Source organism: Nocardia sp. NPDC004722, from assembly GCF_053601505.1.
In genome coordinates this window covers 55,191-105,504 of sequence record NZ_JBSGBY010000001.1, presented here as the reverse complement: position 1 = coordinate 105,504, position 50,314 = coordinate 55,191, and the positions used below count along the sequence as shown (strand labels likewise).

Genomic DNA, 50,314 nt, shown 5'->3' with positions numbered 1-50,314 from the left:
AGGCTGTCCCCGTCGGCGCAACGTATTTATCCGAGCGCTACGAACTCGGTTTGTCGAACTGCTCCCGGCGGCCCATGCGCTGCAGGCGTAGCCATTCCATCAGCCCGGCCGGATCCTTCTGCTGGACCAGGAAGAACCACCCGAACCGGGCTACTTCCTGCGGCAACAGCTTCCGCATACCCGGCTGCGCCATCAGGTACCCGCGGTTGCGATAGGTGAAGTGCCGCTTGACCGGATCGTCCGGATACTGGGTGTGCATGCGCCCGCCGAGGATCGGCTTGAACTCGGCGGAACCGTTGGGATGCAGGTAGGCGGTCTGCAAGCAGGTGCCGAAGGGCAGCCCGGACCGCACCAGCCGCCGGTGCACCTCCACCTCGTCACCGCGCACGAACAGCCGCAAGTCCGGCACGCCGATCTTGTCCACGGCCTCCGCGGATACCAGCGCACCGTTGAACAGCGAGGCGATCCCCGGCAGGAAGTCCTCGTCCCCGAGCTCCGAGCGCAGCCGTCGCCACACCACGCCCCGGCGCAGCGGGAACGCCAGCCGGTCGGGATCGTCGATATCCGCGACCACCGGCGACACCTCGACCAGCTGATGCCGCCTGGCGCAATCGAACAGCGTGGCAAGCACTTCCGGCCCCTCGGGCCGCCCGTCGTCGTCGGCCAGCCACACCCAGTCCGCGCCCATGGTCAGCGCGTGCAGCATGCCGAGCGCGAAACCGCCCGCCCCGCCCAGATTGTGTTCCGAACCCAGGTAGGTGGTCTCCATCGGCTGCTGCTTGACCAGCTCGCCGACCTCGGCCTCGTTACCGTTGTCCACCACGATCAAATGGTCGATGGGGCGGGTCTGGCTGCTGAGCACCTTCAGCGACTCGGCCAGCAGCTCCCGGCGTTTGTGCGTGACCACGATGGCGACGATGCGCGCATCATCGCCATACAAGGGGGTGGACTGTTCAGTCATGCGGGATTCCGTTCCGGTTCACGTTCACGTTCCAGATCCCGCAGCACCTGCGCCACGTGATCACCCGCCTCGGGGCCCTCGTAGGCTCGCACGACTTCCTCGATACCCCCGTGCATCCGCACGTTGCCGTGGTCGATCCAGAGAGCGGAATCACACAGTTGCGCCAGGAATTCATTGGAATGCGAGGCGAATACCAGAATGCCGGAGCGGGACACCAGCTGCTGCAGCCGGATCCGCGCCTTCTTCATGAATTCCGCGTCGACCGCGCCGATGCCCTCGTCGAGCAGCAGGATCTCCGGATCGATGGAGGTCACCACGCCCATGGCCAAACGCACCCGCATACCGGTGGAGTAGGTGCGCAGCGGCATCGCCAGATACTCGCCGAGCTCGGTGAAATCGGCGATCTCATCGATTTTGGCGAGCATCTGCTTGCGGGTCTGCCCGAGGAACAGGCCGCGAATGATGATGTTGTCGTAGCCGGAGATCTCCGGATCCATGCCGACACCGAGATCGAACACCGGCGCGACGCGGCCGCGAATGCGCGACGAGCCGCGGGTGGGTTCGTAAATCCCCGAAAGCAGGCGCAGCAGCGTCGATTTGCCCGCGCCATTGTGGCCGACCAGGCCGACCCGATCGCCTTCCTTCAGCGACAGATTGATGTCGCGCAGCGCCTCGATCACGACCACATCGGACTGGTTGCGACCGATCGCGCCGCCCGCCTTGCCCATGAACGCCTTCTTCAGCGAACGGGACTTGGCGTCGAAGATCGGGAACTCCACCCACGCGTTCTGGGTTTCGATACTCACATGGTCGGTCATTGAGCCTTCACACCCAGTAGGGGACGCGGGAACGGAACTGCTTCATGGCCAGGATCGCGACCGCCCAGCCCACCACGGTGATGGCCAGCACCACGATCCAGGACGTCAGCGGCTGCGGCTCGCCCAGCAGGGGCGCGCGCACGATCTCCAGGTAATGGTAGGTCGGCACCAGCTCGACCAGCCGCGCGCGTTCGCTCACCGCGCCGCCCTGATCGTGCAGCGACTTGGTGCTCCACATGACCGGCGTCAGCACGAACAACATCAGCGTCATGCTGCCGAGAATCGGCGCGATATCGCGGTAGCGGGTGCTGAAGATGCCGAACGCGATGCTCACCCACATGGCGTTGGCGAACAGCAGCAGAATGCCGGGAATCGCGAGGATCGCCGTCCAGTGCAGATCCCGCCAGACCCCGAAGCCCACCAGCATGACCAGATAGATCACCAGGTTGTGCGCGAAGAACAGGAACTGCCGCCACACCAGGCGATACACATGCACGCTCAGTGCCGATGGCAACTGTTTGATCAGGCCCTCATTGGCGATGAAGACATCGGAGCCCTCGAGAATGCTGGCATTGATGACATTCCAGACGATCAGGCCGACCGTCACATAGGGCAGATAGGTGTGCAGCGGCTGATGGAACAGGGTGGCATAAAGGAAACCCATCGCCGCGGCTTGGACGCCGGTCGCGATGGTGATCCAGAACGGACCCAGCACGGATCGCCGATAGCGCTGCTTGATGTCCTGCCAGCCGAGCGAGAGCCACAGCTCACGCTGGCCGAATCCGTCACGGAAGTCCTTGAAGGCGCGACGGAACGTCTGGGAATCCGACACTAGCGGCACTGGAGAATTGTCCAGGGTCGCCTCGGCCTCGACCGAGTCGGGGGGAGCAGCAGCAGGCACAGCACCCGACCTTATCTAATAGCTGTCCCTTTGCGACGAGAACCTGCCGCCGACCCCGACATATCAGCGGCAGGCTGTGTCTCTCCGCACTGCTCAGAGGTATTGCCCGCCGCCGGAGCCCGGTCCGCCGCGCGGGTCGCCGCCGCTGCTCGCACCCGGAGGCAGGGCTTGGCGCATCTGCTCGAGTTGCGCGCGGGCCGCCATCTGCTGGGCGAACAGCGCGGTCTGGATGCCGTGGAACAGACCCTCGAGCCAACCCACCAATTGCGCCTGGGCGATGCGCAGTTCCGCGTCCGACGGCACGGTGTCGTCGGTGAACGGCAGGGCCAGGCGCTCGAGCTCCTCGCGGAGTTCGGGGGCGAGCCCGGTTTCCAGTTCGCGGATGGAGGTGCGGTGGATCTCGCGCAGCCGGGTGCGGGAGGCGTCGTCGAGCGGAGCGTGCCGCACCTCTTCGAGCAGCTGCTTGATCATGGTGCCGATGCGCATGACCTTGGCGGGTTGCTCCACCATGTCGGCCAGCGACTCCCGATCCCGGGTCTCATCCGATTCGCCCGAATCGTGTTCGCCGACAAACTGTCCGGTGATCTCCACCGGCTCGCCGCCGATCTGCGCCGCCGCCGGGATGAACAGCGGCTTGCCCTCGGGACCGATCACGACGATGGATTCCGGAACCCCATCCGATTGCGTCATGACCCCATCCTGCCGAATCCCACCCGAACCCGCTAAGCGCCACCCCACTTCGCAAGCATTCGGGAGCCACTTCGCAGCCCCTGTGTAACTCCCGGTGCGCGGGGAGCGAAGCCGTGGATAGGTCGAACAGAGACCTTCCGTCCGGTTTGTGCGGTAGATGCCAGGTCGTCCCAGAGGTTCCGGGTCGCTTCCCTCCCTACCGTTACCCAGTTGTGCCCTCTCCCTTTAGAGTGGCGAGCATGACTTACGACGTCGCACGGGTGCGGGGCCTCATACCGTCCCTGGGCGACGGCTGGATCCACCTGGACCCCCAGGCGGGCATGCTGGTTCCGGATTCGGTATCCCGGGCCGTCTCAACGGGTTTCCGGACCTCCGCCTTCTCGCACACCAATCGGCACGGCGCGGCGCAGCGCAGCGCGGCGATCCTGGAGGCCGCGCGCGAGGCCGTCGCCGATCTGGTCGGCGGGGATCCGGCGGGCGTCGTGCTCGGCCCGGACCGCGCGGTACTGCTGGCCTGGCTGGCCGAATCGCTGAGCTCCCGACTGGGTCTGGGCACCGGGATCGTGCTGTCGCGCCTGGATGACGAGGCCAATGTCGCCCCGTGGCTGCGCATCGCGAATCGCTATGGCGCACACGTGCGCTGGGCCGAGGTGGAGATCGAGACCTGCGAGATGCCGGCCTGGCAGTTCGAGGAGCTCATCGGACCCACCGCCCGGCTGGTGGCGCTCACCGCCGCCTCACCCATCGTGGGTTCCGCGCCCGCGGTCCGGGTGGCGGCCGACCGGGTGCACGAGGTCGGCGGTCTGCTGGTCGCCGACTGCTTCGGCGCCGCGCCCTACGCGCTCATCGACATCGACGAACTCAATGCCGACGTGATCGCGCTCAGCGCCCCCGCGTGGGGCGGCCCGCAGATCGGCGCGCTGGTCTTCCGCGATCCCGCGTTCCTGGACCGGATTCCGTCCATGTCGCTCAACCCCTATGCCAAGGGCGCGGAGCGGCTCGAGGTGGGCGGCCACCAGTACGCGCTGCTGGCCGGGCTCGCCACCTCCATCGACTACCTGGCCTCGCTGGACGAGCGCGCCAAGGGCACGCGGCGCGAGCGCCTGGAAATGTCGATCACTTCGCTGCAGGACTACCACGATTCGCTGTTCGAACAGCTGATGGCGGTGCTGGACACCATCCCCAACCTGACCATCATCGGCCGCGCCTCCACCCGCATCCCCACGGTGAGTTTCACCATCGCGGGCATGCAGGCGGAGAAGGTCTCGGCCAAGCTGGCCGACGCCCGCATCGGCACGCTCAGCGGCTCGCACGGCGGCAGCCGCCTCCTCGACGCGCTGGGCGTCAATGACGAAGGCGGCGCCGTGACCATCGGACTCGCGCCCTACACAACGCGATTCGAGATCGAGCAGCTGGGCCGCGCGTTGGCGGCCCTGGACACCTAGCCGCCTAGAGTTCGCGGATCTGCAGGATCACCTTGCCGACGGTCTCGTCGGAGTCCAGCAGTCGGTGAGCCTCGGCGGCATCGGTGACGGCGACCTCCGCCGACACCACGGGCACCACCGTGCCGTCGGAGATCAGCGGCCACAGGTGCCGCCGCAGCTCGGAGATGATCTCCGCCTTCGACCCGCGCCCGTGCTCGGGCCGCCGCCGCAGATTCGTGGCGTGAATGGAACCCCGCTTGCCAAGCAGCGCAGCGAGATTCAATTCCGCTTTCACTCCGCCCTGCATGCCGATCACCACCAGGTGCCCGTCCTCGGCGAGCGCCTCGACATTGCGTTCCAGATACGCCGCTCCCATTACGTCGAGAATGATGTCCGCGCCGGGATATTCGCTGTGCAGCGTGGTCACGAAATCGTGCTCGCGGTAATTGATCAGAACCGTCGCGCCCAATTCCCGGCAGCGCTCCAGCTTGAACTGCGAACCCGCCGTGACCGCGACGCGCGCGCCGAGCGCGCGGGCCACCTGGATGGCGTGCGTGCCGATCCCGCTGCCGCCGCCGTGAATCAGCAGTAACTGCCCGCTGTGCAGTCCCGCGGTCATCACCAGATTGGACCAGACCGTGGCCGCCACCTCCGGCAGCGCGGCCGCCGCGGCCACATCCAGGCCCTCCGGCACGGGCAGCAGCTGGCTGGCGGGCGCGTTCACCCGTTCGGCGTAGCCGCCGCCGGACAGCAACGCGCACACCCGGTCCCCGGCCCGCCAATCCCGCACCCCGGCACCGACTTCCGCGACCACCCCGGACACCTCGAGGCCCAGGATCTCGCTGGACCCGGGTGGCGGCGGGTAGAGGCCCTGCCGTTGCAGCAGGTCCGCGCGGTTCACCCCCGCGGCCACCACATCGATCGCCACCTCGCCGGGTCCGGGCGCGGGCAGGTCGTCCACCTGCGCCCACTTCATGACCTCCGGCCCACCGAAACCATCGAGCGTCACCGCATACATGAAAACGAGCCTACGACCGGAGCTCACCGTTTAGTGTCAGGCACTCCTCGGTGCGGGCACGGCGAGGCCTCGGGATGAGCACAGCAAGGGCTCGGGGTGGGCACAGCGTCCGCTCAGCTTCGGCCGTCACCGTAGGTGGAGACATTCGAAGGGAGCATTCCATGATCACCACTCTGGCCGCCCTCGGCGGCATGGTCGTCCTGGCGGCGATGGCGATGTCCGGATTTATCGCCGAAGACGCCCCGCGCGCCCTGGTCCGCGTCCGCAAGCGCTGACAGACTCGGACATTTCCGGACTCGAAAGTTACGCTCCGGGAAAGTAACTTCGACCCTCTCCGCGCGCGGGTGCGAGGTACTAGCGTTCCCGGCTATGAGCAGTTTCGTCGATTTCCAGAACGAGATCTATCTCTCCGGCCTGGCGGGCATCGTCCCGGCGCTACCCATGACGGCGGCGGGGCTGGAAGAGCAGGCTCGGGAAGTGCTGGATCCGGCGGCCTTCGCCTATGTGGCGGGCAGTGCGTCGTCCGAGCGCACCGCACACGCCAATCTCGCCGCCTTCGAGAAATACCGGCTGCTGCCGCGCGTGCTGCGCGGCGCCAGCGGTCCCGGGGTGCGCGATCACACGGTGGAGGTGCTCGGAACCCCTTTGGCCGCACCGATTCTCACCGCGCCGGTGGGTGTGCTCGGCCTGCTGCACGAGCGCGGCGAGACCGTGGTCGCCGAGGTGACCAAGGAGCTGGGCATCGGCATGGTGCTGTCCACCGCGGCCTCCTCCACCATCGAGGAGGTCGGCGAGCGGGCCGGGGCCTGGTGGTATCAGCTGTACTGGCCCAATGACATGGAGCTGGCCCGCTCCTTCGTCGAACGGGCCGAAAAGGCCGGGGCCAAGGCCATTGTCGTCACCGCCGACACCCCGAGCCTGGGTTGGCGGCCGCGCGATCTGACCCTGGGCCACCTGCCGTTCCTGCGCGGCAAGGGCATCGCCAACTACCTGTCCGATCCGGTCTTCCGCGCCAAGCTCGACGCCCCGCCGGAACAGGGCGAGGAGGCCATGCGCGCCGCGATCCTCACCTGGATGGGCCTGTTCGGCAATCACGCGCTGCGCCCGGCGGATATCGCGCGCCTGCGGGACTGGACCGAACTGCCCATCGCCGTCAAGGGCGTGCTGCACCCCGACGATGCCCGCCAGGTGGTGGACGCGGGCGCCGACGCGGTGGTGGTGAGCAATCACGGCGGCCGTCAGGTGGACGGCGCGATCGGTGCGCTGGATGCCCTGCCGACCATTGTGGCCACCGTCGGCGATCGCGCGGATGTGCTGTTCGACTCCGGAATTCGCACCGGCTCCGACGTCATGATCGCGCTCTCGCTGGGCGCGAAGGCGGTACTCTACGGCCGCCCCTGGGTGTACGGGCTGGGCCTGGCGGGCGCCGACGGCGTGCGGCACGCGCTGCGCTGTCTGCTCGCGGATTTCGATGCGGCCATGGGACTTTCGGGTTGTACCGGCCCACACGACCTGAGTCGCACCATGATCTCCTCGTATCGCGTTTAGGCGGCGCGCCGGGAGGAACACTCCCGATGGGCCGCCTTGTCCGGGCCACCGAGCCGAGGAGGGGCGATCAAGCACCGTCACAACAATCAACGGGTGGCCGTCGAAACCGATGGCCGGGGCACGGCGGAACCGAGGTGGCTCACCCCGGAGCAGCAGCGCGCGTGGCGGGCCTACATGGACGGCAGCCAGCGCCTCATGGCCGATCTCAACCGTCAACTGCAACGCGACTGCGACCTGTCCTTCGCCGACTACCGCATCCTCGTGAAACTCTCCGAGGCTCCGGGCCGTTCGCTGCGCATGAGCGATCTCGCCGACGGCGTGCTCTCCTCCCGCAGCCGGCTCACCCATCAGATCCGGCGGATGGAAGCCGAGGGGATGGTGCGGCGCATCGCCTGCGAGGACGACGGCCGCGGCGTGCTGGCGCAGCTCACCGACGAGGGCATGCGCCGACTACGTGCCGCCGCCCCGGGCCACGTCGCCGCCGTCCGCCGCTTCTTCGTGGATCTGCTCACACCCCAGCAACTGGCCGCCGTCGCCGCCGCCCTGGACCTGGTGAACCTGGCCGCTGACCAGCGCGCCACCGCCCGCCCGACCGCCGATCTCGACTGACCCGCGCCCGCCGGCCACAAGTGGGAGGCAGACCGCACACGCCATCAGTTACCATCAAGCGCCTGGAAGCGTGGCAGAGCGGCCGAATGCACTCGCCTTGAAAGCGAGCGTTGTGAAAGCAACCGGGGGTTCAAATCCCTCCGCTTCCGCCATTTCTTGTCGATGATGAGGTGTGTGCGTGCGCGGTTGGGTCGGTATGGGTCTAGCCGTGCTCGCACTACACGTTCTCGGGTGGGGCACCCTGCTGCTGGTGGTGGTGCCCGCCCATCATGTCGTGCAGGGCTCCGTGTTCGGGGTCGGACTCGGGATCACCGCCTACACCCTGGGCATGCGGCACGCCTTCGACGCCGATCACATCGCCGCCATCGACAACACCACGCGAAAACTGGTGGCCGAGAACGGCCGTGCGAAATCGCAGACGGTCGGATTCTGGTTCGCGCTCGGGCATTCCAGCATCGTGTTCGTGATGGTCGCGCTGCTCGCGTTCGGCGTGCGGGCGCTGGCGGGATCTATCGAGGACGAGGGCTCCGGCCTGCACCGGTGGACCGGCCTGTGGGGCACCAGTATCTCGGGCGGCTTCCTCATCGCCATCGGACTGCTGAATCTGGTGTCGTTGCTCGGCATTTGGCGGGTGTACCGCCGGATGCGCGGCGGCGACTTCGACGAGCCCGCCCTGGAACAGGCGCTCAATGACCGCGGCCTGCTCACGCGTGTGCTCGGCCCCGTGGTGAAGCTGGTGCGCAAGCCCTGGCAGATGTACCCGGTGGGCCTGCTGTTCGGCCTGGGTTTCGACACCGTCACCGAGGTCGGCCTGCTGGTCATCGCCGGCGGCGCGGCCGCCACCGGACTGCCCTGGTACGCGATCCTGGTACTGCCCCTGCTGTTTTCGGCGGGCATGGCGCTGTTCGACGCGCTCGACGGCGCGTTCATGAGCCACGCCTACGACTGGGCCTTCGCGCGCCCGGTCCGCAAGATCTACTACAACCTGGTGATCACCGGGCTGTCGGTGGCGGTGGCGCTGCTCATCGGCGTGCAGGAGATCATCTCGATCTTCGTCGAAAAGCTGGACGTCACCTCGGGTTTGGTGGCCTGGATCGGCAATCTGGACCTGGGCAGCCTCGGCTATATCGTGGTCGGACTGTTCGCGGTCACCTGGGCGGTGGCGCTGGCGGTGTGGCGGTTCACCGATATCGAGACGCGCTGGGAACGCGATCTCGCCGCCGAATGATCGTTTTCTGGTAAATGTGGCTGAGTGGTCAGCCGCAGCGCACGTCGCCTTCTCGGTGCCCTCGCCGGTGCCGTCCTGCTGGCCGGAGCGGTGATCACGCAAGCGCCGCCGGGCGTGGCCGATCCGCCCGTCGAGACCGGCTCCAACGAGGAATCCGCGCCCGGGACCGATCCGGTGCATCCCGCGCAGGCGCGCATCGAACGCGTAGACCCCCTGTCCGGCAACCTCTTCGGCGTCTACGTGGCCTCCCCGGCCATGGGCCGCACCGTGCAGGTGCAGGTGCTGGTTCCGGCCCGCGCCGACGGGCCCCGGCCCACCGTCTACATGCTCGACGGCCGCAGCGCCGCCCCCGACGTCAACAACTGGACCGCCCGCGCGGGCGCGCTGTCGTTCTTCGCCGACAAGAACGTGAACGTGGTCTTCACCCTCGGCGGTCCCGCCAGCTACTACACCGATTGGCGGCACAGCGATCCCAAGCTCGGCACCAACCGTTGGGAAACCTTCCTCACCCGGGAACTGCCGCCGCTGCTGGACGCCCGCTTCGCCGGTGACGGCCGCAACGGCCTCGAGGGCGTCTCCATGGGCGCGGAGGCGGCCATGATGCTGGCGGTCCGCAATCCGGGCCTCTACCGCGCGGTGGCGGGCCACAGCGGCTGCTACGCAATGGGTTCGGACTTCGGCGAGGCGCAGGCGCGGGCCGTGGTCGGCACCTACGGCGGCGACCCGGACAATATGTTCGGCTCCTCGGACGATCCGCAGTGGGCCGACCACGATGTGGTGTCGCACGCGGAAGCGCTGCGCGGCAAGGCCATCTACCTGTCCTCCGGCAGCGGCCTGCCCGGCGAGCACGACACCGCCGGCAACCCGGACCTGCGCAACGCGGTGCTCTTCGGCGGCCCGATCGAGGCGGGCGCGGACATGTGCACCCGCCAATTGGCCGACCGGCTCACGCAATTGGGCATCCCAGCCACGGTCAACCTGCGCCCGACCGGAACCCACTCCTGGCCCTATTGGGCCGACGAACTGCCGCGCTCCTGGCCGACGATGGCCGCCGGGCTGGGGCTCTAGCCTCGGTGTCGCCTAGCCCAGGAACCGCGCGACGATCTCCGGGTCGGTGGCGAAGCGCAGGAAGGCGTCGTTCTCGTGCGGGTCGCCCGCGGTGACGCGCACGCCGTCGGTGCCGTAGGGCCGGATGATGACTCCGGCTTCGGTACTGGCCGCACCGTATTCGGCACTGCGGTCGCCCAGCGGCAGCCAGAGGAAGTTGGACTGGCTCACCGGCACCCGGTAGCCCGCCTCGATCAGCGTCGCGCGCATGCGATCCCGCTCCGCCACCACCGCGTCGGTGCGCTCCAGCAGTTCGTGTCGCGCCTCCAGCGAGGCGATGGCCGCCGCCTGCGCCACCCGGCTCACGCTGAAGGGGATGTGCACCTTCATGAGCGCGGTGATCACCTCGGGCGCCCCGACCGCGTAGCCGACCCGCAGCCCCGCCAGGCCGTACGCCTTCGAAAACGTCCGCAGTACCAGCACATTCGGGCGCGTGCGACCCAGCTCGACGCCATTGGGGAAGTCCTCGGCGGGCAGGCGCAGGTATTCGAAGTACGCCTCGTCCAGCACCACCAGCACGTCCGAGGGCACCCGGTCGAGGAACTCGACGATCTCCGCCTTGCCGCGGGCGGTACCGGTCGGATTGTTCGGGTTGCAGACGAAGACCACCCGGGTGTTCGGGGTGATCGCCGCCGCCAAAGCGTCCAGATCGTGGGTGAATTCACCATCCAGCGGCACCTGCACGGCCTTCGCCCCCGCCACCTGCGTGACGATCGGGTAGGCCTCGAACGAGCGCCACGCGAACAGCACCTCGTCCTCTGGGTTGCGGCAGGTGATCTGCACCAGCTCCTGGCACAGCGCCACACTGCCGCACCCGGCCGCCACGTTCTCGAGCTCCACACCCAGGAAATCCGCGAGCGCGCCGCGCAATTCGACGGCGTGGTTGTCGGGATACCGGTTCGACAGCTCGACCGCCTCGGCGATGGCCTTGGTCACCGACGGCAGCGGCGGAAACGTGGTCTCGTTGCTGGCCAGCTTCACCGCACCGGGGTGGGTCTTGCCGGCGACGTACGCCGGAATGGCATCGAGATCCGGGCGAATGTGCGCACTCACCCCTCTACCCTAAGTCCCGCGCGTCCGGGCCCGGCTCGCGGTGTCGCCCGGTTTGCGCTCGCGGTGTCGCACGGTTTGCTCAGTGGGTGGACCCGGCTGCCCGAATCCGGCTCGGCCGGAATATCTCCGGAAGATCGGACCGCCCGAAAGATTTATCCCGTTTTTACCTAGCGCAACTACAGTGGCCCTATGTCGGGCATCTATCGAGAACACGCCCCTGTGCACGACACGACCGCGGTCCCGCTCACCGTGCTCGAACCCGAGGGTCACGCCCGCGGCGGCATCGTGGTGTTGCACGAATCACGGGAATTCACCGAGCCATTGCTCGAACTCATGCGCGCGCTCGCCGCCGACGGCTGGACCGTGCTCGCGCCCGACCTGTTCCACCGACCCGCCAACGGCCACACCCCCGACCGTGTCTTCGGGGAAGACCTCTTCGCCGATTTCGACGCCTGCTTCGACTGGCTCACCGCGCACGGCGTCTTCCGCGACTGCATCGGCGTCCTCGGCTTCGACTCCGCGGGCACCGCCGCCGCCCTGGTCGCCACCAACCGGCGCGTCGGCGCGGCCGTCTCCGTCGCCGCCCCCGGCATCGAAACCCCGCTCACCCCGCAGGCCGTCGCCCTGCTCGCCGCCGCCCCCGGCCTGAAAGCGCCCTGGCTCGGACTCTTCGGCGAGGACGACCCCCTCACCCCGCCCGACCAGGTCGACCGCCTGCGTGACGCCGCCTCCCACGCCGATGTCGCCACCCTCGTCGTCACCTATCCCGGCCTGCACCACCGCCCCGACCACCCCGGCTTCGACGCCGCCACGCTCGACGACGACTTCGTCCTCGACGCCCAGACCCGGATCTACGACTGGTTCGACAGCCATCTCCGTTGATCCACCCCGCTGACCAGCCGATTTGGCCTATTGGTCACCCGCTGTGTAATCTTCTGTCCCGGCGGTTCGAAAGGAACCGGCGGCCTCGAAGAGGGCCACCAGGAGGCGTGCCAGAGCGGCCGAATGGGACTCACTGCTAATGAGTTGTCCCTTCACGGGGACCGGAGGTTCAAATCCTCTCGCCTCCGCCACCACCCGGTACGCCGGGTGACCACAGTTAACTGAATAATCCTGCGCCCGTAGCTCAACGGATAGAGCATCTGACTACGGATCAGAAGGTTGGGAGTTCGAGTCTCTCCGGGCGCGCATAGAAAATCCCCTGTGACCTGCGGTCATAGGGGATTTTCACTATCAAGCAGAGGTTGAGGTGCCGACAAAGGTGCCGACAAACTTCGGCCCAAAGATATTGGGTCATCTGATTTTTCGCGTGCCCCGTCGCCAATCTGCTGTTTTCAGGGCGTTTTTGGCACCTGACCTGCAAGAATCGCCATGAAGTGAATTGCGTCACAAACCATCTGGTATTTATGGGTTGGGGTCTCGCTGCACCCGGATCGAACAAGCGGGCCCGACCTCCGAATGAGACTGGGCCCGCATTGCCTTAGTGGGGTCAGGCCCCGGCGTCGATCCCGGCGGCTTCCAGCTCTGGCTTCAACGGCGCGTCATCCTTCCACGGCAGATACATGCCGAGGGTGGCCGAGGCGGCGAACAGAAGCGCAGCCCATGACACGGATTCCCATGGAAGCAGCTGCATGACGTCGATGATGCCCCCACTCCAAGGTGCATTGTCGCCAAAGCGGCGTGCCGCACCGATCGCCCACAGCAGCGAGGCGGTCGCCAGAATCAGCAGGCTCCAACGCGCCGCGGCGGGAACTCCTCTCTCCACGCCAGCGGCCAGGCTTGCCACAAATAGCAGTAGGCCAGCGAATCCTGCGACGCAGGCCGTCGTGGTGATCAGGAACTGATCCTGCGGGTCACCTCGGAAGTGGATGACGATGCTGATGTAGGCGCCGCTGACGCCTCCGGCTACCACTGCGGCCGTGTGTGTCAGCCACTGTCTGCCGGTGAAAGACCACGCTCGCGCGGCCAGATAGATCAGCGATACGGAGACGGTGACTGCGCAGGCGTAGGAGAACGCGTCGTACCACGATGGGCCTGGTGCATCGGATTCGAGGTTGTAGGCCACGTTGGTGAACATCAGCGCGCTGAGCGCGACCAGGGTGACGGTCATCGCGCGGGTCGCGACATCGCGCCATCGTGGTATCCGAATGAATGCGACGCTCAGGCAAGCAATTCCGGTGATGGCGTGCAGTATGTTGGCGGTCGTTGTCATGACAGCAGTCTCCGGGCTGGGTTGGCGCGTTTGACTGCCCGCGGCGGGACCGCCGGGGCCTCGGCGCTGGGTGCGCCAGGCTGGGTGGCGGCGAGAAGTCGACGCGAAAACTCTTCTGCCAGCTGCCCGTTCGTGGCGGACCGCAACGCGTCATTGACTGCGGGTCTGTCGCTGACAATCGGGAGTTGGAACGCTGCGGCCGGGGCGAGTCCGGCCTGGATCAGCCCTTCGGCGGGGTTGATCCCGAACGCTAGGCAAAAGTCGATAACTGTCTGTGCCACAGCGGGTTTGGTGCTGTCGAACAAGTGCCGGTCAACCCTGCTGGGGTTGACGTTCATCTGCTGCGCAATTGCTACGGCGCTCATGCCACCTGAGATCTGCCTGATCCATTCTTGAAATCCGCCGCGCATCCAGCGATCGTACTTGCCGATCCATTGCCGTCACATGTCGGTCTGACCTGGTCGAGTGCTGAAGTCGACGTCGTCTCCCTCCGCAGATCTGCTGATCCAAATTTGCACGGATGCTGTTCCCGGTGGTTTGCTTCCGTCGTAGGCGTGGCTGGTTATTACCGGGCTACCCACCCTTGGTGATTCGAACGTATATTCGATCACGATGGCGATCCACATGCTCCATGCACGAAAGGACGTTCCATGTCTGCCGAGGCCGTTGACACCGGCGAGCCCCTTAGATCGCCGACACTGCCAGAGCGTTCTGCGGGGAGCTTCCTGCGCGAACTTCGGGAGCGACGCGACCTCCCTCGTGCGCAGGTGGCCCGGTGGTTGCGCATGCAACCCAACTCCCTCGGTGTGATCGAGAATGGGCATCGGCGCGTCGCCCCGGAACTCGTCGACCAGTTCGTCAAGGTGGTCGCGCTGACCGCCACAGAAGAACGGCACCTGCGAAAGCTCGCTGCGGCCAGCCGCCCCGCCAAGTCCAAAGCGAGGGCCAAGCTGGACAATGAGGCCACGCTGCCTAGCTACGACCACGCCGTCAGCGAGGACATGCAGGCCGGACTCGATGCGATCACGCCCCATGCAGCGGCATGGGTAGATCCGATGTGGCGCATCCTGGCATCCAACCCCGCATATCGACTGGCCTACCCAGGACTGACGGAGAGCGGCAACGTCCTGACATGGTTCTTCCGATGCCCCAGCTCCAAGGCGACGATGCTGGACTGGGAGGGCGAGGCCGCCCTGACGGTGGCCTGGCTGCGGACCATCGTCGACGAGCACGGAAATCCCGCCTGGGCGCGCGAACTCCTTCGCGACCTCAGCGATTCCGAGGACTTCGCCCGGATGTGGAGAGCTGGGGCGGTAACCCTGAGCCGAAAGTCACCGTACATGCATCTCTGGGACTCCCGGTACGGTCAGCCCTACACCCTGCTGGTGCAGATCACCCGAGGCCCGGGTGATCTGCCACCAATGCAGTACTTCCTCGGCATCCGCATGGGCTACAGCGGAGGCGATGATCTGCTTGAACGCGCGGGCCGCCGCTAAGAGGTTCAGGCGGCAATCGACTCCTGGTGCGCAGGCTCCATGAAATGCAGGAATTCCGAGAGCGCGGCGTTCGTGGACGCGGGATGAGTCCAGTTCGCCGCATGGCCGGCGCCCGCGATCGTCGCAACCACACCGTTGGCCCCGACCAGGCCAGCCGCCAGGTCCGAGGACTTCTCTGCGGTACTGGTCGGGTCCTTCTCTCCGCGCAGGACCAGAGCAGGGCAGGTGATCTCGCCGAGTCGCTCGAGCACCGAGTCTCGGTTGATGAGGTTGTCAGCCGCTTCCCGAATCCGTGTCCGGTCCGACGACATCCACTTGTCGATCCATGGCTGCTGCTGCGCCTGGCTACCGCCGATTAGTCGCGGTGCGAGCTGGAGAGCCATCGGCAGAAGCGGCACCTCGGGATCGCACCATCCACTGAACAGGAACATGTAGTCGCCCTTCTCCTCCGGAGTAGAGGCGTCGGCCGCGGTGTCGAGCAGGATCAGCGATTGCACCCGCTCGGGGGCGGTCAGAGCAACCCGCAGCGCGATGTACCCGCCCTGGGACATGCCGGCAATGACGGCTCGGTCCACGCCGGCGTGATCCATCACCGCCAAGCAGTCGCGCGCCAGATCCCAGTAACTGAAGGGCTGGCCAGCTGGTGCCTGCGTCTGGCCATGGCCCCGGGCATCCCAGCAGATGACCCGGTATCCCTCGTCGGCCAAGGCCAGCTGGGGATCGAACATCGTGCTGTCCATGAAGAACCCGTGGGCGAACACCACAGGCACGCCGTCACCGCCAGTGTCGGTGTAGTGGATCTGGGCATCGGTGCTGTTTACGAACATGGCTGTGCTTCCTTTAGAAACTCGATTGCGTTTCGCCATTTGGCGAGAATTAGCGGCTCGGCAAATAGTCGCAGCATTAGTGAGACCAACTCTCACTAATGGTGAGACCGGACTCGCACCATTGGTGAGACTTTTTCATCGTCGAGCGGTTGCATGTCCACCATGCAACGCGACGACCGGCCGCCGTGTCCAATTCGTGACCAATTCAATTTGGAATTGCCGAGCATCCCATGCCGGAGCGGTTCGGGCGGAGATCGCCCGGTCAAGGCCAGGAAAACGTCCGCAGGCTTCGTCTACAGCGAATGTGTTGGACGGTTCTCGACAGCTCTGGATGCTGGCGGTGTTTCCGCCCTTCAGGGCCACCCTGAAGGGCAAAGGTAAAGTAATTCAAAAATGAATTAAGGCTAGGCTTGTTTCGGTCGCTCTGGATCGTGTTCGATCTATGTACCGCCCACTGCGGGGTGTGGGGAAATGTTTGTGAGAGAGGGATGTTCTGATGCCGAACCGGGACCGTATCGCTGACACCGAGAGCGAAAGCGTGTTCCTGACGCAATGTCGGCGCGTCGTGCATCTCGAGGCGTACGCGGTCGAGGGTTTGGGGTATGTGATCGCGACCCTGTCCGATGGCACCTCTGACGAGATCACCGCCGAACAGGCGCTCGAGATCGGCCGCATCGGCGGTATCGCCCAACGTATGGCCGAAGAGGATCTGCTGGGCGGCGCCGCGGCCTGAATGACCCGGCGAAGCGAAAGGGCCCGACCCCCAGTGGGATCGGGCCCTTCGTTGCTTCGTGAAGGCTACTGCCCTGTGCCGATGAGCTTCTCGGCTTCGGCCTGGATGACGCGTCGGCGCTGGTGGACCAGCCGCTTGGTGACCGCTTCCAGCACTACCCAGTCGCCCTGTTCGAGGATGTCCATGCCGGCCACTTCGAGGGACTTGGGCTTCTGCCTCTGAAATGCTCCAGTGCCCCCGAGGCGGGCGTAGACAACCTCCGGGTCGATCTTGAGTGCTGTTGCCAGCTTGGTGACGGTGGCGGCTTCAGGCTGTCCTTGGTGGCCTTTGCCGGTGATGAGCCGGTGGACGGTGCTCGGGCCCAGGTCGGCTGCCCCTGCGAGCTGCGTGATGCTGGGCAGCTTCGTGCGGGGGCTGACGTGGCCGGCGGCGACCATCTCCGATGCCCACGGCTCCGGGGCGAGTTCTCCGCGCGCCATGCCTTTGGCTCCTCTCGTGGCGTATAAGTCATCGCCACTGTAACTCACCAAGGTTCATGGGGTTTGGGATATGGAACGTCTTTAGGTACTGGCATTCATCCAGCATCCGCACTCTCCATTGGACAGAAGCATCCCATACGTTCTATGGTACGTGGGATGCAAGCGGGGTGATTGACCAATATTTGCCGGTCACTGCGGATTTCTTACGCCTCGCTTGCGTCCCTCACCTCCCGGACATGTGTGTGATCGCGCACATGATGACGTGAACACGGATTGTTGGCGAACTCAGAGTGACATTCCATACTTCCCCCCTCGTGAACGGATGCGCCGTCCCCATGGGTCGGTTCCGCTCCGGGTCACCCGAATGGCACGCGGCTCGCGCCGCCGGCCTCGGCGGCAGCGAGATCGCCGCGGTCCTGGGCCTGAGCCCGTGGGAGTCCTACTTCAGCCTGTGGCATCGCAAAAAGAATCTGCTGCCCCCGGTACGTGAGAACGAGCTGATGGTCATGGGCTCGCTGTTCGAGCCCGTCATCTACGAGCACTACAACGCGAACTTGCTCCCTTCCGGCCACGCCATGACCACCGGCGAGACCTTCCGCCACAACGCCTACCCGTGGATGATCGCCAACCCCGACGGCTTGATCTGGGACGAGGACGGCAATCTCGTCGACGGCCTCGAGATCAAATGCGCCTACCGCGACGACAAGTGGGGCGCACCCGGCACCGACGAGATCCCGATCTACTACAAGACCCAGGTCTGCTGGTACTGCATCGTGATGGGCCTGCCCGGCATGAACATCCGCGTGGTCTTCGGAGTCGGCGACTGGCGCACCTACCGCTACGAGCCCAGCGAGAAGGACATCCTCACCGTGGCCACCGCGGGCCAGGAGTTCATGACCCGCCTCGACGCCGATATCGCGCCCAACCTCGACACACACCTGGCCACATACGAAGCGCTCAAGACACTGCACCCCGAGATCGACGGATCGACCGTGCAGATCACCGCGGACCTGGCCGATCGCTGGTGGGCGGCCCAGACCACCCTCGCCGACGCCGAAGACGCGCTGCGAGGAGTCCGCAACGAGCTCGCCGACAGCATGGGTGACGCCTGGCGCGCCCAATGCGGCGAGCAGACCGTGGCCTGGCGGCAAGCCCGCTCCGGCGGCAGCCCCTTCGTGAAGTCCGCCCCCAATCCTCGCTTCGCCGACATCAGAGACGCCCTCAAGAAAGGCTGATAGTGGAACTGCTCGACACCCTCCCACCCCGGATCGCTGTGGGAGGCCGCCCGCCCGCGCACGCCGACAAAGCCGACCTGCTGCGTGCCAATCCGCTGCGCTGGGCCAAGGTCATGAGCTGCCGCAGCGCGACCGTGGCCGCCTCGCAGGCCAACAACATCCGCCGCGGCAAGCTGCGCGCCTTCGCCCCGGCTGGCGAGTTCGAATCCGCCGCACGCGACTGCGACGTCTACGCCCGCTACATCCCCAACACCCAGGCCGGAGCTGATGCCGCATGAGTTCGATCGCCGACGCCGCCGAATCGGCCGAGATCACCCCGGCCTCGATCATCAACAAATACCGCGATGACATCGCCACCGTTCTGCCGCCGAAGCTGCGCGAACGCCTCGACCGATGGATCCGACTGGCCATCGGCGCGGTCAACTCCAACCCTGAGCTGATCAGCCGCGTCCGCCCAGACGCCGGAGCGTCGATGATGCAGGCCCTGATGAAATGCGCCGCGCTCGGCCACGAACCCGGCGGCGGGCTGTTCCACTTGGTCCCCAAGGGCTCGCGCATCGAGGGCTGGGAAGACTACAAGGGCATCCTCCAGCGCATCGACCGCTCCGGCGTCTATGCGCGCACGGTCATCGGCGTCGTTCACGAAAACGACGACTACAGCTACGACCAGAATGTGGACGAGCGCCCGCGCCACACCCGCGCGGCCGGCGAGCGCGGCAAGCCGGTGTCGTCGTATGCGTACGCGGTCTACCCCAGCGGCGCGATCACGACCGTCGCCGAAGCGACACCCGAGCAGATCGCCGCATCCAAGGCCAAGGCTCGCGGCGCGGACAACGCGTCCTCGCCATGGAACGCACCGGGTGCGCCGATGCACCGCAAGGTCGCCGTCCGACTGCTCGAAAAGCACGTCGCCACCTCGGCAGAGGATCGCCGGGAACCGGTATCACGCAGCGCGGCAACCGATGTCATCGACGCGCCGACCGACTACTACCAGGAGCTGTGATGGCGAAGATCTCCTACACCGCCGAAGAAGCGGCAGCAGAAACCGGCCTCAAGCCGCGCCGGTTCTACGACGCCATGAACGCCTTCGAGCTCGCCTACCTCGAGGTCGGGCGCAGCAAAGTCATCCTGCACGACGAACTGATCCGCTGGCTGAAGTCCCATCAGCCCGGCCGCCCGGCCGACGCAGCCTGAGCACCCACCACGCCCCGCTAGGGGATCGGCAGCCCTCGACCCGCGACCGAGGGCCGCCGATCCTCTGGTTCGCCACGCCCTGAAACGGACCCATGAACACCGATCTCGTCTCCGCCGACACCGCCCGCGCCCACATCGAATCCCTGATCGCACACGGCAGCAATCAATCCCGCGTTGCCCGTGCCGCAATCGTGTCCCGGCCCACCGTGATCCACATCCTGCACGGGGCCGTCGCCAGCATCACCCGCGACACCCACGAACGCATCATGCGCGTCCGCGCCGACGACAACGGCATCCCTGCCGGCCACGTCGACTCCCTCGGCCCACGCCGCCGCGCCCGCGCGCTGGTGGCCGACGGACACACCAGCCACTACATCGCGATGCGATCGAAGCTGTCGCTACGCCAGATCTGGTCACTCATCGACGGCGAAACCGCCTACACGCCAGCCGAAGTCGCCGCCAAGCTCGACGCCGCGTTCACCGTCATGCAGATGAAGCCCGGCAGCAGCGCCGCCGCCCGCCGGTACGCCGCCGCCCGCCGCTGGCACCTGTCGTGGGAGTGGGACGAAGAAGACCTCGACCGCCGCCGCGGTAAGCCCTTCCCCTCCAGCCTGATTCGCCGCCAAGAGATCCTCGACGCCGCCGCCACCGAGCAGCAGCGTGGCACTCGCTTCCGGCCCGCACTCATCGCCGCCGCCAAACGCATCGCGAGCCTGCGGAGCGCGGCATGAACGTCGAGATCCCCAACGATTTCCCCGAAGGACCCCGCTACGCCAATCTCACTCTGGCAGAGCAGTATTCGCTGCTACGTGGCTGGATGTACTGCGCACGATTCGAAACCTCCGTCGTGCCGTCGATGGCCTGGTTCACCTTCACCTCCGCAGCCACACACGCCGGTCTACAAGCCCTGGGCGTGATCGAAATCAGCACCGCGCCACAAGGAGTGAGATGCCCAGCAGGGGGCCGACCCGTTCGCAAGGCCGCGCGCATCAAGGCGGCGGCGAAGGCCGATACCCGCTTCGATGAATGGTGGACGCTGTGGCCCCGCAAACAGGCCAAGCGCGACGCACAGCGGGCATTCGACAAGGCGCTGGCCAAGATCGGATTCGCCGAGCTGCTGGCCGCCACCCGCGCATTCGCACAAGACCCCAACCGAGAAGACCGATACACCCCCTACGGCGCGACCTGGCTCAACGGCGAACGCTGGACCGACGCGCCGCTGCCCGCAGACCCTGCTCGCGCCCGCCTCAACGCAGACACGCGCGTCAGCGCCACCGTCGAGCTCGGCCGCCAGCTGGCCGCCGACCTGGCACGCCGAACCCCCATTCCAGAACAGCGAGAACTCCTGTGAATCCCCGCCACATCGAAGCCGCCACCACCGCGTACGCCGCGGCGGAAGCGTTCGATCCGCAGATGCCGCCCGCGGACGCGGTGCGACTGCGCGCGTGGGCTGATCTGTTCGCCGACGACGACATCGGCCCGGCCGAGGCCGTGACCGCGGTCAAGGACTACTACCGCGGTGCGCAGCGCTGGCCGATCAAGGCCGGCGACATTGTCGACCGAGTCAAGAAGATGCCCGTCACCAGCAGTCCGGAACGGATCAGCGCGTTCATCGACCGCTGGTCGGAGCACCCGTACTCCGATGCCATCCAGCGGCTGACCGGCATGAACTGGAATCCGCCCTTTCCGCCACCGCCCGCGATCGACCGTCACGACCCGATCGCCCTGCGCGAGTTTCATCGCGACGAGTTCCGCAAGTGGATCCGGAAGAACCGCAGTGAGCTCGAACGCCGCGCCCTGTCGCACGGCGAGCAGTTGGAGCTGGGCGCGTGATCGCCTACCAGCGCGTCTTGGACGTCTTTCGCGATCACGGACTGATCGTGCTGGAGCGCGGCGGCAACGCTGCCAGCGCGCAGGCCCCTGGTCACTCGGCCGCCGATCGGTCGGTGTCCATCCGCGCCATCGAGGGCCAGGTGCTCGTCAACTCCCACAGCGACGACACCGACACAGTGCTCGACCAACTGGGGCTGACCATGTCGGACCTTTTCGACAACCCGAAGGGCTCCGAGTACCGCTACGACGACGGCCGCGTGGTGCACCGCACTCCGGCCAAACGATTCATCCAGTCGGGAAACACTCAGGGCAGCAGCCTGTTCCGGGCCAGCCGCCTGCCTGCCGCCGACGTCATCTACCTCGTCGAGGGCGAAAAGGACGTGCTCGCCATCGAATCCCTCGGTGGTGTAGCGACCTGCAATGCCGGCGGCGCAGGCAAACTCCACAACTTCGACCTCACCCCGCTGCACGGTAAAACCGTGATCGCAGTGCGCGACATGGATGAGGTGGGGGAGAAGCACGCCCGCCAAGCCCTTGAGCTGCTCGACGGTCACGCCACCGTGAAGCTGGTGTGCCCCGCCGCAGGCAAAGACGCAGCCGACCACATCATGGCCGGCCACGGCCTGGACGACTTCGTACCCGTCATCGCACCGATGCCCGAGGGCGTCGTCAAACTGTCTGACGCCGCAGTGGATTGGTGGGCCTGGCAGGAAGCCCCACCGTCGGAAGTCCGGATATTCCCGTCCCCATGGTCGGGGCTCAACGAGAAGATCGCGGGTGGCTTCCATCCCGGGCGCTGCTACGTCATCGCCGGGCGCCCCGGCGGCGGCAAGACGATCGGACTACTCAACATCGGCCAGTTCCTGGGCGAGAGCGGGTACCCGTCGCTGTTCTTCTCCATGGAAATGCCGATGCTGGAGATGGTTTCGCGGGTCATGTCGGCCGGAGCCGAGGCAAACTACGGCCGCATCACCCGCCGCCAGCTCGACGAATGGGACCTGCGCAAGCTCCAGCTCTACCGCGACGGCGGCCGGGTCGACGAGACCCAGCTCTACATGATGGACCGCTCCACGCTGACGATCGAGGACATGCGCTCCATCGCGCGGCAGGTGAAGCAATCCGTCGGTCTCGACGCTGTGCTCATCGACTACATCGGCCTGGTCACCGCCACCCGCGGCAAACGGGAACGCCGAGAAGCGTTGGGCCACGTCATGAAAGAGGCCGTGAAGATGGCCAAGGAACTCGACATCGCCGTGTTCATCGCCTCCCAGCTCAACCGCGGCCCCGAGCAATCCGCCCGGCCACCGGTGTTGTCGGACCTGCGCGAGACCGGCGACATCGAACAGGACTGCGACGCAGCGTTTCTGCTGCACCACCCGCTGATGGACGGCCATCCCACCGGCGAGATCGAAATCATCATCGGCAAAAACCGCACCGGCCCAACAGGAGTCATCGTCACCCTCCCGTGGCGACCGAACTACGCCAAGATCGGAGCTTGAGCGCCTTGCTCATCGAACAGAAGCCCACCACCCGCCGCCAGCACGCGAAAGCCGCGATCGAAGTGGTGTTGCTGGGCATGCAGCAGTGGCTCGGCGTCGCGGACCCCATCGCCGTCGACCTGGAAGCGATGCTCGAAACCTACGACTGGGGCGCGCCCGATTCCGTCGGCGACCGCCCGGACTGGGACACCTACTTCCTCGAGATCGCCCGCACCGTCGCCATCCGCTCCACCTGCGTGCGTGCGAAAGTCGGCGCGGTCGTGGCCAAGGACAACCGGCTGCGTGGGGCGGGCTACAACGAGAGCCCCGCCGGAAAGCCTGGCTGCGAATCCTGCCCACGCCGCGAATCCGGCTGCGCGCCAGGCAGTTCCTACGACACCGGCCCCGGCACGTGTGTCTCGGTACACGCCGAAGCCAATGCCCTGCTCTACGCCAACCGCGACGACCTGATCGGCGCCACCCTCTACATCACCCGCGAGCCCTGCGCCGGCTGCCTGAAGCTCGTCGAGGCCGCCGGCATCGCGCGCATCGTCCACCCCTGAAAGGAAATCGCCACTGTGGCAACGAAACCCAAGATAGATGTGACCGGCAACGAACACGCCCTCATCATCTCAATGGACGACTGCACCCACGTGTTCGAGGTGCGCGACGTCGAGATCCGCACCGTCTCACAATTCACCGACAGCCCGACCACCATGGAGGTCGTCTTCCGAGGCCCGCGCTACAGCAGCCATACCCGCGGGGCCGCAGCATGATCGACGTGCTCATCATGGGTGGTACCTGGAACCCGGGCGGCGACCCGGTCACCGAGGCGTTCGCTCAGCGCCTGGACGCGGAGTTGTTCAACTACCGGTACGTGCCCTACCCAGCCACCTACGGCGGCCGGGACCTGCCCTACGCGCTCAGCGTCCAGCAAGGCCGCGCAGCATTGATCGAAGCCATTGCCGAGGCTCCCAATCCGGTGCTGCTGGCTGGATATTCGCAAGGTGCTGGGATCGCCGGTGACGTGGCCGCCGAGTACGGATCCGATCCGATGCGCGGCCTGGAGGTGGTGGGCGCGGCCCTGATCGCCGACCCGAAACGGCCTGAAGGATGGGGCTCATCCGGGATCGACGGCAGCGGCATCTCCGGCGCACGTCCGATCTCGACCATGCCGGTGTGGTGGGCGGTAGCCGACAGGGATCCGATCACCGCGCTGCCTGCTGGTTCGGCTTTGCGGTCGATGGCCGACTTCACCGCGTACTGGAACATGAGCAGCCTCGAAAGCTTCGCCCGCTGGGGTCAGGCGATCATCGACACCGCGGTTCAGCGGCGGTACCAGCGTTGGTGGTCACCGGCGAACTGGCGCGAAACGAGTGAGGTGTTGTCGCAGGCCAACGCCTATCTGTTCGAAGGTCGGCACACCACCGCTTACGTCGCCGAGGGGCACTGCGAGCGGATGGCCGACCAGGTGAATCGGTACGGCGAGGAGACCCGCAGGTCTCAAAGGATCGCATGAAGGATGCATCCGAACGGTTAATGGCGAGGTAGAGCGCCACTTCGGTTTACACCTCATAGCCCATGGGATATGGGCTATGAGGTAAGGTCGGCCTGGAGTGAACCTGAAAGGAGCCGCCGCCGTGGCAGCTGGAGACACTGAACTCACCATCGTCGGACGCCTGACCGCGGACCCGGCGCTGCGGTTCACCCCCGCCGGCGCGGCCGTCGCGGATCTGACGGTCGCATCCAACCCTCGGGTGTTCGATCGGAACACCAAGGAATGGAAAGACGGCGAAGCGCTGTTCTTGCGCTGCAACATGTGGCGCGACACCGCGGAGAATGTCGCCGAAAGCCTCACCCGCGGCATGGCCGTCCTCGTGAAGGGCACCCTCAAGCAGCGGTCGTATGAGACCAAGGACGGCGACAAACGAACCGTCGTTGAGCTCGACGTCATCGCGATCGGCCCCAACCTCGCCGCCAACCAACGCGCCAAGGTCACCAAGGTTGCCCCCAGCAGCGGCACCGGCGGCAACCAGGATGCATGGGGCGGCAATACCGGCAACACCGGTACAGACGCCGCCCCGCCCTTCTGATCCACCCTCCTGGTAGGTCGCCGTCAACATCGCCGCCCGAGTGGCATAGACCAACTCATCTGGCTCGGAACGGAATTGAAAGTGCGCTCATGACTCGTTTTCCTCTTTCGCGAATGAGGCGCAACTGCGGCGACCACGCCACCCCTCGTCCCAAGGGGGAGGTCACCAGCTGGTATGCCGATCTGGCCCGAGTACTCGACCACGCAATAGCCGTCGACGAACACACCCGAGCCGCGATCACCCGCCTCCAGCACGGCCTCGACACCGGAGCCCTCGACCTCCGATAAAAGCGAGCACAACTACATATGGCTTCCCATGACCGGGACTGGATGGTGCGCGCCAAGTGCCGCACAACCACCGACTACGGCCTCTACGACTCCGACAACCGCGGCGGCGGCCAGGCCGAGCAAGCCCAACGCGCCTGCGGCGACTGCCCGGTGCGGCCCGAATGCGCCACCTACGCACTGAAATTCGCGGACACCATCGGCGGACTCGTCTGGGCGGGTGTCCCTGTTCCGGAATCGCCGACCACCATCTACTACCACCGCGCACTCGACCGGCTGCGCGCCATCGCAGGCCAGGGCGCATGAGCCCGGACGTCACCTTCGACGAAGCTGATCTGCGGGCACTCCGCCCGGCCGAGGCCGGCCACATCGTCACCCTGCCCGGCGATCCACATCCCAAAGGCCGTCCGCGGTTCAGTCGGGGCCGCGCCTACACCGCCGAAGCCGACCGTGACGCCGAAGCGCGGACGGCATTGCTTCTGTCTCAACGTGTTTCACAGCCTCTTACCGGAAACATCGCATTGACGTGCGTGTTCTATCGGCGGACTCGGCGTCGCGTGGATGTGGACAACTTGCTCAAGCACGTCATGGACGCGGCCAACGGGATCTTGTGGCGCGACGACTCCCAGTGCACCTCACTGCGCGGTGTGATCGAGCTCGACCGCGACAACCCGCGCACCCTCATCCTCATCGGCCCCCACGAATCCAGTCTGGTCAGAACATGATCCTCACCCTCACCCGGACCGTGTACCGGATCCTCGGCATCCCCGTCGCCACGGTTACCCGCCAAGAGTGCACCGCTGAATCCACGGCCGACGATGAAGACCCCGATGGGGAAACCGATTCCACGCCGGTGCCGACCCCGGAGCTAACTCAGCACGGCTACGCCTACTCGTGCAGTGAATGCGGCGAACTGCTCCTTGAGGGCCTGGCCGAGCCGCTCATCGGCGCGGACTACATCGAACTCGCCCTTCATCACGACTGCCAGGAGACCGACGATGTCGAATCGTGAAAACCGCACTCCGGAAGAAGAACTCGGCGACGCCATCCGCCGCTGGGTCGCAGCCACCTCGGGAGGCGCGCTCGCCACGGACTTCATCATGTTCTCCGCCGCGCACGACCCGGCCCGCTCCGGCACCGGGTACTACCTGGCCATGTCCCAGGACATGCCGTACCACACCGCGATCGGTCTGACCCAGCACCTGGCCGAGGTCGTCGAAGACAACTTCGGCAACGAGTGACCATGTACGGCCTCCCGCAGATACTCGCACTCCAGACCGCCGTCGAGCGCGTCAACGAGCACATCCCGTACGGCACCGATTCCCCCGAATTCTCCACCGACACCGAAGACCTTCTACCCCACGTCTTTCGAGCAATTGATCACCTGCTGGCCGCCGCCGGCCAGCCGCCCGTCGGCGACGTACGCGGACATCTGAAGGCGCTGATGCGCGCGGGCCACACCCAGGCCACCATTTCCAAAGCCTCGGGAGTGTCGACGGCCACGATCAGCCGGGTACTCGGCGGAATCACCGAGCGCCCGTCCGCTGCGGTTGCCGAGCTGCTGCTCGCGGTACCGGTCACGCCGCCGCCCGAATCGCCTATAGACGCCGATCTGCTCGCCAAACTCGAACGCGGCGAACAGGTCACCGTGCCGTTCGGGCAGAAAGACCGCTACGCCAAGCTGCTCGCTGTGGCCGGCGCGGACACCCGCCACATCGTGCACACGATGCGAATGTCCTACGCCCGCGCGATCAAGGCCCAGAAGGCAGCATGAGAACCGAACTCACCGCCTGGCAGCTCACCAACGACCACATCGGAATGATCCTGGCTTGGCGCAAGAGGTCTCGGCTGCGAACCGGCACGATCGGGTGCATCACGCGCCACGGCAGCGGCGAAAACTGCTACGTGCGTATCGGACTGTGCAACCCGACCGAACTCGCGGTACTCGCGGGAAGCGAAGTGGTGCAGGTGCATCCTTAAGCTGTCGACTGGTCGGGGCCCGGCTCTTCGCTTGCGTTCTTCACGATCGTGCCTTTGTAGCCGATCACTATGGATTCTGCGCGTACCCCATCCAGACGATAGGACGTTTCCGGCGTGGGGCTGTCCGAGCGTGTCAGGTAGCTGGCTGCTAGTGCGGCGATCGGCTTCACGCGTGCAAGGGCGAGACAGATCATCAGGATCCTGACCAGCGAGAAGAAGAGGTCGAAGACGGTGTCAGGCACTGAAGGGAGCGCAAACGCGAGTAGCAGTGAGGATGTAAAGACGCCGATATCGCCCGCAGCGTTGTTTTCGCGTGCCAGCTTTCCCTTCGAAACTAGCTCGACACCCCCTTCGTCATTGTGGCCGAAAATCGCTGGAGGTTTGGCGGCCGGGCCGGAAACCAGAAAGCCAAATGCTGTCGATTGATTCTTCTCAAGATGAGCGATTCGCCAACGCCTGTCCGTCTGTCGAGGTTGCTCAAGCGGCGCCTCCTCGACCCCTAGCTCGATCGGCGGGTCGCCAACGAGATAGGTCTTGAGAACCTGGCACCCGCTGGGAAAGCTGAAACGCAAGTACTGGTTCTTGACCACTAGGTGGCCGGAATTCGTGACTGTGCACGTGGTCTCGAAGAGCTGTCCCTCGACCGATTGTCCCGCGAATTGGATGCTGATCTGCTCGGCGAGGGACTCGGGAACATTGTTCATTGCGGAACCGACGGCAACGGCATATGCAAGCCGCTTGACCTTCTTCCGCTCCCGGATCTGATCTGAGATCTCCTTCAGGATGAAACCGGCGATCGTCGCCGCAAGTCCTATGGCAACTCGCCACCAGTTTTCCGTCATAACGAGTCCTGCACTTGCGAGCAGCATCGTTACCTCCACGCTTTCGCCCAAGCAGTCGGCCACCCATCTGGCCAACCAAGACTGGCAGTTCGTTGACACCGACGCAGCGCGAAAGCGAAAATCAAAACATGCATACTGGTTGGTATTTCATCCTTCGCGCTACGCGTGAGCGCACCGGGAAGGGAACCAGGCATTGAGACTCAGCGTCTATGTGGACATGGCATTCGACGAGGACGAGCGCCGCGCGCTCATCAACGACGGCGTGGACCCTGATGACTCAGAGGTCCAAGGGGCTGACCAACGGATGTCAGACCTGTTGCGCTGCTACGGGATCTGGATCCGCAGCGGACTCAGTGATTAAGTCGCCGGTATCCTTCATTGGGCGTGGCGGCGAAGCGCGGCCAACGTTTCGGCCGATAGCTCTGGGACTAGTCGGGGAACGCGGAATGTCCCCTTGTCCAGATCGAAGTCGCGCCACCGTAAGAACCGGACGGCTTCGGTGGCTTCCGCCATGGTCAGCTTTTTCTGCTTCATGACAGCGAGGATCAAAGCCGCTTTCAGCTCGGCTCTGGCGTCGTCTACGCCATCCGGCATGTGTTACCCCCTGCGTGTTGTTCAAGCGACGAAGAATCCCCCGGCCCGATCGCCGGGGGATATCGTTCGGCTAACCCCGGGTCTCGAGCAGTTCCAGGATCCGGTCGAGCTTGCGGCCTTGGTCATTGGCCGTCGTCTTCAAGTCCGCGACATCGGTTTTCAAGCCAACGACCTGCGTCTTGAGCCCAGCGACGTCGACCTTCAGGTCCGTAACGTCGGTCTTTACGCTGGACATGCCGGTTTTGAGGATCTCCACGTCGGCCTTCAGGAACGCGACATCGGTCTTCACGGTCTCGACGTCGATCTCCACCGCGGTCGTCTGCGTGGCGACCGGGGCCACGGCATTGACGACGGCCTCGATGATGCGCTTCTCCGATGCCTTGATCTTGTCGTCGATCGCGACGTCGATTGCCGCGAACTGGATGGCCAGCTTCTGGCGCTCCAGGCCGAGGATCTCGGAGATGTGCTCGTCGTTCACGGTTTCCACCATACTTTCCTGTGTTGATGTTGGCGATGGCCTTTACCTCGCCCAGACATGCAGAAGGCCCCCGTTCACCGCGGTGATTGGGGGCCTTCTACTGGGCATCGTCAGCTGCCGGGGAGCTGGTCAGCTCCGGGTCTTGCGGTCACGGAAGTTCCGCCACCGGTACATGGCGCGGTAGGCGATGTTGTGGCCCAGCCACCAGCCGCGGGAACGGAGCTCGCGCCACCAGCTCTGCTTCGGCACTTCGCCGTAGGTACCTGTAGTCCAAGGCATTTCGTTCATCCAATCGGGCAGTCTTTGGCGGTGACGTCCTTCTTCCCGGACGGGCCGGGGGACCAGACGAAGGGGTTTCCCTGCAAGCTACCGGTCACGCTCATGTTCATCCGCCACGTGCCGGGCTGGCACTCGGCGGTGGTTCGGTACTCGGCGCGCGGGTTCGGGATCTCCTCCTTCTTGTCGAACTTCTTGGTGGCGAGGAGCTCCCAGTCCCCATTGGGCTTCTGCTTTTCCAGGTCAAGGATCACGGTGTGCTCCTCGGGCGTGACCTCGCACCACGCCCAGGCGTCGGCGATCACGCGGGCCGCCGAGATCGTCGGCGACCATGACGTGTACTCGAGGTTGCACGCCTTCCGCTTCGCGAGGCCCATTGAGCCGCTAGCCAACGCCGGTCCCGCAGCGGTGGACGTCAGGGGCTCGCTGGTGGTGCTCGGTGTCGGCGTGCTGGCCTGTGCGGTGATCACCGCACAGCCGACCGCGATCACCATCATGCTCAGGTTGTGCGTGTTGCCCATCTCTCCCATTTCCTTGTGGTGGTTGTGGATTGGTGCTCGGGGCCGAGCCGGTGAACTCGGTGGTCCCCTCGCTGTTGGCATGGGATGTTCAGCAGGCGAAGCTGTTTCGCACGGCGCGTAGTGACTCGTTGAGGTCTTCGATCACCGCTCGCAGCAGCAGCTCGGCGGTGGTGACGTCACGCCGCCAGGGCAGGTAGCGAGGCTTATCGATGCAGTCGAAGCAGTCGTAGTAGACGCGCGCCAGTCGAACCTCTGCGTCGCAGGTCTCCACGAACAACTCGATTCCGCGGATCTCGCCGGTCTCGTCGTAGTCGGTGTCGTAGGTGACGTCGGCGCACTGGGGGACGCCGGTGACGGTGAACATCGTTCCGCCGGGGTTGGTTTCGACTTCGGCGGTGGCGCGGATGAGACTGAACAGGGCCTCGATCCAGCCGTCTTCCCAATTGCCGTCGGCCGGCACTTCGGCCAGTGCGGCGGCGTGGGAGAACAGCTCTTCGTCGACGTGTAGCTGCGGGCCGGGGTTGGTGCCGAGGACGAGCAAAGCCATGGGCCTTCCTTCGAGTGTGGTTGGGTCGCCGGTGAAGCGGGATGGGCCGGTTTCAGCGCTGCGGGATGACGAGGGAGTTGGAGGTGAGCGGGTTGATCACCTCGGGCCCGACGTACTGGCGGCATCCGCACCCAGTGGTGTGGGCGTACATGTGATTTCGGATCGTCTGGATGTCGCCGTGACGATCCAGGACCGGGTTCCCTTCGGTGTCGCGCACGACTTCCTCGACGTCGTTGTAGATGACCTTGAGGTATCCGCACATGCGCTCATCGCGATCATGAAGAGCAAGGTGGTGTCCGCATCCGCAGACTGCGGTCCGGGTCGGGTCGGCGGGTTGGGGCTGGCGGAAGAGACTCATCGGAGGGTCCTCGAAGGGTCAGTAGCCGAAAACTTCAGCAAGGCATTTGAATTCGTCTGCGAGCATCTGGAGGACTCCACGCAGGACGGTGGTGTAGGTCCGGGCCGCGGTGGGTGACCAGGTGTCGTCGAGGAAGGTGATGTCGTCACGGCTGGAGCAATCGACGTTGACGATGACGACGCCCTCGATCGACTTCAGGCGCAGGCTCAGTCCGTCGATGTGGCCCATACGGTCGGCGAGCAGCTCGTAGGTCAGGGTGATGCCCTGTGACACAGTGCGTTTGATGGCGGCCACGGTGCTGTCGGCCGTGATGAGGTCGGGGTAGGCCAGTAGGCCGCCGGCGTCGAGTTCGCGGTTGATCGCTTCGATGAGGTCGCCGATGATCTCGTACCAGGAGTTGGACCATGACCAGCCGTCGATCTGGTCGGTGCCGCCGTGGAGGATCCAATCTTCTGGCCATTCGTGCGCGGTGAAGGCTTCCGCCGCGATCAACTCGTCGAGCTTGAGGGTCAGTGGAACGGGGGCTTCGCTCGAAGGGGATGGGTTCTCACTAGGGGTGGACCAGGCAGCCGGTGGCTGTACGCCGAGCTCGAGTAGGTCGAGGAGGCCGGCCTTCAGGTAGCGGATCTGATCGTCGAGTTCCTCGCACGCGTGGATGCGTTCGATGTCATCGTCGTCGCGATCGGCGTTGTTGAGCGCTTCGACGGTGTCCTCGAGGTGCACGATGCGGGCCCATTCGGCGTCGGGATCGAAGACTGGATGGTCCCGGAGGGCGGGGTTCGGTATGGCGACGGTCTCGGGGATGGGCATCTGGTCAGGTCGTCGGCCTCCGCCGAGCAGCCACACGGTGAGCTTGGCTTCGATGAGATCGTGCTGCTCGCGGAGCTCCTCCATGCGATCGGCGAAACGCTCGGCGTCCTTGTAGGTCTCCTCGCCGCGGTCGACGAGCTGTCCATGTGCGTTCGATAGCTCGTCCATTTGGGATATGAGCTGCTCCAGTTCGCTCCATGCCGCATTCGGGTCATAGTCGCTCCAACTGGTCCGAGTGATGTTGTAGTGCATGCCGTCCTCCTTGTTGTCAGACACCCCATGCACACTATGGTGTATGGGATATGGAATGGTAACGGGGTGGGTTTGCTCCGTAGACCGCTGGGAAAGTGAGGGCCTGGTCGCGTGTGGGTAGCTGTAGGGATCACGTTGGTGGCCACGCTGGCGTTGGACATCGCCTATTTGGCGGCACCGTTGAACTGGGCAGATCGGCTGTGGCGGTGGTCGCGCTGCGCCGAGGGATTCACGCTGATGCTCGCGCTCGTGTGGGCCGTCCAGGTGACGTTCGAGGCGGTGAACCGATGAGTGCAGCATCGGCCGAGGTGCGAGTCACCAGCCGGACCGGCGGCCAGAAGGGGCGCAAGCTCGCACGCTTCGGCCTCATCCCTGCAGGGCCGCTGCGCGAGCTGGCCGAACTCTACGGCCGCGGCGCCGAGAAGTACTCAGATGACAACTGGCGCAAGGGATATGACTGGTCGTTGTCGTTCGACGCGATGATGCGTCACGCCTGGGCGTTCTGGGACGGCGAGGACATCGACGAGGAGACCGGAGCCAAGCACATCATTTGCGCGGTCTGGCACGGAATCACGCTGGCAGCGTTCATGGTTCTGCATCCCGGATTCGACAACCGCCCCTCGCGGCGGAACGCTGGGGAAGGAGAAGCTCGATGCCTGCCGTGAGCGAAGGGCCGTGGACCGGGCACGTCCTCGGGGGCTTCGACCTGGAAACAACAGGGCCAGAACCAGAGTCCGCACGGATCGTGTCCGCATGCCTGGCCTACTTCGCTGGCGGCCAGCTGCACAAGCGCACCTGGCTGCTCGATCCAGGGTGCGAGATCCCAGCCGGTGCAACGGAAGTCCACGGCATCACCACCGAGCAGGCCCGCGCCGAAGGAATGGACTACGCCGCCGGCCTCGCCGAGATCGCTTCCGGGCTGAACCGATTGTGGGAGCGCGGCACCGTGGTGTCGATCTACAACGGCTCCTACGACTGCACGGTGATGGCCAGCGAAAGCCGACGCATGGGCTTCGGGCTGTGGACCCCGGGCGCGGTGGTCGACCCATACGTCATCGACAGGCACTGCGATCCGGACCGTCGCGAGAAGCGCACGCTCGCCATGGTGTCGGCGCACTACGGCGTCGCGCTCGAGAACGCACACAACGCCGACGACGACACCGTGGCCGCCATGCGCCTGGCCTGGGTGCTGGCGCGCGCCTTCCCCGAAGTCGGCCAGATGACGGTGACGCAGCTGATGAAGGCACAGGCCCTCTGGCATCAGGAGAACACCGACAACTACCGCGACTGGGCCACAGAGAAAGCCGCCACCCTGCGCGACCGGGCCGCCGAGCTCCAGCAGCGCGCCGCCGAACTTGCGCTGCGCGCGGCCAATGCCGACGGCGGGTGGCCGCTGCGCAGGGGTGTTTATACATCGTGACAACTCGCAAACAGGCAGTAACCTCGAACGCGAGCGGTAGCTCACCCGCCGGTGGTGGCGGGGAAAACTGAATAACAACTCCATATTGGCCGGTGACGATCTGAAGTCCTGGCAACCCGACTCGAGCCTCGCGGAAACCGCGCCGAGCCGGGGCCTGCATCCCCGGGCACACGCCTTCCCGTGTGCCCGGGGATGTCGGCTTTAGGGACTAGGACAGCTCCACACCGCCTGCGGTCATCGCCCGCACGAACACGCCGGCCTGGGCGGCATCAGCATGCGCTCGTGCGGCTCGGTGATCGCCCCTGGCCAGCGCTTCATGCCCCATTCGCACATGGCTGTCGATCCGCTGCGCGAGCTGGGTTGCCGCTTCCCGGTTGGCCGCTGCGTAGATGCGGTCGAGCTCTTGCTGCTGTCGCCGTGAGATCGCCGCGCGAATGCCGACCTTGCCCATGTGGGTCTCCCATCCTCCACCTACCCGCAGATCTGCGGGAAGCCTTCGCTGACCCGGGCGGAGCTTGCACGCAGCCAGGCACTGACTAAGCGCACGTCAGGCGGGTAGCTGTGCCGTTGCGCACACCCGTAGGTCAAGAATTGGTCAAGAGTCGGTATGTGCCCGTACAAAGGTCATCGTTTCCAAGTCTCACTCGGATGAGGCTTCCGCGCTCCGGGCGCGTGACCAGCCAACAATGAGGTAAATACCGATGTCCAAAAGCCGACTAGCGACGTTCGTACGGTCTCGGCGCGAAACGCTCGGCATGACTCGCCAGCAGGTTGCCACCGCCACCGGCTGGTCTGTGTCCTCGATCGAGAAGGTGGAACGTGGAGACCTCGTTCCAGGCCTCGAGTTTCTCGGCGCCATCTTCGACACCCTGCACATCCCCTACCTCTACCGGGCCCAGCTGGTCAGCGCGCTTTTCCCAGGCATGATCGACCGCATCGTCGGCCCCGCAACCGCGGCACCGACACGACGCGACCAACGCGACCTTGATCTCCTGCCGTACCCCGCCGCCGACCTCGCGCTACCCGAAGGGCGCATCCTGGCCACCAACACCCAGTGGAACAGCGTGTTCCCCAGTGCCGGGCCCGAGACCAACCTCATCGTGTGGCTCCTGACCAACCCTCTCGCCAGCAGCGTGCTGATCGAGCACGAGGCCATCGCGCACACCTTCGCCTACGGGCTGCGCATGCTCGGGTCGCTCGTACTCAGTGATGAGCGAATGGCTGAGATCCAACAACAGTGCGCAATCAATCCGGCATGGGAACGGCTCTACAGCACCGACCCGCAGATGTCCGGAGGTCTCGAAGCTGCGATCCGAATCGTCGACCCGAACACTCACAAGCTCCGCGCCTACGAGGTCCGAGTCGACAAACCCCACCAGCCATACCGGACGTGGGCAACCTGGCGGCTGGTGCCGCTCACCTGATCCGGAACGCCGCTCGGGGTGTGCCTACTCCCCGAGCGGCTCCGGCCTGGCCGACGGTTACTCGTCAACCCGATCCAGGCGATCCAACTCCGTGAGGCCCTCGTCGAGATCGGTGCCAATGAACGGTTGATCTCTCCTACGCGGTGGGAGGAACATCCACGCCGCGTCAGGCAGTTCGATCACCATCCCGGCGATCCGCCGCCGCGAGTTCCACGCCAAGCTTGTCCCCTCATCCGACGTTGCCTCGAGTCTCAATCCCATCGCTGCACCCTTCGCTCAATCCTCCATCCATGTTCACGCGCTCAGCGCGTCAAACCCCTTCGCCTCCAACAGCGCGCACACCGGCCGCAAGCCACGCAGCACATAGCAGCCGCGGCAAGCGAACACCGGACCGTCCAACGAACTGACCATCGGGCCGCGACCAGCTGCGCAGAACACACAGATACCGCCGCCAGCCACGTGCTCGAACCGGTCGATCGGCCCGAAATGGAAGTCGCCACACAGCATCAGCGCGCCAGTCACCCGCGCATGGGGATAGCGGGTCGCCAGCTCGGGCAGCGACTTGTCGTACGGCCCCCACAGCGCGCGCACCTGCCCGAAGCTGGTGCATCCGGAATCGTGTGCACCCGGTGCGGTGCTGGTGTTCGAGCACACCAGCACCGCCCACCGATACTCCAGCTTCATCGGACCATTCTCGAGCGCGAATCTCCTGGTGCGCAACAGGTCCCGGATCAGCCCGCCGTCGCCAGTTCGGCGCCCTGTAGGCGCTGCTGGATCAGTCGGACGAGATCGCCGACCATATCGGCTGGTACCTGCTTCACGCTGAGCTTGAAGCTGCCGTCGGCATTGAACTGGGCACCGAGCAGCGCTGAGTTCATCGCGTCGTGCAACTCGCCTTGGCGTCCACTGTCGTGGCCGAAGTGTGTCCAGCCGCCGGTGATATCAGCCAAAGCCTTCATTTGGGCATGACGAGCAGCGGCCCGTTCGTAAATGGCCTGCTTGCGAGCCTTCGCCGCATCGAACTCCTCCCAATACGCCAGCAGCAGCCGGCGTCGAATCTCCGCGGCGATCTTGGCTGCGCCCTTGGCCTTCGAGATCCGGATCGTGCTGCGGAACGCATTGGCGGCCGAACCCGAATAGCTGCCGAAGCTGACGTAGGCGACGATCTTTCCTCGGTCGGCGAAATCCGCGTAGGTGTAGGCGTCGCCATCGCGGAGGCTGAGGGAGTGGCCCTCAGCGGTAGCCAGCTCCACCTGTTCATATTCGTAGCAGGCCCGCCAGTCGCCTTCGAGGTGGTAGACGATCTCCTGCATGAAAGCTTCGTCGTAACTGCGCATGGTGAATCTCCCTGTCCTTGAGGTGGTTTCGTCAGAAATGAGATTTCGATGGAGGCTCGGACGCGTCGACCCCGGTGATGGTCTGCGTCTTCACCAAGTCCTTGCGTGGTCGCCACTCGATCTGGATATGGCGGTCACCGAGGTTCAGGCCGAACGTGATGCCGTCGTCGACGGTCACTGTCCCGACCCACACGACGCCGCGATGGCCCGTCAACCGGTGCGGTCGGTCGAACTCTCGGACGACCCGAACCTTCTGGCCGACAGCGAGTTCCGTGCATCCGGACGTTTCAATCGCTCCGTTCGCATGTCGTGGCTGTTCAATGGGGTAGGTGCGGACGCCCCAGTTCGCGATGACCTCGGCGGTCGATGGCGGCGGTGGGGCGTCGGCGTCGAGATCGACAGGCGGCGAGATGCCATAGAGCTCCAGTTCGGCCGCGCGCTCGGCAGCCTTGGCCTCTTCCCGCGCTGCGCGCCGAGCGAAATACCTTCGGTCGCAGGGCACTTCCCAGTAACACACAACCGGGAAGGTCAGGTACCGGGCGTCGGGGTCCGAGGACTTGAACGCGGCCACGCCCACTCGCCCGCAACGCCTGCACGTGTACTTGATGTGGTTGGTGCTGAAGTCGCCGCCCATTGCGTGACGGGCCTCTACATCCAGATCTCGCTGGCGGGCGTGCCGCTGAACGTAGTCCTGCTCGCAGGCGTGTCGTCGGCGACCAGTTCGATGGTTTGGCTGCGGTCGTGCCCAGCCACCCAGGGGAAGTATCGGCAGCCGACGCTGTCCAGGACGGAGAGTCCATCGCCGTCGACCGTCCGGACCGCGCCGACCCATTCGAGGCGCTCGACCCGGGTTGTCGGATCCGTGTCCGGCAGATGGATTTCGTGTCGGATGCGGACCGTGTGGCCGGGCTGGATCTGCGTGAATTCCGCGGGCAGAGTGCGCCGCACCTGGAACTCGTCGATGGTTCGCTCGATTGTGGCGATGAAGGTGCCGCTCTCGTTCGTCTCGTCGTCGGCGAAGTCGTCAGCATCGAACAGGTCCGAGAGCGCCTGGTCGTCGAGTTCGTCGAGTTCGTCCGGCAGCTCGTCATTGTCGGCGAGCATTTCAAGCAGCTCCGCGCGGGGCAGACGCATCTCGAACTGCTCGGTGGTCGACCAGCGGATCGTGACTTCTTCGACGGGCATAGCGGGTGCGGACATGGCTGTACCTCCTTGATAGGGAAGGGGTTTGGATGGATGCTCGGATGAGCGGGCCAGTAATCAGGACCGGGCACGCACCGCGGCGGCGATGCGTGCCCGGCTCAAACGGCGGGCACGCTAAATGAACCGGTGCGACACGAACTCGACGTCGCTGTCACTTTCGACGAGGCAGTACTCCTCTTCGAGATCGCTGAGGTCGTTGTCGACCACCTTGGCGATCTCGTCGGCGCTCAACGCTTTCGGGTCATTGCCGCCCAGCTCATCGGAGTAGTCGTCGATGAAGTGCGGCAGCGGCTGCTTGTAGGTGAAGGTCTGGGTCTGAGTTCGGGTCCAGGTGAATTCGATGTACCGCTCGGGCATTGGTCGCCTCCTGTCTTGATGGGCTGGTCAGGCTGGCTGGAGTTCGAGGACGCGCATGAGGTCCTTGTGGGCGATGGCGTCCTTCTTGGCGGTGTCGCCTTCGATGGCGTTGGCCATGTTGCGGTCGGCGCGAGTCACCTTGCTGTTGCCGATGGACGCGAAGTGGTGGTTGTAGGTATTGACGGCCTGCAACACCCCGAAAGCCGTTCCGGCCCACGGCTCGACGCGGTTGTCATGGCGGTACAGCTCGGTCAACTTCTCGCGCTTGTTGACCACGCGGGTCTTGCCGGCGCCTTCCTTCTCGGGCATCGGAGCCCATTCACCCAGGAAGTTGTTGAACTGGCTGGTGCTGACCGGGATCTGGCACAGCTCGCGGATCTCGGCGGCGAAGTCGTCGGCGCTCTCGACGATCAGCTTCAGTGCGTCGCGTGCCTCGGTGACCTTCAGCTTCGAGTTCTTGGAGTGCTTGATCTTCGTCCGCAGCCCGGACGCTCGCGCCTCGGCCTCGGCTGCGAACCGGGTGTTGTCGCACACCACCAGCGTGTGGGTCGCGGAGTACTGGGTTGCCAAGGATCCGTCGTGCGAGGTCCAGGCGAGCAAGTTCGGTCGGAAGTCCACGCCTTCAGGCGTTTTCACCGTGTCGGGGCGTTCGATCTGCACCCACGCCTGTGCCGACTCGCGTAGCAGGCCGGCCGACGTGACACCGAGCGAATCGGTGCTGACCGCGAGGCCGTCCGCAGTGATGAGCTGGGCGACCTTCTCCAGCAGCCATTCCTGATACTGGTGTGGCTCGTAGCCTGCCTTGAAGACCCCGAAGTCGTACTTGGTTTCGGAGTGGTAGATCGTCTGGCGGCCGGTCTGGGTCAGATGGATCGAGTACGGCTGACCGTCCGGGCCGATCCAGTTCCATTCGCCGTCAATGGTGCTCGGCGCCGCGAAGGCGCTGACTCCGGACTTGGCTTCGAAGTTGAACAGTCGCCGGATGATGTGGTCAACCGGGATGAAGCCGGGGTAGTGGTTGGGCTCTTCGCCCTGCATGGTCGCCTTGTAGTGCCAGGCGGTCCCGCGCTTCTCGGTCATGCCGATCAGGATGTTGGTGTTGAGCCATTCCATGGTTTCGCGAGACATGGGTTCTCCCTTGTGGTTTGGGGTGTTGAATGCTTGGCGGCCGGTATCCGCCGTGTGAAAGGTGAAGGGGGTCAGGCGATGACGTTGTCGTCGGAGGGGCGAGGCCACTTGGAATGGGCGTCCCAGCCTGAACAGGTGTGCATGTGGTCCAGGGCGTGCCGGGCCAGGGTGCCGATGCTGTCGCCATCCTCGTGCTGGTAGATCACGGTGCTGCACAGCGTGCAAACCGTGTCCATGGCCAGGACAGCCATGTCCTCGGTTTCGCGCAGGTCCACCCAATCCAGGACGTTGGACAGCGCCGGGGTGATGCGAGGCCGGAGCGGGTGATGGACCTCGACCTCCGCGGCGTTCGTCCCGCGCAGGTCGTGGAACAGGTCATAGTTGTGCACGTCGCTGGTCCACAGGGGCATTGGTTTCTCCCATGACTGAGCAGGCCACGAGCATCTCGCCCGCGGCCTGAGAGATGGATTGATTGAGTGGTCGCTACACGCGGCAGAGAAGGTGCCTCAGCTCGTCTCGGGTCTCCCGAAACGAATTGGCTTGGGCGGCGTCGTCGCACTGGGCGCAAGCGTCGTCGCAGTCCTCGAGGGGGCCGTCGACATGGGCTTCTTCGTCGTAGTAGTCGGCGAGCCGGGTCAGTGAGTCGGCGATGAAGCCGCCCTGATTCTCGATGAAGTTGAGCAGCTGCTTTCGATTCCGGCGTCGGGCGCTCACAGCCTGTCCTCTGTCGAAATCAGTTCTGCATCAATGACTTCGCGTTCCCGCTCGTCGCCGACGACCCGGTCCGAGATGAACTCGGAAATGCCGGATTGGCCGACGAGGTCGAGCAGCTCACCGGATTCCCCGTCCCAGTCTTCGGGGACCTTGACGGTCCAGATCTCTTCGATCTCCGCGGTGGCCTTCACGGTCACCTGCATCGTCTTTAGGGTCACCACTCGGTCTCCTCGGGGGTCTTGCGCTGGATCTTGTAGCCGAGCTCGCGGAGACGCTTCTCGTTCTTCTGGGGATGGAGGGGCCATTTCGAGCGGCTGGGGGAGATCCAGAACCAGTAGTAGTCGCACCGGCAGTCGCTGGCCTGGTTGGTTTCCCACTCGTAGTGGGTGGGATCGCCGCATGCGAACGGCCGGCCTTCGTGGCAGGGGAACTTTTCGCAGTCGATTACGACGACGTCGGCATGCTCTTCATTGCGCCACTGGTTGTTCTCATCCTCGGATGCGCCGGGGACGGTGAAATCGGCGGCGACCTTGCCGAGCTCCGAGGTTTGGAACCAGAGGTGATACAGCCACGCCAGGCGCTTCGCGGCGGCCATAGACTCGGCCTTCGCCGCGTAGGTGTACGGCGATTCGCCGTCGTGCCGCTCGGTGCCGGAGACGTTGATGGTGAACTCTTTTAGCTCCGCCACTGGACACCCTCCGTCGCTTCGTCGATCTCGGCAGCCCAGTCTTCGGCGTGGCTTTCAGTGGCATCGCTGAGGACTTCGCCGAACACAACGTCGTTGAGCCGGGCGAGGTGGAGCATGTCGCGGAGGATCTCCTCCATGTACTCCCGCAGCTCGCCAGTGTCCTCGACGATCGGGCTGCGCAGCGGTGCGAAGACCGACCAGCGGTGACCAGTGATGGCCGACAGCGCTCTCGCTGCGGCCTGCTTGTTCTGCTCGATTGCGTTGCTGCTCATGATTTCTCCCTGGGGTGGTGGTTCAGGCTGCGGTGAGGTCTGCGGCGAAGCGCAAGAGGTGTTCGGCTTCGTTGTGGGGGAGCTCGAACTTCATCTCGACCGTGGTGCCGTTGATCCGGAACTTGCCTTGGCGGCCGGTACCGCCGAAGAGCCAGTAGCTGGTGTGGCCAGGCTTGTGGGCGTCGATGATCGAGCCCAAGCGCTGGGCGAACTCTTGACGGTTCGCGAGCTCGAGCTCCCACGTCAGCTGCTTGGCATGGGCTGCTTCGTAGGCTGCGAGGTACGCGGGCAGGAGCCGCTTGCGGATGTCGCGGGCGATCTGTTCGTCGGACTTGCTGACCGTGATCGTGATCGCCGCGCGGCCGGCGTCGATGTTCGGGACGAACGACCCGCATTCGCCGAAGGTCGGAACGAGCCGAATCCTGGTCTGCTGGTTGCGTCCTCGCCCGGCCTGGTACAGGCGTAGCCAGATCTGTGCGCCGTCGGCTCGCGCGATGCGGGCATCGCCGCCGTCCGCGAGATGGCCTGGCCCGCCCACCCATTCGTCGCCGAGGTAGCCCGCGATGCGGTGGACTCGATCGTGGAAGGTGTCGCTGTAGTCCACGCTCAGCCTTCCGTGAAGTACTCGGCGACGGCGTACGCGACTTCGCGGTGGGTCATCGGCGCGCGGCTGGTGAACTTGCTCGGGCGAGTGAGCGGCTCGCCCCATCTCGTGGCGTGGTAGGTCCACTCGCCGTGGTACGCGTGGCCGGTGATCCCGCCGCCTACCTTCGAGACGAGGACGTCGACTCCGGTGACGGGGGTGACGTAGGTTTCCTCGGCCACGAACCCGCAGCCGCAATCGCAGATGTCGAACTCGTCTTCGCCGCGGGCGATCTGTGTGCCGCGCTCGGCAAGGTCGGGGAGCCTCTCGTCCTCGAAGTGGTAGCGGGCCTGCGCGAGGATGGCTTCGGCGTCCTGGCCGCGGATGTGCGCCGCCATCAGGACGTTGCTGATGACATCGGATGCGAGAGTTGGGAATTCGTCGGGGTCGTCGAGGTCTTCGTTGGTGAGTCGATTGCCGCCAGAGTTGGCGTGGGCAAGCAGGGCGACCTGTCCGAGGTAGGCGGCCGTGACGCGTTCGGCGTATGTGACGTCGAGATGTTTGGTGGTGGTCATTGGTTTCTCCCCGGGGTGATGGTTAGACGAAGACGGGTTCGTGTCGGAAGTTCTCGACGCACTCGTAGATGGAGGGGACTTCGCCGTGCCAGCCCTTGCGGAAGTTGCCGGTTTGCAGCACGTAGGCGAGATAGTCGTAGGTGTAGATCGTGTTCATTGGTGGTGTTTCTTTCATTTCGTTTCTTGCGAATGTTGTTGCCGGTAAGGCATTTCGCTCTACGCTGCCGGGCGAGAATAACCAGCAGACATAGACATGAAGGGATGCATTTACACCCCCTGAAGGCGCGCGGGCTTTCGGATTGCGGCCATGGTTTCGAATGCATCCGTGATGGCCTCATGAATGAGGCTGGGGCCATGGCCGTACACCCAGTCGTTTTGCGTGGCGGGGGAATCGGTGAGCGGGTTGTGGTACTTGCCCCCGTGCCAGCCGTATTCGAGACTCCACACCGACGCTTCGCCCAGCGCGACGCCCGCGCGGCTCGCGGTCACCAGCACACCGACGAACGACCACTCGTCGGCGCGCCAGCCCGCCATCAACTCGGGGTCACACAGGCCCGGGTCGTACTTGCGCTTTGGGGTTTCGTCCTCGTCATTGACCATGCGGGCGTGGATCCGGAAGCCGCCGATCACGCCCAGGTCCAGGCGTTCGAGGGGTGTCATTTGGTTCCTTGGGGTTTGGGGGCGCGCACCATCGACTCGGTGGTGGCGAAGTCGCGTGCTCGGCCGCGGTTGGGGACGAATCCGAACCGGCGGTAGAAGGGGCGCAGGCGGGACAGCGATCCGCCGTATGTGTTGCCGGGAGTCAGCGCGGACGGGATGCTCCACCGGTCGGCCGCATCGGTGAGGCGGCGCATGATCGCGGTGCCGATTCCCTGATTGCGCTGGTCCTCGGGCACGACGAGGCGGCCTAGGATGAGGTGGGAGCTAGTTGCATGGATCCATAGCGAGACGCCGGGGTACTCGGCCTCGATCGCGATCCGTAGCTCGTCGATCAGGTAGTCGTCGGGCATCATGCGGGCTCGGCGATGAGGTTGCGGTGGCGTAGGTCCAGCACCAGCTCGTCGCCGCGCCAGCGGGCAAGGGTGACCACCGTGCCGAGTCGGGCGGCGATCCAGTCGGGGATGACCTTCTCGCCGAAGTCGCACATCGACGGGTCGACGATGGTGGGGTAGCCGCCGCCGTGGCCGTAGTCCAGGTATCCGCCCCAGGCGAGTTCGTCGACGATTGCCTCGCCAGCCTCGGTCAGCTCCCACGCGCCGATGGCGTCGCCGACCGCTTTGAGCAGGTCGTGGCGGCCGTAGTCGTCCCAGTGCTCCTGGATCTGCTGCTGCTCGACTGTCGACCATTCCTCCTCGTCCAGGCAGGGGTAGCCGTCGAGCGATTCGAGGACATCGGTCAGGTCTGCGGGTGCGCGTGTGTCGAGATCCAGTGCGACGTAATCGCAGTCGGAGTACGGGCCATCGGACAGCTCGGTCGCTCCGCCCCACTGACGGTGCAGGACGCGGGCATTCGCGATGCCCATGGCGTCGTCATAGCCGTAGCTGTCCTTGGACCGCGTGGCGTTGATCAGCAGCAGATCAACGTCGCCGGAGCGCCAGGACGCCTTGTAGAAGGTGGCGAAGTGGTCGCATCCGGTGCGCCAGTTCCGGCCGTACACCCGCGCCATGACGCCTCGGACCGAAGCATCGAATGCCCTCGGCCCGCCCGGGTAGTTCTCGTCCAGGTAGGCAACGACTTCGGGGTCTTCCCAATCCCAGCCGATGTGCTCGGTGCGGTCGTAGATCCACTCCCGCGCTTCGTTGATTTGGTCGGAATCCAGTAGCTCGAGAACCTTCATCGCATTCTTTCTGGTCGTTGTTTTACGCTGTAAAGAACGGGTCTCAAAAACGCCCCCACGAATGGGGGGGCGAACCTCAAATCCGATACCTACACCACGCAGGTGACCTCATCCCCGACGCTTAACAGGTCAGGGATGGCGGAGGACTCGACGGGTTTGGCGACAACTCGCCGCGGCGCCGCTGCACCCGTGGGCTGATAGGCGAGCTCCCTGCGGGTCTTCACATTCACCACCCGCGCACCCATCGGCGCGCTGGCATCGAGCACCCACACCGTCTGCTCAAACGGTCCCGGCGACCACACCTCACCCGACTTCTCAACGCGTCCAACGGGATCGGTCGACACCATCCAGGCAATCGCCGCATAGGTGATCACGCGGCCACCGCCTTGCGCTTGGCACCGGCCATGGCTTCCACCTCGCGGTGCAGCCAGGCCGCCAGCGCATGCAGCTCGCCGGCGGAATCGCCCGACAGCACGATGCGCGCTTCGACATCGGCCAGCGCGGACATCGGCTCGAACGGCATCCCCATCGCCATCGGCAACAGATCCGATGACGCGGTCACCCAGTACTGCGCGATGGCCCGTGCCACCGGCTGCGAGACCATCAGCCCGCATTCCTTGAACAACGCCACCTCGGCGTGCAGACGCCGCGCACCGGCGGCGTCCTTCGTGATTCGCATCATTTCGCTTGTCTCCCTGGATGGTTGATTGATGAGCCCCCGGTGACGGGCATGAAGAAGTCCCCCGACGTCTCCCACGTCGAGGGCCTGGTGACCTTGAAGGTCAGGCAGCGCCGAGCTGTGCCAGCGCTCCGCTCGGGCGGCGATGCTTGGTCTTGGACTTGCGGATTGCGGTGCGTTCGGCGCGCTCCAGCTGGCGGCCGAGCACCCACGCTTCGATCTCGGTCCGGACCACCAGCACCAGGCGCGGCCCCTCGGCGACGACGGGCGGGAAGTCCGCGCACTGCTGTCGCCACAGCGAAACCGCTTGGCGCGTCACGCCGAACTGTTCGCCCACCTCGGCGAGATTCATCAGCAGGCTCGGGCGGTCCTTGAACTCGGGCCGATGCCACACCACCGACGGGGTAGGGGCCTCCGCCTCCGGCAGCGTGTAGCCGAGCCCGGCGACAAACTCTCGCATCTCGGCCCGCACCACGTAGACCAGGTGCCCGACCATCGCCACGACGGGTGGGAAGTCTCGGGCATGCCGTCGGCGCCAGTTCGACACGGTGCCTGTGGCGACACCCAGCTCGCTGGCGACCTGCGACATCAGCATCAGCTCGGACTCGCGGCCCTCGAACTCCGGTCGCAGCCACATGTAAACCGTCATCAGGCCGTGGCCTCCTTGCCTTCGCTGATCAGGTCAAACATCTTGGTGAGGTGCTCGATGCTCGCCGTCGTCGGACGGTTCGGGTACTTGGTTCTGCCCTGGTAGGTCTGTTCGATGACCAGGCAATCGAAACGGCCATCGCCGAGGTCCTCGACGACTCGCAAGGTCCGGAAGTTTTCCCTCCGCTTGTCGCGGTAGATATCGCCGACGACCGGCACACGCTTAGGGGCTGCTTTCCTCATCGGGCCACCGCCACAGTGCGCAGGCCGCCGATCTCCTGGCAGGTGACCGGGTGGCGCATGGTGAATGCCATCGTCAGGCCGCCCGGGTTGTCGCTGGTGAATACCTGCACGTCCCAGCCGTCGCGCAGCATGTCGGCCTTGACCTGCTCGACCAGCTGCCCGCACATGCGCTCGCTGCCCTTGATTCCCGTCGCGAGCTGGCCGCCGCTCGCGCCCCACATTTCGACCGTGTACGTCATGTTCTTCCTGCCTGTCCGCCCGTTTCCGGGCATGCAAAAGGGCCCCGAGCAGATCGCCCGGGGCCCTTGAGGTTTGGTCTGTAGTTAGTCGACGACGATTCCGGCGGCGGCCAGCTCGGCGTCGCGATCCTCCGCGGAGATCACCTGCACGCCCACCACTCGCGCATCCGCCAGCACCGACCGCAGTACGTTCTCAGCGGTGTCGAGAGTTTCGGTGATCGCCTCCCGCAGCGGCGCATCCTCCACCGGCACACCGAACGATGTCCGGCCGGTAGTCATGTTGTGCGACAGCGTCACCCATCGTCCGAACCCGTGCATCAGCCTCGACTGCTGCGCCTCGGTCAACGCTCCCGTTTCGGCCTGCACCTCGAGTGACCAGCCCGGCATGATCCAACCTCCCACGTCCGCCGAAGAGATATCCCCGGGCAACGACACCGGGGACGATCCGTAAATTCCAGACTGCCTCACGCCATACCCTTCTGCAAATCAACCCCGAGCACCCGCTGCACCCTGTGCAGGAAGTGCTTGAGCTGCTCCATCGTCTCCGGTGTCGCCGAAAACTGCTGGTAGATGTCCCCACGTCGGAACCGCCAGCTCGCGTCCGGCCCCTGCCACACTCGCCATCCCTCCGCCTCAGCGGCTTTGATCGCGATGTCCATCCATTTCGAAATGACGCGCCATTCCGATTCCACTTCCATGACTTCCTCCCGGCGAAACGAATTACGAATGAGTGGCTGAAAAGTCGGGGGAACCACCGGGGCCGCCGGTAGCTCCGCTGGCCTGTCAGCGGCGGTACTCCACCGCGAACCACAGCGCGTTGGTGTTGTTGGCCAGCAGCCCGGACACGATCGGCAGCGCCAGACCGGAACCGCGAAGCCCGGCCTCAACCTGATAGGCGGCCAACGCATCTCGCGACACGGATTGCATGGGTGTGGACTTCGTGAGCGAAACCATCTGCCCTCCTTGGGCATGCAAAAGGCCGCCACCCGGAATGGGTGGCGGCCCTGTGTGATTGGCGGATTAGACGAACGACATCGGCAGGCGCACGATGTGCTCGGCACCGGTCAGCGCCTCACGCAAGCGGGCGTCAATCCGCGCCGCGTACAGCCACGTCTCGTGGCACAGCGGCATACCCGCCGCGTGCACCAGTAGCGCTTCGGCCGCACGCGCCGGGGTCAGCCCATAGACCTGCTCGAACACCACGTGGTGCACCTCGGGCAGGACCGCCGCGTATCGCTCGGCCATGCGCGGCATTGCCCACGGCTTCGCCCGATCGACGTGCGGAATCGGCACGCCATTGCGGAAGTAGCGCGCCACCCCATCCGGCGCGATCTGCGCGGCCATCACGGTATAGCCCCGGTCGACTGTCACGACCTCGACACCGGACTCGACAGCGCGCCCTGCCGACGGACGGAACACGCCGTCGAACACGTCGAAGAACTGTTCGGCCACGGCGGTCTGCTGCGGCATCCACTTGTACATCGAAACCATTTCTGATCTCCCATCATTCGGGTGGTGACCGTGGCCAGCGCGCGGTGAATCACGCCGGACAACGGTGGCCAAGGATGGCCGAAACCTGCTTATCGGCAGGTCTGACAGCGCACCGATTTCCCGATGCACTCTCAGACCTGCCCGGAGATGAATCCCCGGGCAGGGCAACATATTTGGCAGCATCGAACGGCACACGCCAACGAAACGTCGAAACGGAATCGCCCGCACTCCATGCCGCACCGGTAGGTTCCCGATGCCACCAACGGCCACACTGTTCAGTTCTCAAACGACAGAGCTTGCGCCTGTCTCCGCACGCCGCGAACGACGCCCGTGCATGACCACACGCCGCCCCACTTCCCCACGTGCGCAGGGAGTTTGGGACCACGATTGCCCCCAGGTCGTAGGGGATGGGGGTGCGCCTGCTACGGCCACCCGCCGGAAGTTCCACGCCGCCCACAATCGCGATGCGGGTACGGCAAACGAGTAGGGATAAGGGACCATCGCCCACGAACGAGCGAGATGAAACGGATTGCCCACGAACGGGCAGAGAATGCGCAGCTCCCCAAGTTGCACAGATTCGCCTATGTGCCGCACAGAGTGCGAGGCAGGGAAACGGAGATCCGTAGAAACTCCGGTCGGTGCGGGTAGTGCCGCCACTACCCGCGCCGTCCGCAATCGGCCACGAAACTACTTGGCGGACTTCTTGGTTTCCGGATTGACCTTTGCCACGGTCTCGTCAATCACGGACTGTGCAATGCCCAGCTCGAGCCCCTTCGCACGGGCATCCTTTAGCGCAGCCTTGGCCTGATCTTCGGCCTTAGCAGCACGTTCGGCCGCCCGCTGTAGCGCGCCGACAATGTCGCGCGCTGCCTCGAGATTGCTTTCAGCGTCATTCAAACGGAAGTACCGCATAGGGTCGCCGCCCTTGTCGGCGATGGCATCGGTAGCGCGCTTCACAGCGGCAGTAGCAAGGGCAACCTTGCCACGCGGCCCGTTTTCCATCGTGTGCGCAGCGTTCGCCGCCTTCTTCTTGGCGCTGGCAGCAGCGAACCGGACACGGGCAAGCTTTGTGATCTCTGCCAGCATCGCGCGGGTCGGATCAACCGGCTTGCCACCCCGCTTAGGCGCGGGTGCGGACTCAATCGCCCGTTTCAGTTCCAACACAGCGACATCCAAGCTGTCCGCCACCGATGCTCGCGTGTTCGCAATCTCGGGTGTGTAGAAGACACCTTGCGGAGTTTGGTACGCGCCGCCCAATCGGACACCTGCCCGGTAGACCTCATAGACGCCCGGTCCGACCGTTTCGACCAAGCACCCGACAATCTCGCGAGTCGGATTGGCCGATTCCGTTTCGGTGGTCGGAACCGATTCGGCCGCAACGGTTTCGGTGGTCGGCGCATCCTGTGCAACTGCGGTGGTCACTGTCTGTCTCCCATCGTGCGCCCCGTCGGTGGGGGCTGGCTTCCGTCGCTCCGGTCGGCGACTGGGACCAGATTGCATGAGGGTTCTACAGTCGTCAAATGCGCAGGTCAGAGGGGGTGGGCAATCGGAAAATGCACGCTGAGCTGCGGAAATGCCGAATCGGCGAATTCCCTTGGGGCCAAAAGGAATCAGTAGAGGGTAAGGGGTGGAATTAGTTTGTCAATGTGGCGAGCGCCACAAAATCTGGCCTATTTCGGGCCTCGGGACCGGCCGGGGCGCGCCCTGGGGGTATCGGTGGCTGCCGCGCGGCCCATCGGTGGCAGTCGGTGCCCCGGCACCCCCTCCCCGCCCCTTTGAAAAGGACAGCGCACCTCTCGGGTGCTCGCTGTGTGTACGGGTTTCGAGGTCCCGTTTCATGGGGATGCTACGTCACAGTGACGTAACTGGATCGGTCTTCTTTGAACCTATTTGTACCCGAGACAGAGGACGCCCCAGCCGCTGGAAGAGTCGCCGAACAGCATCTGGTCTTCCCAGCCGGGCAGATCTGAACATTTGACGGCCATCGCGTCCGACTCGGTTTTGAGGCTGTCGACTCGCTTCAGGACCCGCCATTTTGCATACTTCGAGAAGCAGGGCGCCTTCTGTGCATCGATCTGGCTTGTCCTCGTCAGGACGTTGAACCCATAAGGATTCGCGACACAGTCCCCGACCTGAGCGGTTGCTAGCGGATCCCCCCACCCAAATGCAATGACGACGCGCTGCGAAAACGAGAGGTTTCCGTGGTAGAGGCCGACGAGGCAAGCGAGGGCGCACGCGACGATGGCCACCGCCATTGCTGACACCTTCTGAGCCCTGTTCCAAGAACGGATTCGGCGAACGATTGGCCCGGATGGGCTAGGGCGAAGCGGTTCGGGCGTTGACGTCGGCGCGGGTGCCGCCGCAGCTTCAGTCTCTGCGGTCGGCGTCGCGGGACTCTGTGGTGCCGCTTCTGTAGTGGAACTGTTGTGTACTGATGCGCGCTGATTGGCGACTGCCCACGTGGCGGCCTCCGCGAGGGCAGTGCACGTCGGATACCGGTCGCTGCGGTCCTTTGCGAGCGCCATCTTGATGACATCGTTTAAGCCTTCTGGCAGCGTCGGCTCAATCGCCTGAGGCAAAGGGATGTCGCCCAGGACGTGCTCATGCATTAGAGCTGCCGGGTCCTGTCCCAAGTAGGGGAGGCGGCCGGTGATCATGGCGAAGAAGGTAATCCCAAGTGCGTAGACGTCAATGCGGCGATCGATTGCCTTGGGATCTGTGAATATCTCGGGCGCGGCGTATTGGAAGGTCGCCAAGGACCCGCCTTCGGGTGTGAGTGTGCTTTCGTTGAGCGCCTTGGCGATCCCGAAGTCGGTGAGGATGGCGCGTTCGGGAGTGCTCGTAGTGAGGAGAATGTTCGCGGGCTTGACGTCTCGGTGGATGGCGCCTGCCTGCTCGAAGGCAAAGTCGAGGGCTGCGGCAATTTGCGTGACGATGTGGACTGCGCGCGTCGCCCGAAGGTATCCCATCCTCAGCACGCTGCGCAGGTCGCTTCCATCGACGTACGCCATGCTGATCCACAGGTGTCCGTCGGTTTCGCCGCGGTCGTAAATGGGGACGATGTTTGGATGCTGGAGCGGCGCAATCAGATCCGCCTCGCGTTCGAAGCGTCTGCGGAGGTTGTCGCTGGGGTTGGCGTCGATTTTGGTCTTTGTCAACAACTTCAGGGCGATTAGGCGCGGCAGCTGGCGGTCGCGTGCCAGATAGACCTCTCCGAAACCCCCCTGCCCTAGGGTGCGTTCGATCCTGTAACCGGCATAGATCTGGCCGACGGTCAGTGCATTCCCCACCCGATGCGCCTCTCTCAAGTCCACATTGTGGAATCGAGAATACGTGTGGGAGCGCAACGTTGACGGCGTTGCAGATCGAGTGCTGGTGCCCGGTGTCCGTGTGAACAGACTGCGCCTCACCTGGCGGGGGCCGGGCAGCTCCCCGCTTAGGAGTTTACGGCTGTCATCGAGCGCGCAGTGTGGTTCGCGCGCACCCCATGCTCGCCTTGATGTCTCCGGGACTCCGTAGCGTTGGCGTCCGTGAGTGCATTCGGAGCGATCCCATTTCAGCGACTAGACCCGGAACTGCCGGACCCTCGGCGAGCTC

At 65.1% G+C, this 50,314-nt stretch carries 79 protein-coding genes and 3 tRNA genes (1 of these 82 running past the window's edge); 35 read left to right on the top strand and 47 right to left on the bottom strand.

Annotation, left to right across the window (positions count from 1 at the left end):
* Positions 1-37: 37 nt before the first annotated feature.
* The 4 genes from glfT1 to ACWELQ_RS00715 form a co-directional block, all read right to left on the bottom strand.
* Positions 38-961 carry a galactofuranosyltransferase GlfT1 gene (gene glfT1 / locus ACWELQ_RS00730; RefSeq protein ID WP_452394917.1) on the bottom strand — a complete coding sequence of 308 codons (924 nt, stop codon included), beginning with the start codon at positions 959-961 and terminating at the stop codon, positions 38-40.
* The gene (wzt, locus tag ACWELQ_RS00725) at positions 958-1,779 is read right to left on the bottom strand and encodes a galactan export ABC transporter ATP-binding subunit Wzt/RfbE (protein WP_452394916.1); all 822 of its coding nucleotides are present in this window, start codon (positions 1,777-1,779) and stop codon (positions 958-960) included. The genes glfT1 and wzt overlap by 4 nt, the downstream gene beginning before the upstream one ends.
* A gap of 7 nt (positions 1,780-1,786) precedes the next feature.
* A complete protein-coding gene (wzm, locus tag ACWELQ_RS00720) occupies positions 1,787-2,620 on the bottom strand; it encodes a galactan export ABC transporter permease subunit Wzm/RfbD (protein WP_452394915.1) in 834 nt (277 codons plus the stop codon).
* A gap of 153 nt (positions 2,621-2,773) precedes the next feature.
* Positions 2,774-3,370, bottom strand: coding sequence for a bacterial proteasome activator family protein (locus tag ACWELQ_RS00715; protein ID WP_452394914.1), 597 nt, complete (start codon positions 3,368-3,370; stop codon positions 2,774-2,776).
* 239 nt (positions 3,371-3,609) lie between these two features.
* Between ACWELQ_RS00715 and ACWELQ_RS00710 the strand changes: the two genes are divergently transcribed.
* Positions 3,610-4,815: a cysteine desulfurase-like protein gene (locus ACWELQ_RS00710; protein WP_452394913.1), complete on the top strand. Its 1,206-nt coding sequence runs from the start codon at positions 3,610-3,612 to the stop codon at positions 4,813-4,815.
* Positions 4,816-4,819: 4 nt separating this feature from the next.
* On the opposite strand, the gene ACWELQ_RS00705 is transcribed toward ACWELQ_RS00710, so the two are convergent.
* Positions 4,820-5,812, bottom strand: a complete 993-nt coding sequence (locus tag ACWELQ_RS00705) for an NAD(P)H-quinone oxidoreductase (RefSeq protein ID WP_452394912.1) — start codon at positions 5,810-5,812, stop codon at positions 4,820-4,822.
* A 369-nt stretch (positions 5,813-6,181) separates the two neighbouring features.
* Between ACWELQ_RS00705 and ACWELQ_RS00700 the strand changes: the two genes are divergently transcribed.
* From ACWELQ_RS00700 to ACWELQ_RS00680, 5 genes are all read left to right on the top strand, one after another.
* Positions 6,182-7,360, top strand: a complete 1,179-nt coding sequence (locus ACWELQ_RS00700) for a lactate 2-monooxygenase (protein ID WP_452394911.1) — start codon at positions 6,182-6,184, stop codon at positions 7,358-7,360.
* A gap of 93 nt (positions 7,361-7,453) precedes the next feature.
* A complete protein-coding gene (locus tag ACWELQ_RS00695; protein ID WP_452394910.1) occupies positions 7,454-7,969 on the top strand; it encodes a MarR family winged helix-turn-helix transcriptional regulator in 516 nt (171 codons plus the stop codon).
* A 64-nt stretch (positions 7,970-8,033) separates the two neighbouring features.
* Positions 8,034-8,121, top strand: a tRNA-Ser gene (locus ACWELQ_RS00690).
* 44 nt (positions 8,122-8,165) lie between these two features.
* Complete coding sequence (locus ACWELQ_RS00685) at positions 8,166-9,197, top strand: HoxN/HupN/NixA family nickel/cobalt transporter (protein WP_452394933.1); 1,032 nt, start codon at positions 8,166-8,168, stop codon at positions 9,195-9,197.
* A gap of 24 nt (positions 9,198-9,221) precedes the next feature.
* Positions 9,222-10,265 carry an alpha/beta hydrolase gene (locus ACWELQ_RS00680; RefSeq protein WP_452394909.1) on the top strand — a complete coding sequence of 348 codons (1,044 nt, stop codon included), beginning with the start codon at positions 9,222-9,224 and terminating at the stop codon, positions 10,263-10,265.
* 12 nt (positions 10,266-10,277) lie between these two features.
* Here ACWELQ_RS00680 and hisC read toward each other — a convergent pair whose 3' ends face one another.
* On the bottom strand, positions 10,278-11,357 hold the full coding sequence (gene hisC / locus ACWELQ_RS00675; protein WP_452394908.1) for a histidinol-phosphate transaminase: 1,080 nt from the start codon (positions 11,355-11,357) through the stop codon (positions 10,278-10,280).
* Positions 11,358-11,546: 189 nt separating this feature from the next.
* Between hisC and ACWELQ_RS00670 the strand changes: the two genes are divergently transcribed.
* From ACWELQ_RS00670 to ACWELQ_RS00660, 3 genes are all read left to right on the top strand, one after another.
* Positions 11,547-12,239: a dienelactone hydrolase family protein gene (locus ACWELQ_RS00670; RefSeq protein ID WP_452394907.1), complete on the top strand. Its 693-nt coding sequence runs from the start codon at positions 11,547-11,549 to the stop codon at positions 12,237-12,239.
* Positions 12,240-12,340: 101 nt separating this feature from the next.
* A tRNA-Ser gene (locus ACWELQ_RS00665) sits at positions 12,341-12,430 on the top strand.
* Positions 12,431-12,472: 42 nt separating this feature from the next.
* A tRNA-Arg gene (locus ACWELQ_RS00660) sits at positions 12,473-12,545 on the top strand.
* A 301-nt stretch (positions 12,546-12,846) separates the two neighbouring features.
* On the opposite strand, the gene ACWELQ_RS00655 is transcribed toward ACWELQ_RS00660, so the two are convergent.
* Both ACWELQ_RS00655 and ACWELQ_RS00650 read right to left on the bottom strand, forming a co-directional pair.
* The gene (locus tag ACWELQ_RS00655; RefSeq protein WP_452394906.1) at positions 12,847-13,569 is read right to left on the bottom strand and encodes a hypothetical protein; all 723 of its coding nucleotides are present in this window, start codon (positions 13,567-13,569) and stop codon (positions 12,847-12,849) included.
* A complete protein-coding gene (locus ACWELQ_RS00650) occupies positions 13,566-13,979 on the bottom strand; it encodes a hypothetical protein (RefSeq protein WP_452394905.1) in 414 nt (137 codons plus the stop codon). Before ACWELQ_RS00650 ends, ACWELQ_RS00655 begins: the two co-directional genes overlap by 4 nt.
* Before the next feature lie 240 nt (positions 13,980-14,219).
* Between ACWELQ_RS00650 and ACWELQ_RS00645 the strand changes: the two genes are divergently transcribed.
* The gene (locus tag ACWELQ_RS00645) at positions 14,220-15,065 is read left to right on the top strand and encodes a helix-turn-helix transcriptional regulator (protein ID WP_452394904.1); all 846 of its coding nucleotides are present in this window, start codon (positions 14,220-14,222) and stop codon (positions 15,063-15,065) included.
* Positions 15,066-15,070: 5 nt separating this feature from the next.
* Here ACWELQ_RS00645 and ACWELQ_RS00640 read toward each other — a convergent pair whose 3' ends face one another.
* On the bottom strand, positions 15,071-15,892 hold the full coding sequence (locus ACWELQ_RS00640) for an alpha/beta fold hydrolase (RefSeq protein ID WP_452394903.1): 822 nt from the start codon (positions 15,890-15,892) through the stop codon (positions 15,071-15,073).
* 496 nt (positions 15,893-16,388) lie between these two features.
* Between ACWELQ_RS00640 and ACWELQ_RS00635 the strand changes: the two genes are divergently transcribed.
* Positions 16,389-16,625 (top strand): hypothetical protein, encoded by a 237-nt coding sequence (locus ACWELQ_RS00635; protein WP_452394902.1) that lies wholly within the window; start codon positions 16,389-16,391, stop codon positions 16,623-16,625.
* Between the two features lie 65 nt (positions 16,626-16,690).
* On the opposite strand, the gene ACWELQ_RS00630 is transcribed toward ACWELQ_RS00635, so the two are convergent.
* The gene (locus ACWELQ_RS00630) at positions 16,691-17,104 is read right to left on the bottom strand and encodes a hypothetical protein (RefSeq protein WP_452394901.1); all 414 of its coding nucleotides are present in this window, start codon (positions 17,102-17,104) and stop codon (positions 16,691-16,693) included.
* 335 nt (positions 17,105-17,439) lie between these two features.
* Between ACWELQ_RS00630 and ACWELQ_RS00625 the strand changes: the two genes are divergently transcribed.
* From ACWELQ_RS00625 to ACWELQ_RS00535, 19 genes are all read left to right on the top strand, one after another.
* On the top strand, positions 17,440-18,339 hold the full coding sequence (locus ACWELQ_RS00625) for a YqaJ viral recombinase family nuclease (RefSeq protein ID WP_452394900.1): 900 nt from the start codon (positions 17,440-17,442) through the stop codon (positions 18,337-18,339).
* Between the two features lie 2 nt (positions 18,340-18,341).
* Positions 18,342-18,617 (top strand): hypothetical protein, encoded by a 276-nt coding sequence (locus ACWELQ_RS00620; RefSeq protein WP_452394899.1) that lies wholly within the window; start codon positions 18,342-18,344, stop codon positions 18,615-18,617.
* The gene (locus tag ACWELQ_RS00615) at positions 18,614-19,342 is read left to right on the top strand and encodes a recombinase RecT (protein WP_452394898.1); all 729 of its coding nucleotides are present in this window, start codon (positions 18,614-18,616) and stop codon (positions 19,340-19,342) included. Before ACWELQ_RS00620 ends, ACWELQ_RS00615 begins: the two co-directional genes overlap by 4 nt.
* The gene (locus ACWELQ_RS00610) at positions 19,342-19,533 is read left to right on the top strand and encodes a hypothetical protein (RefSeq protein WP_452394897.1); all 192 of its coding nucleotides are present in this window, start codon (positions 19,342-19,344) and stop codon (positions 19,531-19,533) included. Before ACWELQ_RS00615 ends, ACWELQ_RS00610 begins: the two co-directional genes overlap by 1 nt.
* Before the next feature lie 92 nt (positions 19,534-19,625).
* Positions 19,626-20,264, top strand: coding sequence for a hypothetical protein (locus tag ACWELQ_RS00605; protein ID WP_452394896.1), 639 nt, complete (start codon positions 19,626-19,628; stop codon positions 20,262-20,264).
* Positions 20,261-20,884, top strand: a complete 624-nt coding sequence (locus tag ACWELQ_RS00600) for a hypothetical protein (protein WP_452394895.1) — start codon at positions 20,261-20,263, stop codon at positions 20,882-20,884. Before ACWELQ_RS00605 ends, ACWELQ_RS00600 begins: the two co-directional genes overlap by 4 nt.
* Positions 20,881-21,366, top strand: coding sequence for a hypothetical protein (locus ACWELQ_RS00595; protein ID WP_452394894.1), 486 nt, complete (start codon positions 20,881-20,883; stop codon positions 21,364-21,366). The genes ACWELQ_RS00600 and ACWELQ_RS00595 overlap by 4 nt, the downstream gene beginning before the upstream one ends.
* Positions 21,363-22,865, top strand: coding sequence for a DnaB-like helicase C-terminal domain-containing protein (locus tag ACWELQ_RS00590; protein WP_452394893.1), 1,503 nt, complete (start codon positions 21,363-21,365; stop codon positions 22,863-22,865). Before ACWELQ_RS00595 ends, ACWELQ_RS00590 begins: the two co-directional genes overlap by 4 nt.
* Complete coding sequence (locus tag ACWELQ_RS00585; protein WP_452394892.1) at positions 22,862-23,407, top strand: deoxycytidylate deaminase; 546 nt, start codon at positions 22,862-22,864, stop codon at positions 23,405-23,407. The genes ACWELQ_RS00590 and ACWELQ_RS00585 overlap by 4 nt, the downstream gene beginning before the upstream one ends.
* A gap of 15 nt (positions 23,408-23,422) precedes the next feature.
* Positions 23,423-23,620 carry a hypothetical protein gene (locus tag ACWELQ_RS00580; RefSeq protein WP_452394891.1) on the top strand — a complete coding sequence of 66 codons (198 nt, stop codon included), beginning with the start codon at positions 23,423-23,425 and terminating at the stop codon, positions 23,618-23,620.
* Positions 23,617-24,363: an alpha/beta fold hydrolase gene (locus tag ACWELQ_RS00575; RefSeq protein WP_452394890.1), complete on the top strand. Its 747-nt coding sequence runs from the start codon at positions 23,617-23,619 to the stop codon at positions 24,361-24,363. The genes ACWELQ_RS00580 and ACWELQ_RS00575 overlap by 4 nt, the downstream gene beginning before the upstream one ends.
* Before the next feature lie 121 nt (positions 24,364-24,484).
* A complete protein-coding gene (locus tag ACWELQ_RS00570) occupies positions 24,485-24,937 on the top strand; it encodes a single-stranded DNA-binding protein (RefSeq protein WP_452394889.1) in 453 nt (150 codons plus the stop codon).
* A gap of 113 nt (positions 24,938-25,050) precedes the next feature.
* Positions 25,051-25,224: a hypothetical protein gene (locus tag ACWELQ_RS00565; RefSeq protein WP_452394888.1), complete on the top strand. Its 174-nt coding sequence runs from the start codon at positions 25,051-25,053 to the stop codon at positions 25,222-25,224.
* Positions 25,225-25,242: 18 nt separating this feature from the next.
* Positions 25,243-25,527, top strand: a complete 285-nt coding sequence (locus ACWELQ_RS00560; RefSeq protein WP_452394887.1) for a WhiB family transcriptional regulator — start codon at positions 25,243-25,245, stop codon at positions 25,525-25,527.
* Positions 25,524-25,946, top strand: coding sequence for a RusA family crossover junction endodeoxyribonuclease (locus ACWELQ_RS00555; RefSeq protein WP_452394886.1), 423 nt, complete (start codon positions 25,524-25,526; stop codon positions 25,944-25,946). The genes ACWELQ_RS00560 and ACWELQ_RS00555 overlap by 4 nt, the downstream gene beginning before the upstream one ends.
* Positions 25,943-26,233, top strand: coding sequence for a hypothetical protein (locus ACWELQ_RS00550; protein ID WP_452394885.1), 291 nt, complete (start codon positions 25,943-25,945; stop codon positions 26,231-26,233). The genes ACWELQ_RS00555 and ACWELQ_RS00550 overlap by 4 nt, the downstream gene beginning before the upstream one ends.
* Entirely contained in the window at positions 26,220-26,462 is a 243-nt protein-coding gene (locus tag ACWELQ_RS00545; protein ID WP_452394884.1) for a hypothetical protein, read from the top strand. Before ACWELQ_RS00550 ends, ACWELQ_RS00545 begins: the two co-directional genes overlap by 14 nt.
* A gap of 2 nt (positions 26,463-26,464) precedes the next feature.
* Positions 26,465-26,995, top strand: a complete 531-nt coding sequence (locus ACWELQ_RS00540) for a hypothetical protein (RefSeq protein ID WP_452394883.1) — start codon at positions 26,465-26,467, stop codon at positions 26,993-26,995.
* Complete coding sequence (locus tag ACWELQ_RS00535; protein WP_452394882.1) at positions 26,992-27,201, top strand: hypothetical protein; 210 nt, start codon at positions 26,992-26,994, stop codon at positions 27,199-27,201. The genes ACWELQ_RS00540 and ACWELQ_RS00535 overlap by 4 nt, the downstream gene beginning before the upstream one ends.
* Here the strand turns inward: ACWELQ_RS00535 and ACWELQ_RS00530 are convergent.
* From ACWELQ_RS00530 to ACWELQ_RS00495, 8 genes are all read right to left on the bottom strand, one after another.
* Complete coding sequence (locus ACWELQ_RS00530) at positions 27,198-28,070, bottom strand: hypothetical protein (RefSeq protein ID WP_452394881.1); 873 nt, start codon at positions 28,068-28,070, stop codon at positions 27,198-27,200. The two genes, ACWELQ_RS00535 and ACWELQ_RS00530, sit on opposite strands and share 4 nt — an antisense overlap.
* A 348-nt stretch (positions 28,071-28,418) precedes the next feature.
* A complete protein-coding gene (locus tag ACWELQ_RS00525) occupies positions 28,419-28,637 on the bottom strand; it encodes a hypothetical protein (protein WP_452394880.1) in 219 nt (72 codons plus the stop codon).
* 70 nt (positions 28,638-28,707) lie between these two features.
* Positions 28,708-29,115, bottom strand: coding sequence for a hypothetical protein (locus ACWELQ_RS00520; protein ID WP_452394879.1), 408 nt, complete (start codon positions 29,113-29,115; stop codon positions 28,708-28,710).
* Between the two features lie 129 nt (positions 29,116-29,244).
* Positions 29,245-29,394 carry a hypothetical protein gene (locus ACWELQ_RS00515; RefSeq protein ID WP_452394878.1) on the bottom strand — a complete coding sequence of 50 codons (150 nt, stop codon included), beginning with the start codon at positions 29,392-29,394 and terminating at the stop codon, positions 29,245-29,247.
* Positions 29,395-29,399: 5 nt separating this feature from the next.
* Positions 29,400-29,912, bottom strand: coding sequence for a hypothetical protein (locus tag ACWELQ_RS00510; protein ID WP_452394877.1), 513 nt, complete (start codon positions 29,910-29,912; stop codon positions 29,400-29,402).
* Between the two features lie 88 nt (positions 29,913-30,000).
* Positions 30,001-30,459 (bottom strand): hypothetical protein, encoded by a 459-nt coding sequence (locus ACWELQ_RS00505; protein WP_452394876.1) that lies wholly within the window; start codon positions 30,457-30,459, stop codon positions 30,001-30,003.
* A 52-nt stretch (positions 30,460-30,511) separates the two neighbouring features.
* Entirely contained in the window at positions 30,512-30,817 is a 306-nt protein-coding gene (locus tag ACWELQ_RS00500) for a hypothetical protein (protein WP_452394875.1), read from the bottom strand.
* 18 nt (positions 30,818-30,835) lie between these two features.
* Positions 30,836-31,903 carry a hypothetical protein gene (locus ACWELQ_RS00495; protein WP_452394874.1) on the bottom strand — a complete coding sequence of 356 codons (1,068 nt, stop codon included), beginning with the start codon at positions 31,901-31,903 and terminating at the stop codon, positions 30,836-30,838.
* 114 nt (positions 31,904-32,017) lie between these two features.
* On the opposite strand from ACWELQ_RS00495, the gene ACWELQ_RS00490 reads away from it, so the two are divergent.
* From ACWELQ_RS00490 to ACWELQ_RS00480, 3 genes are read left to right on the top strand one after another with little or no spacing between them, the layout of a single operon-like run.
* Entirely contained in the window at positions 32,018-32,170 is a 153-nt protein-coding gene (locus ACWELQ_RS00490) for a hypothetical protein (protein ID WP_452394873.1), read from the top strand.
* The gene (locus tag ACWELQ_RS00485; RefSeq protein WP_452394872.1) at positions 32,167-32,544 is read left to right on the top strand and encodes a dATP/dGTP diphosphohydrolase domain-containing protein; all 378 of its coding nucleotides are present in this window, start codon (positions 32,167-32,169) and stop codon (positions 32,542-32,544) included. Before ACWELQ_RS00490 ends, ACWELQ_RS00485 begins: the two co-directional genes overlap by 4 nt.
* Complete coding sequence (locus ACWELQ_RS00480; protein WP_452394871.1) at positions 32,532-33,299, top strand: exonuclease domain-containing protein; 768 nt, start codon at positions 32,532-32,534, stop codon at positions 33,297-33,299. Before ACWELQ_RS00485 ends, ACWELQ_RS00480 begins: the two co-directional genes overlap by 13 nt.
* Before the next feature lie 208 nt (positions 33,300-33,507).
* Here the strand turns inward: ACWELQ_RS00480 and ACWELQ_RS00475 are convergent, their stop codons facing one another.
* Positions 33,508-33,750: a hypothetical protein gene (locus tag ACWELQ_RS00475; protein WP_452394870.1), complete on the bottom strand. Its 243-nt coding sequence runs from the start codon at positions 33,748-33,750 to the stop codon at positions 33,508-33,510.
* 250 nt (positions 33,751-34,000) lie between these two features.
* Here ACWELQ_RS00475 and ACWELQ_RS00470 point away from each other — a divergent pair, with 250 nt between their 5' ends.
* Positions 34,001-34,723, top strand: a complete 723-nt coding sequence (locus ACWELQ_RS00470; protein WP_452394869.1) for a helix-turn-helix domain-containing protein — start codon at positions 34,001-34,003, stop codon at positions 34,721-34,723.
* A gap of 294 nt (positions 34,724-35,017) precedes the next feature.
* Here the strand turns inward: ACWELQ_RS00470 and ACWELQ_RS00465 are convergent, their stop codons facing one another.
* From ACWELQ_RS00465 to ACWELQ_RS00330, 28 genes are all read right to left on the bottom strand, one after another.
* The gene (locus tag ACWELQ_RS00465; RefSeq protein WP_452394868.1) at positions 35,018-35,407 is read right to left on the bottom strand and encodes a hypothetical protein; all 390 of its coding nucleotides are present in this window, start codon (positions 35,405-35,407) and stop codon (positions 35,018-35,020) included.
* Positions 35,408-35,454: 47 nt separating this feature from the next.
* On the bottom strand, positions 35,455-36,060 hold the full coding sequence (locus tag ACWELQ_RS00460) for a hypothetical protein (RefSeq protein ID WP_452394867.1): 606 nt from the start codon (positions 36,058-36,060) through the stop codon (positions 35,455-35,457).
* A 31-nt stretch (positions 36,061-36,091) separates the two neighbouring features.
* The gene (locus ACWELQ_RS00455) at positions 36,092-36,631 is read right to left on the bottom strand and encodes a hypothetical protein (RefSeq protein ID WP_452394866.1); all 540 of its coding nucleotides are present in this window, start codon (positions 36,629-36,631) and stop codon (positions 36,092-36,094) included.
* A 77-nt stretch (positions 36,632-36,708) separates the two neighbouring features.
* Positions 36,709-37,260: a hypothetical protein gene (locus ACWELQ_RS00450; protein WP_452394865.1), complete on the bottom strand. Its 552-nt coding sequence runs from the start codon at positions 37,258-37,260 to the stop codon at positions 36,709-36,711.
* A gap of 117 nt (positions 37,261-37,377) precedes the next feature.
* Positions 37,378-37,620 carry a hypothetical protein gene (locus tag ACWELQ_RS00445; RefSeq protein ID WP_452394864.1) on the bottom strand — a complete coding sequence of 81 codons (243 nt, stop codon included), beginning with the start codon at positions 37,618-37,620 and terminating at the stop codon, positions 37,378-37,380.
* Positions 37,621-37,647: 27 nt separating this feature from the next.
* A complete protein-coding gene (locus ACWELQ_RS00440; RefSeq protein WP_452394863.1) occupies positions 37,648-38,748 on the bottom strand; it encodes a DUF932 domain-containing protein in 1,101 nt (366 codons plus the stop codon).
* 71 nt (positions 38,749-38,819) lie between these two features.
* Positions 38,820-39,158: a hypothetical protein gene (locus tag ACWELQ_RS00435; RefSeq protein ID WP_452394862.1), complete on the bottom strand. Its 339-nt coding sequence runs from the start codon at positions 39,156-39,158 to the stop codon at positions 38,820-38,822.
* Between the two features lie 73 nt (positions 39,159-39,231).
* On the bottom strand, positions 39,232-39,462 hold the full coding sequence (locus tag ACWELQ_RS00430) for a hypothetical protein (protein ID WP_452394861.1): 231 nt from the start codon (positions 39,460-39,462) through the stop codon (positions 39,232-39,234).
* The gene (locus ACWELQ_RS00425) at positions 39,459-39,665 is read right to left on the bottom strand and encodes a hypothetical protein (protein WP_452394860.1); all 207 of its coding nucleotides are present in this window, start codon (positions 39,663-39,665) and stop codon (positions 39,459-39,461) included. The genes ACWELQ_RS00430 and ACWELQ_RS00425 overlap by 4 nt, the downstream gene beginning before the upstream one ends.
* A gap of 11 nt (positions 39,666-39,676) precedes the next feature.
* On the bottom strand, positions 39,677-40,150 hold the full coding sequence (locus ACWELQ_RS00420) for a hypothetical protein (protein ID WP_452394859.1): 474 nt from the start codon (positions 40,148-40,150) through the stop codon (positions 39,677-39,679).
* Positions 40,138-40,422, bottom strand: coding sequence for a hypothetical protein (locus ACWELQ_RS00415; RefSeq protein ID WP_452394858.1), 285 nt, complete (start codon positions 40,420-40,422; stop codon positions 40,138-40,140). The genes ACWELQ_RS00420 and ACWELQ_RS00415 overlap by 13 nt, the downstream gene beginning before the upstream one ends.
* Before the next feature lie 22 nt (positions 40,423-40,444).
* Entirely contained in the window at positions 40,445-41,026 is a 582-nt protein-coding gene (locus ACWELQ_RS00410) for a hypothetical protein (RefSeq protein ID WP_452394857.1), read from the bottom strand.
* Positions 41,027-41,028: 2 nt separating this feature from the next.
* Complete coding sequence (locus tag ACWELQ_RS00405) at positions 41,029-41,580, bottom strand: hypothetical protein (RefSeq protein WP_452394856.1); 552 nt, start codon at positions 41,578-41,580, stop codon at positions 41,029-41,031.
* 22 nt (positions 41,581-41,602) lie between these two features.
* Positions 41,603-41,737, bottom strand: a complete 135-nt coding sequence (locus ACWELQ_RS00400; RefSeq protein ID WP_452394855.1) for a hypothetical protein — start codon at positions 41,735-41,737, stop codon at positions 41,603-41,605.
* 110 nt (positions 41,738-41,847) lie between these two features.
* Positions 41,848-42,240 carry a hypothetical protein gene (locus ACWELQ_RS00395; RefSeq protein WP_452394854.1) on the bottom strand — a complete coding sequence of 131 codons (393 nt, stop codon included), beginning with the start codon at positions 42,238-42,240 and terminating at the stop codon, positions 41,848-41,850.
* Positions 42,237-42,593, bottom strand: a complete 357-nt coding sequence (locus ACWELQ_RS00390; RefSeq protein ID WP_452394853.1) for a GNAT family N-acetyltransferase — start codon at positions 42,591-42,593, stop codon at positions 42,237-42,239. The genes ACWELQ_RS00395 and ACWELQ_RS00390 overlap by 4 nt, the downstream gene beginning before the upstream one ends.
* Entirely contained in the window at positions 42,590-43,417 is an 828-nt protein-coding gene (locus tag ACWELQ_RS00385) for a hypothetical protein (protein ID WP_452394852.1), read from the bottom strand. The genes ACWELQ_RS00390 and ACWELQ_RS00385 overlap by 4 nt, the downstream gene beginning before the upstream one ends.
* A gap of 89 nt (positions 43,418-43,506) precedes the next feature.
* Positions 43,507-43,791, bottom strand: coding sequence for a hypothetical protein (locus ACWELQ_RS00380; RefSeq protein ID WP_452394851.1), 285 nt, complete (start codon positions 43,789-43,791; stop codon positions 43,507-43,509).
* Positions 43,788-44,099 (bottom strand): hypothetical protein, encoded by a 312-nt coding sequence (locus ACWELQ_RS00375; protein ID WP_452394850.1) that lies wholly within the window; start codon positions 44,097-44,099, stop codon positions 43,788-43,790. Before ACWELQ_RS00375 ends, ACWELQ_RS00380 begins: the two co-directional genes overlap by 4 nt.
* 100 nt (positions 44,100-44,199) lie before the next feature.
* Complete coding sequence (locus tag ACWELQ_RS00370; RefSeq protein ID WP_452394849.1) at positions 44,200-44,745, bottom strand: helix-turn-helix transcriptional regulator; 546 nt, start codon at positions 44,743-44,745, stop codon at positions 44,200-44,202.
* On the bottom strand, positions 44,745-44,987 hold the full coding sequence (locus ACWELQ_RS00365; RefSeq protein WP_452394848.1) for a hypothetical protein: 243 nt from the start codon (positions 44,985-44,987) through the stop codon (positions 44,745-44,747). Before ACWELQ_RS00365 ends, ACWELQ_RS00370 begins: the two co-directional genes overlap by 1 nt.
* On the bottom strand, positions 44,984-45,226 hold the full coding sequence (locus ACWELQ_RS00360) for a hypothetical protein (protein WP_452394847.1): 243 nt from the start codon (positions 45,224-45,226) through the stop codon (positions 44,984-44,986). Before ACWELQ_RS00360 ends, ACWELQ_RS00365 begins: the two co-directional genes overlap by 4 nt.
* A gap of 84 nt (positions 45,227-45,310) precedes the next feature.
* The gene (locus ACWELQ_RS00355; RefSeq protein WP_452394846.1) at positions 45,311-45,613 is read right to left on the bottom strand and encodes a hypothetical protein; all 303 of its coding nucleotides are present in this window, start codon (positions 45,611-45,613) and stop codon (positions 45,311-45,313) included.
* A 77-nt stretch (positions 45,614-45,690) separates the two neighbouring features.
* Complete coding sequence (locus tag ACWELQ_RS00350; protein ID WP_452394845.1) at positions 45,691-45,924, bottom strand: hypothetical protein; 234 nt, start codon at positions 45,922-45,924, stop codon at positions 45,691-45,693.
* Between the two features lie 85 nt (positions 45,925-46,009).
* Complete coding sequence (locus tag ACWELQ_RS00345; RefSeq protein ID WP_452394844.1) at positions 46,010-46,180, bottom strand: hypothetical protein; 171 nt, start codon at positions 46,178-46,180, stop codon at positions 46,010-46,012.
* 66 nt (positions 46,181-46,246) lie between these two features.
* On the bottom strand, positions 46,247-46,717 hold the full coding sequence (locus ACWELQ_RS00340; protein ID WP_452394843.1) for a hypothetical protein: 471 nt from the start codon (positions 46,715-46,717) through the stop codon (positions 46,247-46,249).
* A gap of 687 nt (positions 46,718-47,404) precedes the next feature.
* Positions 47,405-48,139, bottom strand: coding sequence for a hypothetical protein (locus ACWELQ_RS00335; RefSeq protein ID WP_452394842.1), 735 nt, complete (start codon positions 48,137-48,139; stop codon positions 47,405-47,407).
* Positions 48,140-48,603: 464 nt separating this feature from the next.
* The gene (locus tag ACWELQ_RS00330; RefSeq protein ID WP_452394841.1) at positions 48,604-50,007 is read right to left on the bottom strand and encodes a serine/threonine-protein kinase; all 1,404 of its coding nucleotides are present in this window, start codon (positions 50,005-50,007) and stop codon (positions 48,604-48,606) included.
* Positions 50,008-50,247: 240 nt separating this feature from the next.
* Here ACWELQ_RS00330 and dut point away from each other — a divergent pair, with 240 nt between their 5' ends.
* A protein-coding gene (dut, locus tag ACWELQ_RS00325; RefSeq protein ID WP_452394932.1) for a dUTP diphosphatase crosses the window boundary here: on the top strand, positions 50,248-50,314 show its beginning. The gene runs 392 nt beyond the window's last position; the window shows 67 of its 459 coding nt (coding positions 1-67); it begins with the start codon at positions 50,248-50,250; its stop codon lies beyond the right edge, outside the window.

What these genes read in the sequence shown, in the direction of transcription:
- glfT1 (WP_452394917.1), bottom strand. Translation starts at nt 961, where the DNA reads ATGACTGAACAGTCCACCCCCTTGTATGGCGATGATGCGCGCATCGTC.
- wzt (WP_452394916.1), bottom strand. Translation starts at nt 1,779, where the DNA reads ATGACCGACCATGTGAGTATCGAAACCCAGAACGCGTGGGTGGAGTTC.
- ACWELQ_RS00715 (WP_452394914.1), bottom strand. Translation starts at nt 3,370, where the DNA reads ATGACGCAATCGGATGGGGTTCCGGAATCCATCGTCGTGATCGGTCCC.
- ACWELQ_RS00710 (WP_452394913.1), top strand. Translation starts at nt 3,610, where the DNA reads ATGACTTACGACGTCGCACGGGTGCGGGGCCTCATACCGTCCCTGGGC.
- ACWELQ_RS00705 (WP_452394912.1), bottom strand. Translation starts at nt 5,812, where the DNA reads ATGTATGCGGTGACGCTCGATGGTTTCGGTGGGCCGGAGGTCATGAAG.
- ACWELQ_RS00700 (WP_452394911.1), top strand. Translation starts at nt 6,182, where the DNA reads ATGAGCAGTTTCGTCGATTTCCAGAACGAGATCTATCTCTCCGGCCTG.
- ACWELQ_RS00685 (WP_452394933.1), top strand. Translation starts at nt 8,166, where the DNA reads ATGGGTCTAGCCGTGCTCGCACTACACGTTCTCGGGTGGGGCACCCTG.
- ACWELQ_RS00670 (WP_452394907.1), top strand. Translation starts at nt 11,547, where the DNA reads ATGTCGGGCATCTATCGAGAACACGCCCCTGTGCACGACACGACCGCG.
- ACWELQ_RS00655 (WP_452394906.1), bottom strand. Translation starts at nt 13,569, where the DNA reads ATGACAACGACCGCCAACATACTGCACGCCATCACCGGAATTGCTTGC.
- ACWELQ_RS00650 (WP_452394905.1), bottom strand. Translation starts at nt 13,979, where the DNA reads ATGCGCGGCGGATTTCAAGAATGGATCAGGCAGATCTCAGGTGGCATG.
- ACWELQ_RS00645 (WP_452394904.1), top strand. Translation starts at nt 14,220, where the DNA reads ATGTCTGCCGAGGCCGTTGACACCGGCGAGCCCCTTAGATCGCCGACA.
- ACWELQ_RS00640 (WP_452394903.1), bottom strand. Translation starts at nt 15,892, where the DNA reads ATGTTCGTAAACAGCACCGATGCCCAGATCCACTACACCGACACTGGC.
- ACWELQ_RS00635 (WP_452394902.1), top strand. Translation starts at nt 16,389, where the DNA reads ATGCCGAACCGGGACCGTATCGCTGACACCGAGAGCGAAAGCGTGTTC.
- ACWELQ_RS00630 (WP_452394901.1), bottom strand. Translation starts at nt 17,104, where the DNA reads ATGGCGCGCGGAGAACTCGCCCCGGAGCCGTGGGCATCGGAGATGGTC.
- ACWELQ_RS00625 (WP_452394900.1), top strand. Translation starts at nt 17,440, where the DNA reads ATGGGTCGGTTCCGCTCCGGGTCACCCGAATGGCACGCGGCTCGCGCC.
- ACWELQ_RS00615 (WP_452394898.1), top strand. Translation starts at nt 18,614, where the DNA reads ATGAGTTCGATCGCCGACGCCGCCGAATCGGCCGAGATCACCCCGGCC.
- ACWELQ_RS00610 (WP_452394897.1), top strand. Translation starts at nt 19,342, where the DNA reads ATGGCGAAGATCTCCTACACCGCCGAAGAAGCGGCAGCAGAAACCGGC.
- ACWELQ_RS00605 (WP_452394896.1), top strand. Translation starts at nt 19,626, where the DNA reads ATGAACACCGATCTCGTCTCCGCCGACACCGCCCGCGCCCACATCGAA.
- ACWELQ_RS00600 (WP_452394895.1), top strand. Translation starts at nt 20,261, where the DNA reads ATGAACGTCGAGATCCCCAACGATTTCCCCGAAGGACCCCGCTACGCC.
- ACWELQ_RS00575 (WP_452394890.1), top strand. Translation starts at nt 23,617, where the DNA reads ATGATCGACGTGCTCATCATGGGTGGTACCTGGAACCCGGGCGGCGAC.
- ACWELQ_RS00565 (WP_452394888.1), top strand. Translation starts at nt 25,051, where the DNA reads ATGAGGCGCAACTGCGGCGACCACGCCACCCCTCGTCCCAAGGGGGAG.
- ACWELQ_RS00560 (WP_452394887.1), top strand. Translation starts at nt 25,243, where the DNA reads ATGGCTTCCCATGACCGGGACTGGATGGTGCGCGCCAAGTGCCGCACA.
- ACWELQ_RS00555 (WP_452394886.1), top strand. Translation starts at nt 25,524, where the DNA reads ATGAGCCCGGACGTCACCTTCGACGAAGCTGATCTGCGGGCACTCCGC.
- ACWELQ_RS00550 (WP_452394885.1), top strand. Translation starts at nt 25,943, where the DNA reads ATGATCCTCACCCTCACCCGGACCGTGTACCGGATCCTCGGCATCCCC.
- ACWELQ_RS00545 (WP_452394884.1), top strand. Translation starts at nt 26,220, where the DNA reads ATGTCGAATCGTGAAAACCGCACTCCGGAAGAAGAACTCGGCGACGCC.
- ACWELQ_RS00540 (WP_452394883.1), top strand. Translation starts at nt 26,465, where the DNA reads ATGTACGGCCTCCCGCAGATACTCGCACTCCAGACCGCCGTCGAGCGC.
- ACWELQ_RS00535 (WP_452394882.1), top strand. Translation starts at nt 26,992, where the DNA reads ATGAGAACCGAACTCACCGCCTGGCAGCTCACCAACGACCACATCGGA.
- ACWELQ_RS00530 (WP_452394881.1), bottom strand. Translation starts at nt 28,070, where the DNA reads ATGCTGCTCGCAAGTGCAGGACTCGTTATGACGGAAAACTGGTGGCGA.
- ACWELQ_RS00525 (WP_452394880.1), bottom strand. Translation starts at nt 28,637, where the DNA reads ATGCCGGATGGCGTAGACGACGCCAGAGCCGAGCTGAAAGCGGCTTTG.
- ACWELQ_RS00515 (WP_452394878.1), bottom strand. Translation starts at nt 29,394, where the DNA reads ATGCCTTGGACTACAGGTACCTACGGCGAAGTGCCGAAGCAGAGCTGG.
- ACWELQ_RS00510 (WP_452394877.1), bottom strand. Translation starts at nt 29,912, where the DNA reads ATGGGCAACACGCACAACCTGAGCATGATGGTGATCGCGGTCGGCTGT.
- ACWELQ_RS00505 (WP_452394876.1), bottom strand. Translation starts at nt 30,459, where the DNA reads ATGGCTTTGCTCGTCCTCGGCACCAACCCCGGCCCGCAGCTACACGTC.
- ACWELQ_RS00500 (WP_452394875.1), bottom strand. Translation starts at nt 30,817, where the DNA reads ATGAGTCTCTTCCGCCAGCCCCAACCCGCCGACCCGACCCGGACCGCA.
- ACWELQ_RS00485 (WP_452394872.1), top strand. Translation starts at nt 32,167, where the DNA reads ATGAGTGCAGCATCGGCCGAGGTGCGAGTCACCAGCCGGACCGGCGGC.
- ACWELQ_RS00480 (WP_452394871.1), top strand. Translation starts at nt 32,532, where the DNA reads ATGCCTGCCGTGAGCGAAGGGCCGTGGACCGGGCACGTCCTCGGGGGC.
- ACWELQ_RS00475 (WP_452394870.1), bottom strand. Translation starts at nt 33,750, where the DNA reads ATGGGCAAGGTCGGCATTCGCGCGGCGATCTCACGGCGACAGCAGCAA.
- ACWELQ_RS00470 (WP_452394869.1), top strand. Translation starts at nt 34,001, where the DNA reads ATGTCCAAAAGCCGACTAGCGACGTTCGTACGGTCTCGGCGCGAAACG.
- ACWELQ_RS00465 (WP_452394868.1), bottom strand. Translation starts at nt 35,407, where the DNA reads ATGAAGCTGGAGTATCGGTGGGCGGTGCTGGTGTGCTCGAACACCAGC.
- ACWELQ_RS00460 (WP_452394867.1), bottom strand. Translation starts at nt 36,060, where the DNA reads ATGCGCAGTTACGACGAAGCTTTCATGCAGGAGATCGTCTACCACCTC.
- ACWELQ_RS00450 (WP_452394865.1), bottom strand. Translation starts at nt 37,260, where the DNA reads ATGTCCGCACCCGCTATGCCCGTCGAAGAAGTCACGATCCGCTGGTCG.
- ACWELQ_RS00445 (WP_452394864.1), bottom strand. Translation starts at nt 37,620, where the DNA reads ATGCCCGAGCGGTACATCGAATTCACCTGGACCCGAACTCAGACCCAG.
- ACWELQ_RS00440 (WP_452394863.1), bottom strand. Translation starts at nt 38,748, where the DNA reads ATGTCTCGCGAAACCATGGAATGGCTCAACACCAACATCCTGATCGGC.
- ACWELQ_RS00435 (WP_452394862.1), bottom strand. Translation starts at nt 39,158, where the DNA reads ATGCCCCTGTGGACCAGCGACGTGCACAACTATGACCTGTTCCACGAC.
- ACWELQ_RS00425 (WP_452394860.1), bottom strand. Translation starts at nt 39,665, where the DNA reads ATGCAGGTGACCGTGAAGGCCACCGCGGAGATCGAAGAGATCTGGACC.
- ACWELQ_RS00415 (WP_452394858.1), bottom strand. Translation starts at nt 40,422, where the DNA reads ATGAGCAGCAACGCAATCGAGCAGAACAAGCAGGCCGCAGCGAGAGCG.
- ACWELQ_RS00405 (WP_452394856.1), bottom strand. Translation starts at nt 41,580, where the DNA reads ATGACCACCACCAAACATCTCGACGTCACATACGCCGAACGCGTCACG.
- ACWELQ_RS00400 (WP_452394855.1), bottom strand. Translation starts at nt 41,737, where the DNA reads ATGAACACGATCTACACCTACGACTATCTCGCCTACGTGCTGCAAACC.
- ACWELQ_RS00395 (WP_452394854.1), bottom strand. Translation starts at nt 42,240, where the DNA reads ATGACACCCCTCGAACGCCTGGACCTGGGCGTGATCGGCGGCTTCCGG.
- ACWELQ_RS00390 (WP_452394853.1), bottom strand. Translation starts at nt 42,593, where the DNA reads ATGATGCCCGACGACTACCTGATCGACGAGCTACGGATCGCGATCGAG.
- ACWELQ_RS00385 (WP_452394852.1), bottom strand. Translation starts at nt 43,417, where the DNA reads ATGAAGGTTCTCGAGCTACTGGATTCCGACCAAATCAACGAAGCGCGG.
- ACWELQ_RS00375 (WP_452394850.1), bottom strand. Translation starts at nt 44,099, where the DNA reads ATGATGCGAATCACGAAGGACGCCGCCGGTGCGCGGCGTCTGCACGCC.
- ACWELQ_RS00370 (WP_452394849.1), bottom strand. Translation starts at nt 44,745, where the DNA reads ATGACGGTTTACATGTGGCTGCGACCGGAGTTCGAGGGCCGCGAGTCC.
- ACWELQ_RS00365 (WP_452394848.1), bottom strand. Translation starts at nt 44,987, where the DNA reads ATGAGGAAAGCAGCCCCTAAGCGTGTGCCGGTCGTCGGCGATATCTAC.
- ACWELQ_RS00360 (WP_452394847.1), bottom strand. Translation starts at nt 45,226, where the DNA reads ATGACGTACACGGTCGAAATGTGGGGCGCGAGCGGCGGCCAGCTCGCG.
- ACWELQ_RS00355 (WP_452394846.1), bottom strand. Translation starts at nt 45,613, where the DNA reads ATGCCGGGCTGGTCACTCGAGGTGCAGGCCGAAACGGGAGCGTTGACC.
- ACWELQ_RS00350 (WP_452394845.1), bottom strand. Translation starts at nt 45,924, where the DNA reads ATGGAAGTGGAATCGGAATGGCGCGTCATTTCGAAATGGATGGACATC.
- ACWELQ_RS00345 (WP_452394844.1), bottom strand. Translation starts at nt 46,180, where the DNA reads ATGGTTTCGCTCACGAAGTCCACACCCATGCAATCCGTGTCGCGAGAT.
- ACWELQ_RS00340 (WP_452394843.1), bottom strand. Translation starts at nt 46,717, where the DNA reads ATGGTTTCGATGTACAAGTGGATGCCGCAGCAGACCGCCGTGGCCGAA.